Source organism: Megasphaera massiliensis (genome assembly GCF_000455225.1).
GTDB classification, from domain to species: domain Bacteria; phylum Bacillota; class Negativicutes; order Veillonellales; family Megasphaeraceae; genus Megasphaera; species Megasphaera massiliensis.
The window spans coordinates 1,187,350-1,230,062 of record NZ_HF954537.1 but is presented as its reverse complement, the minus strand read 5'-3'; the positions used below and the strand labels follow the sequence as shown (position 1 = coordinate 1,230,062).

Here is a 42,713-nt window from a genome sequence, read left to right as displayed (position 1 = left end):
TAAAAAATTACGAAAAAATTATTTGTCTTACTCGTAACAGGAAAGGAGGGGCCTGCCTATGTCACAGACAGCACAAACGACACTGGCTCATGACGTTTCATTTAACGGGATCGGCCTGCATGCTGCCAACGAAGTTCATATGGTACTGCGCCCGGCTCCGGCTGATACAGGGATTGTTTTTATTCGGACCGATTTGCCGGAAAAACCGTCTGTACAAGCCCATCTGACGAATGTAACCAATACGATGCGGGCGACGACCCTGGAAAAAGGGAGCGCCAAGGTCTTTACGGTAGAACATCTGCTGTCGGCCCTTTATGGGATGGAAATCGACAACTGCTTTGTCGAAATGGATTCCGTCGAACCGCCCGTTGCCGACGGCAGCAGTCTGACCTTTGTCAAGCTCATTGAAGAAGCGGGAGTCCGTGAGCTCGATGTGCCGCGCCGACCGCTGGTCATACAGAAACAGCATCTCATTCAGGACGGAGATAAGTTTATCGCTCTTGTGCCTTACGATGGATTCCGCATTACCTTTACATCCATCAATCCGCACCCTATGCTGGGCGTCCAGTTTTTTGACGAGACCGTCACCAAGGCTTCGTACATTGAGCAGATTTCCTTTGCCCGGACGATCGCCTTTACGGAAGAATTGGAAATGCTGAAGAAATTGGGCCTTGGCAAGGGCGGTACGATTGAAAATGTCGTCGTCTATGATAAGACGTCGTGCCTGTCCGTTCCGCGCTCCGATGACGAATTGGTCCGCCATAAGGTGCTCGACATCGTCGGTGATTTGTCTTTACTCGGAAGACCGATACGAGGCCATGTCATTGCCGTCAAATCGAGCCATAACTTAAACAACCAGCTGACACATCAGATTTTTGAAGAACTACAGTGAGCTAAGGAGGAATTCTCATGACTTTGGAAGTAACTGATATTATGGAAATTTTGCCGCATCGCTATCCCATGCTGCTTATTGACCGGATCATTGAATTGGAACCGATGAAATATGCCATCGGCATCAAGAATGCGACCTTTAATGAGCAATTTTTCCAAGGCCACTTTCCGGGCAAGCCGGTCATGCCGGGCGTCCTCATTGCCGAAGCTATGGCCCAGGTCGGCGGTATTGCCCTCTTGTATCCTGAAGAAAACCGCGGCCTCATTCCCTTCTTTACGGGAATCGATAAAATCCGCTTCCGCCATCCCGTCATCCCCGGTGACCAGTTGGTCATGCGGGCTGACATCGAAAAGGTAAAGGGCCGTATGGGCAAGGTCAAGGCTCAGTGTCACGTCGGTGATATCCTCTGCGCCGAAGGAGAATATCTCTTTGCCCTCATGCCGGGACAGAATCCGAAAAAGTAATCAATAAAATTGACTTTATGTTAAATAATGAGCTAAACGGGCGTATTTAGTAGCATAAAGGGGAATATTGCGGGAAATGGCTTGATTTTGCCGGGCGAAATAAATCGTCCTTCCTGCGACTATATACGTAGATATTTATGAATTTAAGCGACTGTCCCTTTTAGGGACAGGGAAGCGAGGAGTGACTTTAATGACCGAGGAAACGAATAACATGCGTCAGAGCATGATACATCCGACGGCTGTTATAGACCCGCAGGCGAAAATTGGGGCTGGTGTTAAAATCGGACCGTATGCCGTTATCGGGCCTCATGTCACCATTGGTGACGGAACAGAAATCATGGCCCACGTTACGATTGACGGTTGGACGACGATTGGTAAAGACTGCCGGTTTTTCCCGAGCTGTTCTATCGGTTCGGAACCGCAGGACTTAAAATATCACGGTGAAAAGAGCTTTCTTATCATCGGCGACCGCTCGGTTTTCCGGGAATTCGTGACGGTCAGCACGGCGACAGGTGAAGGGGAAGAAACGCGAATCGGCAATGACTGCCTGTTCCAGGCCTGTACCCATGTTGCCCACAACTGCGTCGTCGGCAACCACGTCATCATGAGTAACTGCGCCGGCCTTGCCGGTCACGTTACCGTTGAAGATCGGGTCGTCATCGGCGGCATTGCCGGCGTTCATCAGTTTGTCAAAATCGGCCGCAACAGCATGATCGGCGGCCTGGCGAAAGTCGTACAGGACATTCCGCCCTTCGTTATCGCCGACGGTCAGCCTGCACGCTGCATCGGCCTTAACAGTGTCGGCCTTTCACGGGCCGGAGTTCCCGAAGATGTCCGCCGGGAATTGAAAAAAGCATTCCGCATCTTGTACCGTTCCGGACTCAATTTGCGCCAGGCTATTTTTGAAATGGAACAGGAACTGGACAGTTCCGAAGAAGTAGAACATTTTCTCCGCTTCCTTCGCAATGCCGACCGCGGTATTTGCCGAGGAACAAAGGATTAGGCAGCAGCCAGTGAGTAAAAGGGGTGTCGCACCTGCGATAGCCCTTTTTTTACTGACAAGGGACCTGTTTTTTTGTATAATATAGAGATAAATATTTCTCTTTATGAATAAGGATGATTGCTATGGAAAAAGTTGGGCTCTTGGCCGGTATCGGTAAGCTTCCTGTCGAGTTTATGCGTGCTGCAAAACACCTGGGATATGAAGTTGTCGTCATCGCCGTCGTCAGCGATGTCGAACCGGAACTGGCAGCGGAAGCCGATGCATACTACGATATCAACGTTGCCAAGTTGGATAAAATCATTAAGACCTTCAAAAAAAATGACGTCTCGAACGTTACCATGATCGGGAAGGTCACCAAGGAAATTCTCTTTAAAGGGCTTAAATTTCCCGATTTGCGGGCCATTAAACTGTTGGCGAAATTGCGTAATCGCAAGGACGATACGATCATGCTGGCCATCGTCGATGAACTGGCCAAAGACGGCCTTGAAGTCGTCGACCAGACCTTGTATTTGAAGGATCTCATGCCGGCCATCGGTGTCTTGTCGCGCCGCAAGCCGACGGAAGGGGAAGAAGACGATATCCGCTTCGGTTTCGTGACGGCTAAGGCCATGGGCGGTATGGATATCGGCCAGACCGTCGTCGTTAAGCATAAGGCCGTCATGGCTGTCGAAGCCATTGAAGGGACCGATGCCTGTATTCGCCGCGGCGGGGCTCTCGGCCGTGAAAAATCGGTTGTCGTCAAAGTGGCAAAACCCAACCAGGACCCTCGTTTCGATGTGCCGGCCGTCGGCAGGCAGACGATTTTGTCCATGATTGAAAGCAACTGCAATGTCCTTGCCATGGAAGCCGGACGGACCCTTTTTGTCGAACAAGATGAAGTCCTGCGCCTGGCGGACAGCCACGGCATCGTTATCTGTGCTGTTGATAAGAACTTTTGACGGGAGATCCTATGAAGATTATGTTTTCTGCCGGTGAAGCGTCCGGTGACCTCCACGGCGCCAATTTGGCACGAGCTTTGAAACAACTTGCGCCGGACATCGAACTGCTCGGTATGGGCGGCGAAAAGATGAGAGACGCCGGTGTCGATATCGTGTATGACATCGATAATTTGGGAGTCATCGGCATCGGTGAGATTATCCGCAAGATTCCTTTTTTCTTTCGCCTCCGTGATTTTCTAGTCGATACGATGAAGAAGGAAAAGCCCGACGTCCTTGTTTGCATCGACTATCCGGGCTTTAATATGCGCCTTATAAAGGCCGCCAAAGCTGCCGGAATTCCTGTCATTTATTACATTCTGCCGACCATTTGGGCCTGGCATAAGAGCCGGGGGAAGACGATTGCAAAATATACGGATTTGGCCATTTCCCTTTTCCCTTTTGAAGCCAAGCTCTATGAAGATATAGGGACGAATGTCCTCTATACGGGGCATCCCCTTTTAGACAGCGTCCATCCGAGCCTGAGCCGTCACGACGCTTTTTTGAAGTTTGGCCTTTCGGAAGAGAAGCGAACGATCCTTCTCATGCCCGGGAGCCGTGTCCAGGAAGTGACAAGCCTGCTGCCGTGTATGTTGGAAGCGGCGAAACAGATAGAGCGTGACTACGGAGACCTGCAATTTCTCATCCCGCGGGCTACGACCATCGATAGAGCCATGCTTGATGATATCATTGCCTCTTCCGGCATGACTGTCACTGTCGGAGAAGGCAATGTCTATGACATGATGAATATCAGTACCGCTGCGATTGCAGCTTCGGGGACGGCAACCCTTGAAACGGCCCTGATGGGGCTTCCGACACTTCTCGTATATCGCGTCAATCGCCTGACCTATTGGCTTTCCAAGATCCTGGTACATATTGAAAGTATCGGCCTGCCCAACATCATCATGGGCCGCAGGGTGATTCCCGAGCTGTGGCAGGATGACGTGACGCCGGATAATATTGCTGACGCCGTCCTTCCCATGCTGGACGACGGACCGCGCCGGGCGAAGCTCTGTGAGGACCTTTCTGCCGTGCGCCGCACGATGGGGGAATCAGGAGCTGTGATGCGTACAGCCCAGGCTGTCTTAACTTTTGCAAGAGAAAGAGGTATTCATGAAGCAGTACAATAGTTGGCAAGGTTATAAACGATTATTAACTTTCATCAAACCCTATAAGACACGGCTCGTTTTCGCCGTCATCTGTATGGCTCTGTCCGGGGCGAGCAACGTCGTCGTTCCCTGGCTGATCAAGGACGTCATCGACAAGGTATTGGCCAATAAAGACATTTATACCTTAAACCTTATCGTCATCGGCATCTTGGTCCTGTTTTTACTGCGCGGCGTCTTTTACTTTGGCGAACGCTATCTCATGAGTTTCGTCGGTCAGAAAATCGTCAATGATATCCGCGAAAAACTGTACCGCCATTTGCAGACCCTGTCCCTGTCTTATTTTGATAAGCATAAGACGGGCAATATCATGAGCAACCTGACCAATGACGTCACGGCCCTTCAGACGGCCATTGCCGGCAACCTCATTTCTTTCGTTCAGGAAGCCGTCATCCTCGTCGGTTCTTTGGCATCGATGATTTTCCTCTATTGGAAGCTGACCCTCCTGACCCTGGTCATCGTGCCTCTCGTCGTTTTTACGATCAACTTCTTCGGATCCCGCCTGCGCCGTGCCGGCCACGACGTACAGGGCAAGATGGCAGATATTACGTCTCTGCTTGAAGAAGCCATTTCCGGCATTCGCATCATTCGCTCCTTTAACCGCGAAGATTTTGAAATCCGGCGTTTCATGCTGCAAAACGACCGCAACTTCTGGGCCCTTATGAATACGACCCGGCTGACGTCTTTATTGACGCCGTTTATCCAGTTCTTTGCGGCCATTGCCGTGACCGGCATCATCTGGTATGGCGGCATGAGTGTCATCAACGGAGAAATGACGGCCGGTGCCTTGATTGCCTTCCTCATCTATGCCATTAACTTGGCGAATCCCGTTCGCCGCATCAGTGAAATCTACGGTGACATCCAAAAATCCCTGGCCGCTGCCGACCGCGTCTTTGAAACAATCGACACCGTGCCCGACGTCAAGGAAAAAGAAGGCGCTGTAACCCTGCCGCAAGTAAAAGGGGAAGTGACCTTCGACAACGTTTCCTTTGCCTATGATAAAGAACACCCGGCTTTGACTGACTTTAATCTCGAAGTCCGTCCGGGCGAAGTCGTTGCCCTCGTCGGTCCCAGCGGTGCCGGAAAATCGACGGTGGCCAACTTACTGCCTCGCTTTTATGACGTTACGGCAGGCCGCCTCTTGATTGACGGCATCGACGTCCGGGACGTCACCTTTGCCTCCCTGCGCCAGCAAATCGGCCTCGTGCCGCAGGAAACGATGCTTTTTAATGCCAGCGTTCGGGAAAACATCCTGTACGGCCGGCTCGATGCGACGGAAGACGAAATCGTCGCGGCCGCCAAAGCTGCCAATGCCCACGAATTCATTATGAGACTGCCCGGCGGCTATGACGCCCTCGTCGGTGACCGGGGCAACTCCTTGTCCGGCGGTCAGCGCCAGCGCATTGCTATTGCCCGGGCTATTCTCAAAAATCCCCGCATTCTCATCCTCGATGAAGCGACGTCCGCCCTCGATACGGAAAGTGAAAAAATTGTCCAGGCTGCCCTGGATCGACTTATGGAAGGCCGGACTGCCGTCGTCATTGCTCATCGTCTGAGCACGGTCCGCAACGCCGACAACATCGTCGTCATCGACCATGGTCACATCGTGGAAACGGGGACTCACGCCGAATTATTGGCCAAAGACGGCCTTTATGCACACCTCTACGCCGTTCAATTTAACGATAAGAAAGAAGCTTCAGAAGGTTGATAGCGATGAAGAATTTAAAATCCCATCCGATGTACTGGCTGTATAATATTCTCCTCCTCATTTATTGGGCGACCCTCATTCCCATGTTGATTTACCGCTTAATCCATGAAGAAGGTTTTTATCAGCGCATCAAACAGAGCATCGGCTTTTTGCCGGATGAATTAAAAGAAAAAATATCCAATCGCCATGCCATTTGGGTCCATGCCGCCTCGGTCGGTGAAATCGTAGCGGCCAGCCCCATTGTGCGTGAAATGCGAAAAAAACACCCCGATGAAGTCATCATCGTATCGGTCGTAACGGCGACGGGGTTCCGCATGGCCCATCAAATCATAAAAGGGGCCGACGGGATCCTCTACTTCCCTTTGGATTTGCCTTATTTGACCAACCGTATCCTGACCATCGTCAATCCGCAGGCTATCGTCTTAGTCGAAACGGAAATCTGGCCTAACTTTTTGCGCATTGCTGCTGACAAAAAGATTCCGGTCATGATGATGAACGGCCGTATCAGTCAGCGCAGTGCCGTTCGCTACCGCCTGATTACCTTTTTTACGCGCCGCGTCTTGTCGACGATTCGCATGTTCTGCATGCAGAGCTATATCGATGCCCAGTACATCATCGATATCGGCGCCGATCCCAATAAGGTCATCGTCACGGGCAACACCAAGTACGACCAGACTTATGGCATCGTAACGGAAGAAGAGAAGAAGCGCTTCCTTCATGAACTCGGCTTTTCTGAAGGCAGTCCCATCATGATTGCCGGCAGTACCCACCGCGGCGAAAACAGTCCGGTATATAAGGCCTTTGTGAAAATTCGCGACCATTTTCCCGATGCCAAATTGATTATTGCACCGCGCTATATTTACCAGGCCGACCTCATCGTCGATGAAGGCATTAAGCACGGCGTGACCATGGTCAAACGCAGTGACATGATGGCCGGAAAGGCCGTTCGCTCGGCCTATGACGGCGTCGTCCTCGATACCATCGGGGAACTGGGGCGGGTCTACAGCCTTGGCGATTTAATCTTCGTCGGCGGCAGTTTGGCCCATATTGGAGGCCATAATATCCTCGAACCGGCGGCGCACGGGAAACCGATTGTCGTCGGACCGAATATGTTTAACTTCGTTGAAATCTTCGAGCTCCTCAGTCGTCACGGTGCCTGTGTCATGGTGAATAACGAAGAGGAATTCGTCGACACTTGCCTCGACATCCTCGTCAATCCCGATCGGGCCGAAGCGATGAAGCGAAATTGTATTGCCGTCGTCCGGGAAAATCAAGGGGCGACTCGTAAGAATTTAGATAAACTGCAAGAAATGTTGGAATCGATTCAGACCGGGAGGTGAGCCTATGTCCTTGAGAACGGCAGGAACTGCTTACTTTCATTATTTGACAGGAAGCAAAGAACATCACTGGTGGGACTGGCCGGCTCTGCTCCTCCTTAGCGGCGCCTCTTGGATTTATCGAAAGGCCGTCATCATGAAGTACCGCTCCTTTGCCGACCACGAGGAGCGGCAGGAACGGCTCCCGGCTGTCGTCATCAGCTTGGGTAATATTACCGTCGGCGGGACGGGGAAGACGCCTATGGCCTGTATGCTGGCTAAAGAACTTTCTGCCCGGGGCTGGCGCGTAGCACTCCTCAACCGAGGCTATCACTCGAAACGGGAGAAGAGCGGCGCTTCGGTCATGTCCGATGGCCGCATGGTACTCCTTACGGCTGAAGAGGGGGGCGATGAAGCGAGTCTCATGGCCAGAAGCCTCATGGGCATTCCCGTCCTCGTCGGTCGGGACCGGGCTGTAAGCGGCCGCATGGCCGTTGAAAAATTCGATGCTCAGATACTCATCCTCGACGACGGCTTCCAGCACTGGCAGCTTTATCGCGACGTCGACATCGTCCTCATCGATGGAACCAATCCCTTTGGAAATGGCCATGTCCTGCCGCGAGGCATCCTGCGCGAACCGCTGGCGCATCTTTCTCGGGCCGACGTCTTTATCATTACCAAGGTTGACCAGGTATCACCGGAGACTGTGGCTCAGATTCAAGAGGACCTTCGGCGATACAATTCGTCGGCTCCCGTGGCCTTATCGGTCCACAAGCCCTCGGCCGTCCTTCCCTTTTTAAATTGGAATCAGGGCCTTCACCCGGAAGAGGCCATGCCGGCTGACCTTATGGCACAACCGGTGCTGGCCGTATCGGCCCTCGGCAATCCGGCCTCTTTTGAAGAGACCCTTCGAGGGGCCGGCTTCACCGTATCCGGCGTCCTTCGCTTTGAAGATCACCATCATTACGGACCTTCGGATATCCGGCGCATGGCCGACATGGCTGCCGAAAAGCAGTGTATTCTGGTGACGACAGAAAAAGATGCCGTGAAGCTGCCCGCCGATCTTGTAAAAGAATACGACCTTCCCTTGTACGTCTTGGCCATTACCCTTGATATCGTAGAAGGGCAAGAAAAAATAGATGCCGTCTTGCAATCTGTATTGGAGGATAAACTATGAATTTTGTATGCATCATTCCCTCGCGCTACGCTTCGACGCGCCTGCCGGGGAAGCCTTTATGTGATATTGCCGGCAAACCGATGGTACAGCGCGTGTATGAACAGGCGTCCAAGGCCTCGAAACTGACGGCTGTCGTCGTCGCTGTCGACAATCCTAAAGTTTATGACACTGTCGTTTCCTTTGGCGGTCATGCCGTCATGACCCGGGAAGACCATACCAATGGGACCGATCGCCTGGCCGAAGCCGTGGCTCACTTTCCCGATGCCGATGTCATCATTAACGTCCAAGGCGATGAACCGCTCATTGCGCCGGACGTCATCGATGATCTGTGCCGGGTTTTTGAAGAGGAGCCCGATCTTTCTATGGCTACCGTTGCAGCGCCTCTGACTGAAGAAGAATATCATGAACCGAGTGCCGTAAAGGTCGTCCTCAATCAGCGCGACGAAGCTATGTATTTTTCACGGTCCCTCATTCCGTATCCGCGGCATGCTTTTGAAGAGGGCGGCGTGGTACCATACAAACACATCGGGATTTATGCCTACCGCCGGGACTTTCTCTTGGCCTATGCCGCTATGGAACCGACCCCGGCAGAAAAAGTTGAGTCCCTCGAACAGTTGCGAGTTCTCGAAAATGGTTATAAGATAAAAGTGATAAAAACGCATCATCAATTCATTGGCATCGATACGCCGGATGATCTTGCACGCATCCGCCGTTATTTTGCTGAATCTGCTCATAAAGGGGAATAGACTATGGAAACAGTGAAACAAATTCATGTTGGCAATACGATCGTCGGCGGCAACGGCAGCCTCTTTGTCATGGCCGGTCCGTGTGTCATCGAAGATCCGGAACGGACGCTCAACATCGGCCGCAAGATGAAAGAAATTTGCGAACGACTGGGCCTGCCCTATATTTTTAAAGCCTCTTTTGACAAGGCCAATCGTTCGTCATATACGTCGTATCGCGGACCGGGCCTTACAGAAGGCCTGCGTATTTTAGGGGACATCAAAAAGGAACTTCAAGTTCCCGTCGTCAGTGACGTCCACGAAGTCCACCAGGTGGAAGCGGCCGCTGAAGTCCTGGATGTCATCCAGATTCCGGCCTTTCTCTGCCGGCAGACGGATCTGGTCGAAGCCGCTGCTGCAACGGGTAAATGCGTCAACGTAAAAAAAGGCCAGTTTTTGGCACCGGAAGACATGAAGAATGTCGTCGATAAGATTGTCCATTCGGGTAATGAAAATATCATGCTCACCGAACGAGGCGTCAGCCTGGGCTATCATAACCTGGTCGTCGACATGCGTTCCTTCCCGATTATGCGCAGCTTCGGCTATCCTGTCGTCTTTGATGCGACCCACAGCGTTCAGCTGCCGGGCGGTGCCGGTACCAAATCGTCCGGTCAGCGCCAGTTCATTGGTAATCTGTCCCGTGCTGCTGCCGGTTCCGGCATCGACGGCGTTTTCATGGAAGTTCATGACAACCCGGCCGAAGCGCTCAGCGACGGCCCGAATATGCTGTATTTGTCGCAGGTCGAAAAGGTCCTTCGCGATATGGTCGCCATTCGCGACATTGCCAAAAACAGCGTAAGTACGGAAATGTGAGGGGAGCCGATATGATGGATATTTTAGAAGAAGCAAGAGACGTGCTCCATCAGGAAGCACAGGGGATTGAAAAATTAATTCCGACATTGGATCAGAACTTCGTCAATGCCGTGAATCTTATCATGGAATCCCACGGTCGGGTCATTGTCACCGGCATGGGAAAATCAGGGCATATTGCCCGCAAAGTAGCGGCTACCTTGTCGAGTACGGGAACGCCGTCCATTTTTCTCCATCCGGCTGAAGGGATCCACGGTGACTTGGGCATGGTTACGGCCGACGATGTCGTCCTCGCTTTTTCAAACAGCGGGGAAACCATTGAAATCCTCAATACCCTGCCGTCGCTCAAACGCATTGGGGCGAAACTCATCGCCGTCGTCGGCAACCATAATTCGACCTTGGCTAAACATGCTGACATCATCCTCGATGCATCCGTTGAAAAAGAAGCCTGCCCCTTAGGACTGGCTCCGACGACGAGTACGACCGTCTCGTTGGCTCTTGGCGATGCCCTGGCAGTGGTTCTCCTTACACAGCACCACTTTACGAAAGAACAATTCGGTATCTTCCATCCCGGCGGTGCCCTTGGCAAAAAACTGCTGCTCACCGTCGATGATGTCATGCATAAAGGCGAGGACAACCCGGTCGTCAATGAAGACAGCAGCGTTCAGGACGCCCTGTTTCTCATGACCGAAAAAGGCCTCGGCGCCGTTTCCGTCATCGATGAAGGCGGCAAACTGATCGGTCTCGTCACCGACGGCGACGTCCGCCGCGGTCTGGAAACGGGCTCTAATTTCCTGCAGTGGCCCGTCGACGCCATGATGACCAAAAACCCGCGGGTGATCGTCAACCATAAACTGGCGACAGAAGCCCTGCACATCATGGAAAAGAATCAGCCGCGGCCGATTACGGTCCTGCCCGTCGTCGATGAAGATCAGAAGGTCGTCGGCATGGTCCACATTACAGATTTACTGCGGCAGGGAGTGGTCTGATGGGCTTTTTGACACACGTTAAAATGCTGGCCCTCGATGTCGACGGCGTCTTAACGGACGGCATTATTTATTACAGTCCGTCCGGCGATGCCATGAAAGGCTTTTCGGCTCGTGACGGCATGGGGATTTCCCTGGTCCGGGCAGCCGGCTTGAAGACGGCTTTGGTTACGGGTCGCCGTTCACCCATGGTTGAACAGCGTGCCAAGGATTTGCATATCGATTATGTCCTGCAGGATTGTTCTCATAAACTGCGGTCTATGCAGCAATTATGCAGTGAAATCGGTCTTTCTCTCGATGAAGTGGCTTACATGGGAGATGACCTGAATGACGTTGAACTCATTGCCAATGCCGGATTTGGTGCCGCCCCCCTCGATGCCTGTGAAGAAGCACGGAACTCGGCTGCTTTTGTGTCTGCCTATCCCGGCGGCCATGGGGCCCTCAGGGAGTTTGCCGAATATATTTTAAAAAGCCAACACGTTTGGGATGACGTCCTGCGCCGTTATCTGGGGGATTCGGCATTTACGTTGCGCCAATAAGAAAGGAGAGTCTGTACTGTGGGGAAGGAATGGCAGTACCACGTTGCTCGCGGATTTGGGAAATTTCTCTGTTGTCTTCCGTATCCGCTCATCATTTCTTTGGGCCGTACACTCGGTCCTTTCGTAGGAAAACTTATGAAAAAGCAGCGCGAACGCGGTATCTTCCAAATCCAGCGCGGTTTGGAATGCAGTCGGCCCGAAGCGGAAGCCATCATGACCGAAGTCTTTCGCAATCTGGGACAGTCGCTGATGGAAATTCTCTATACGCCGCGGTTGAATCCCGACAATATTCGCCAATACGTCACGCTCGACCATCCGGAACGACTCGATGAAGCGATGAAAGAAGATAAAGGGGTCATCGTTCTTACCGCGCATATGGGGAACTGGGAATGGCTCGGTGCCTTAGCCATGTATGGCTATCCGGCATCGACGATTGTCAAAAACCAGGCTAATAGTGCCGTTACCCGACTGCTCAATGAAAATCGGGAAGGCATGGGACTTGAAGTCTTTGCCCGAGGCGGTAATGAAATGATCATCGCCGCCCGTGCCCTGAAACGAAAGAAACTCCTCGGCTTTTTGGCCGACCAAGACGGCGGATTTTACGGCGTGCCCCAGCCCTTCTTGGGGAAGATGAGCTCGACGCCTAAGGGACCGGCCATGTTTGCCCAAAAATTTCACTCGCCCATCATTCCGGTCTTTACCATCCATGATGAGAACCACCGTACGCACCTGGCTATCGGGGAAATCATGCATTATGAAGACACGGGGGATAAGGAAGCCGATATTGCCCGCATGACCCGTAAGATGGCGGTTATTACGGAAAATTTCATCAAAGAACATCCGACCGAATGGCTGTGGTTCCAGCATCGCTGGAGTACGGAGCCGGAAGAGATCATTGCATTACAACAGAAACCGGAGGCGCATATCGATGATAGCCGAAAAGCTGAAAAAGAATAAGATTTCCCTGATTGCCGTCATCGCAGTCATCGGCTTTGCTGTCATGCTCTACGTCTTCATGAATCCCAACACGTCGGAGGATACGATGGTAAGTCCTGATAAGCTCGTCGAGTTCGATGGATCGGAACTCGAAGAAAAACAGGATGGCAAACTGGTCTGGAGACTGACGGCGGATAAGATTCAAATCGATCCGGATACGCAGATCATGTACTTTACGAATCCGAAAGCACTGGTCGTCGCCGAAGACGGAACGCAGATGACCATTACCTCTGATAAAGGCATTGTCGACCGGGAAAAGCGTACCATTGAAATCAAGCAGCCGGTCAAGGCTGAAACCGATAAGGGCGATACGTTGCAGACTGAAGGCAGTGTGTATTATAATATGGATACGCGTATGATTAAAGGCGGCAAAGTCGTCATGGAGCGCCATGATAATACGACGCTGAAAGCAGATTCTTTTGAAACCGACAGCAGTCTGACCAAGGTCTTGCTGACCGGCCATGCGCAAGTGACAAGGGGAGAATAATTATGATAGAATTCTTGGGAAGAAAATTGGCAGCCGCTGCCCTTATCGGGTCCTTGATCCTTCCGTCTGCCGGGGTCATGGCCGCCGATAACAACGGCAATCCTGCCGTATCGGTTACGGCAGACAAGCTCGAATACAACGGTAAGACGCAGGTGGCAACGGCTACGGGCAACGTCGTCATCGTCCGCGACCAGGCGACCATGACCGGCAATAAAGGCGTCTACAACTTGAAGACGTCCGAAGCCGACATGGAAGGCAATGTTGCCGTACAGCAGCCGAATATGCAGCTCAATTCAGATAAAATGCATTCGACGAACCGCAACTATATCGTAGCCACGGGGAATGTCCACGGTGTCTATGAAGATAAAAAAGTTCGCGGTGATAAGGTAGAATACTACCTCGACAAGGATCACAGCATCGTCACCGGCAACGGCTATCTCGAAGCTCAGGGGTCGCAGATGTGGGCCGACCACATCGATGCCTGGTTTAAACAGATAAAGGCCGTCGGTACGGGCAATGTCCATATCGAATCGCCGGGGGACAACCTGGTGGCCTATGCCAATCAGGCCATCTACACCCAGACTCCGGGCCAAAATGACGGCGTCGTCCATCTCCGGGGCAACGTCAATGCGACCCAGAACGGCAATTCCTTAAATGGGGATAATGTCGATATTCAACTTGCCGATAATTCTGTTCAGACTCGCAGCCGCTCGACCATCGTCATCGTGCCGGGCAGTGAGTAAGGGGTATCCATGTTCATTCAGACCAAAGATCTCGTAAAATCGTATAAAGAAAGAAATGCCGTCGACGGTGTCAGCATTCGTGTCGACCAAGGAGAAATCGTAGGTCTCCTCGGCCCTAACGGGGCGGGGAAGACGACGACCTTCTACATGATTGTCGGCATCGAGCGGCCGACATCCGGCGAAATCACGATTGACGGAAACGATATTACTCAGCTTCCCATCCACCAACGGGCGGCCCACGGCATCGGCTATCTGCCTCAGGAAGCATCTATCTTCCGTAAGCTGACCGTAGAGGACAACCTCCTGGCCCTGCTGGAAACGACGAAGCTCAGCAAAAAACAGCAGCATGAAAAGGCTGAAGCCTTGATGGAAGAGTTTTCCATTACCCAGCTGCGGGACCGACTGGGCATCCAGCTCTCCGGAGGCGAACGGCGCCGCGTCGAAATCGCCCGCTGCCTGGTGACCGATCCGGCTTTCATTCTCCTCGACGAACCTTTTGCCGGCATCGACCCCTTAGCGGTCAACGATATCCAAGGCATTATCAGCCATTTGAAACGGCGCGGTATGGGCGTCCTCATTACCGACCATAATGTCCGGGAAACGCTCAGCATCGTCGATAAAGCCTATATTTTGAGTGACGGAAAAATCCTCCTCGAAGGCAGTCCGGACTTCATCGCCAATGACCCGGTCGCCAAGAAATTCTACTTAGGCGAAGAATTCAGGATGTAACAGGGAGTATGGAATGCGTATATTAGACAAGTATATATTAAAAGAATTTATCGGCCCCTTTCTGTTTGGCGTCTGCGCCTTTACGGCCGTTTTCATCGGCACAGGGACGCTGTACCGGATTGCCAACCTTATCAATCAGTACGGCGCTTCTCCTTGGGCGGCTTTTCGCGTCTTCGTGCTGGCCATACCCTCTATCATCGTCATCACCTTTCCCATGTCCGTCCTCTTAGGTTCGCTCATGGCCTTTGGCCGCCTTTCAAGTTCCAGTGAAATGATCGTCATGCGGGCCGGCGGTCAAAACTTCATCCGCCTGGCCATGCCGGTATTCGTCGCCGCCTTGTTTATTTCACTCAGTGCTACGGCCTTTAATGAATACGTCGTGCCCAAGGCCAATAACGCCTATAACCGGATTATTAACGACGAAATAAAGCACAACGTCGCACCGAAGACACAGGATCATATTATCATCAAAAATACAGACGGCTCCGATATATCCAGCCTGATGTATGCCCGGCAGTACGATGCGGAATCAAGGCAATTGAAGGATATTACCGTCCAGGAATTTGAAAACGACCAGCTCAAGCGCGTCGAACAGGCCGACCGTGCCGACTGGAACGGACAGAAATGGATCATGCACGAAGGCACGATTTTTGACGTCTCGACGGATGAGCGGACGACGCGGTCCATGAAGTTCCAAAACCAGGCCCTTCCGGTGACGCAGAAGCCGGATAAAATTTCTGCCTCTCAGAAAAAACCGGATGAGTTGACCATTCGTGAACTGCGCGAACAGATAAAACTCCTCGACCAAAACTCTGTCGATACCAATAAGATGAAAGTCGAAATGTACAACCGCTTTGCCTTGCCACTGGCCAGCCTCGTCTGTGCTGTCGTCGGTGCCCCATTGGGAATGCAGAAGCAGCGCGGAAGCTCTTCCATCGGCTTTGGCATCAGTGTCGTCGTCATCTTTATCTATTACTCGATCATGACCCTCGGCAATGCCCTGGGGAACGGCGGTAAGATACCGGCGTATATCGCCGCCTTTTTGCCCGATATCATCTGCGGTATCGCCGGTGTCATCTTAGTCTATAAGAAATCGAAGTAAGCAAAGGAACTGTCCGATAGGCAGTTCCTTTTTTTGAGATTCAATTATGAAATAGAGCCCGAAAATCAGAGTCTCGATTGTGACTGAAATACGATAGGACTTCGACCGTTTTGGGATAATGGGAGCCTTTCTGTTCCTTCACGCTTGCAGGAAGTCTCCTTTATAGTCTATAATATAATGAACTTAAATGATGAGAAAAGGTGGTGGCTTATGGAATACGGATGGGTTATGCTGGTCGTTTTAGCCGTTATGGGCGGCATTATTGCCTATCTTGGCGATAAAATCGGCTCTCGTGTAGGCAAACAAAAAATTAAATTATTCGGACTCAGGCCGAAGTACACGTCTATCTTAGTCACCATCCTGACCGGCATCAGTATCGCCGCCATTACCTTAGGCGTCATGTCCATCCTTTCCGAAAACGTCCGCATCGCTTTGTTCGGCATGCATCAGCTTCAGATGCAGAAAGCCCAGCTCGAAGCCCAGCGCAGCCAGCTTATGCAGCAGGCCGTAGAGCTTGGCAAGGAACTTGATGATAAGAACCAACTGATTGCGTCTAATGAAGAACTGTTAAAACAACAACAGGAACAGCTCGATGGGAAAAACGAAGAAATCCGTGCCACCCAAATGGACCTTCAGCAGGCTCAACTGGCTCGCGACGACAAGGCTCGTCAGCTGACGGTCATTCAGGTGGCTATGGATGAGGCGAAAAAGCAGCGTGACTCGGCCCTGGCCGACAGTGAAAAAGCGCGCCAGGACGTGGCTATGCTGGAAGAAACAAAGAATAAAATGATGGATACCATCGACGGCCTTGACAAGCGCATTAAGCTGCTCAACGCGACGATGACCAATATCCGTGAAGGTACGGTCGTATTCCGCGTCGGCGAAGTCCTTTCGAGCAACGTCCTTCGCGGCGGTCTTTCCATTGAACAGACGCGGGAAGAACTGAGTCGGGCTATGAGTCAGACCAACACGATGATTGGCCGCCATCTCGGCGTTTCTGATGAAAATACGATTTTGCTGTATATTTCTCCGGAAGAATTCAATGCCACCGTCGATGCGCTGCAAAAAGCCGGTAAATCGCAAAAATTGGTGCGGATCATCGCTGCCGGCAACATCATCCTCGGCGAGCCGGCCTTGGTTCATGTCGAAATGTATGATAACCAATTGATTTATCATCGCGGCGACGTCGTCTTTGAAGAAACGTTGACCGGTGATGATCTGTCGGGTAATACAGAACTGCAGGTCATGCGCTTCCTGCACAATGTAAACCAACAGGCCCAGACTAAGGGTCTCTTGCCGGATCCTTTGACGGGCAACGTCGGCGCTTTGACGGCCTCGGAAATGTTCGACACTATCAATCGCATTCGGAGCCATGCCGGGACCGCTGTCGTCCTCAAAGCTGTGGCGGAAACCGACACCTATACGGCAGGACCGCTGCAGATTGACATCCGCGTCGAAGCCGGTAAGTAAGGGAGGAAGACCATGATTTTTGCTATTGACCCGGGCTCAGAAAAGACGGGGACTGCCGTTGTGAATGATGACGGCAGCCTGGTCACCAAGGCCATCGTGCCGACGCCGGACCTTCTTTCTTATATCGAAGAGATCTATGGGACCTATCCCTTTTCCCATATCGTCATGGGGGACGGGACGAACCATAAGCATCTGCAGCCGTTGGTTGAGCAGTGGATTGCCGGCAGCAGCTATGCCGTCACGTTTTCACTTATCGATGAAAAATTTACGACCGTTGAAGGGCGTAATCTCTATTTTAAGTACACACCGCGCAAGGGGTGGCGGCGTTTTGTCCCCTTGTCGCTTCAATATCCGCCGGAACCGGTCGACGATTTTGTCGCCTGGATCATCGGTCGCCGCTATGTAGCTAAAAAAACAGGGAGGTAATCTATGAAATATTTCTTACGCGCCTTGGGGCTTGCCTTTGGGGCCTTCATCTATACGCTCGGTCTCGATGTATTCCTCGTACCGAACCACGTCATTGACGGCGGTGTCGTCGGCATTGCTCTCATGGCAGCTGAGCTTACGGGCGTCAGCTTCAGTATTTTCATCATCGTTTTGAACATTCCCTTTTTCATATTCGGGTATAAAAAAATCGGTGCCTTTTTTACCGTGTCATCGCTCTTTTCGATTCTTTGTTTGTCCGTATGGAGCGATTTCCTCCACTATCCGCCGGTCACGTCAGATCCCTTTCTATCGACCATTTACGGCGGCATCATCATCGGTCTCGGTGTCGGCCTCATCATTCGCTGGGGCGGGTCCCTTGACGGCACGGAAGTCCTGGCCATCATCGCCGATCGTCAGATGCCTTTTTCTGTCGGCGAAATCATTATGTTCTTCAACCTCTTCATTTTAGGCAGCTCAGGCTTTGTCTTTTCTTGGGACAGTGCCATGTATTCCCTTGTCGCCTACTTCATTGCCTATAAGATGATCGACGTCGTTACGACCGGTCTCGACGAAATGAAGGGGATGCTCATCGTAACGGGAAAACACGACGCCGTCGCCCAGTGCCTTACCCAGGACATGGGCCGCGCTGTAACCCTCATCAACGGTGAAGGGGCTTATAAACGGGAAAAGACGATGATCTTGTACTGCGTCGTATCGCGTCTGGAAATTACTAAGATTCGCGACGCCATTACGACCATCGATCCGGCCGCCTTCGTCTCGGTCTTCGATATCAGTGAGGCTCACGGAGGGCTTTTCAAACGGAGAAAGAGCCACGGTTAAGGGTGAAAAAAAGCTTGACATTATTGGCGAATCTGCTGTATTGACATAATTTGCATATTTGCTATTATATAAAATAATTGGGTTATCGACATAACCTGACATGATGCAAACAATGAACGCTATCGGGAGGTATACAATGGCACAGTTAAATTTTAACATCGAAGATATCTGCGGCACCTTGTCTGAAAATAAGGACGGATGGCGCAAAGAATTGACCTATATCAGCTGGAACAATCGGGCTCCTAAGTTTGACCTGCGCTCGTGGGATCCGGATTACCAGGCCATGACCAAAGGGATTACTATGACCAAAGAAGAGTTAGAAAAACTGCGTGACGTATTGAACGAAATAGATTTCGATAAATACTAAGGAGTGAGGAGTATGCTTTCGGCAATTCAACGAGAATGAATGGGGTGAAAGCATACTTTTTTTATTTTCCTTGCCAAAATCGTCAAAACATTATATAATCTCTAGTTGTATGTGCTAATAGTACTTGGTAATAATTTCAAGGGTGAATGACATGGTCCGTATAGCAAGAGATAAGCGACATGCTTTGTTACAGAAGCGAATTGAAGATAATCCTTTTATAAATGACGAAGAATTAGCTGAAGAACTTTCCGTCAGTGTAGCTACAATCCGCTTGGACCGCATGGCCTTGGGGATCCCTGAAATGCGTATCCGCATCCGTCAAAAGGCGGAGGCTGCGCAGCCCAAACTGCGAAATGCGACCGTCGTCGGCGAACTCGTAGACTGCATCATCGGAAAGAATGCCATTTCGATTATGACGGCTACGGATGATATGGTCGACGAAGCCCATATCGTGCGCTCCCAATGCCTGTATGCCCAGGCCAGCTCCCTGGCACGGACCGTATTAAACCTTCCGGTCTGTATCACGGCAGTGGCCAATGTAAAATATAAACAACCCGTTACCGTAGGCGATAAACTGATTGCCAAAGCTGACGTCATCCGCCAGCGCGACCAGAAATACTACGTATGGGTTACGATTCGGAAGATGAGAAAAGAAGTGTTCCGGGCGAAATTTATTATAGAATCTTTGGAATAATGGAGCGGTAGTATCATGAAAATAGCAGTAGATGCGATGGGCGGCGATTATGCACCGGAAGAAATTGTCCTCGGTGCCATCGAAGCCGTCAAAGCATATGATTACGATGTCGTCCTGGTCGGTGATGAAACGAAGATACGCCAGGTATTGACGACGCATGGGGCAAAAGAAAATGAACGCCTGTCGATCGTCCATGCCAGTGAAGTCATCGAAATGGGCGAGCATCCGGCTCAGGCCATTCGCCGCAAGAAAGACGCATCCATCGTCGTTGCTGCCCGCTTGGTAAAGGACGGCGCATGTGATGCTGTCGTTGCCGCCGGCAGTACCGGGGCTGCGGTAACGGCTGCCCTTTTCGAACTGGGCCGCATAAAGGGAATTGAAAGACCTTGCATCGCTACGCCGATTCCTTCGAAAAAGGGGATTACTGTCCTCCTCGATTCCGGGGCCAATGCCAGCAGCAAGCCGAAGCATTTGGTCGAAGGCGCCATTATGGGCTGCCACTACGCCAAATACATCCTCGGCATCGAAAAGCCGGCTGTAGGCCTCTTGAACATCGGTGAAGAAGCATCGAAGGGCAATGAGCTGTGTCAAAAGACACATCCCATGTTGGAAAATTTGAAAACCATTACTTTCTATGGTAACGTAGAAGGCAGAGATATACCGAAAGGAACGGTCGACGTCGTCGTCTGCGACGGATTCGTCGGCAATGTCATCCTGAAATTTGGGGAAGGCATGGCCATGTTCATCATCCGTCTCGTCCGCGACACGATCAAACAGAGCGGCTTCATCGCTAAATTAGGGGCCCTGGCCATCTATCCGGCCTTGAAATCGCTCAAGAAGAGACTGGACTTTACCGAATACGGCGGAGCACCCTTATTGGGGGTCAACGGCAGCTTCATTATCTGCCACGGCAGCTCTAAAGCGAAGGCCATCAAAAATGCCGTCCGCGTGGCCGGCGAAATTGCAGAGCAAGACGTCATCGGCCATATTCGAAAAAGTATAGAGGAAGAAGAGGTAGAACAGTATGATAGTGAAAGCTAACGCAGCCGGCGTGCTGGGGACGGGCCATTATGTACCCGATAGAGTCGTTACCAATACCGAATTGGAAAAGTATGTCGATACATCGGATGAATGGATTCAGAGCCGTACGGGTATCAAAACGCGGCACTTTGCCGAAGACGGAATGAATACGTCGGACATGTGCACCATCGCGGCCAAACAGGCCCTGGAAATGGCCAATCTGTCTGCTGAAGACCTGGATATGATTATCGTCTGCACCTTGACGCCGGACATGACGATTCCGTCGACAGCCTGCATTGTACAGGATAATATCGGTGCCAAGAATGCAGCGGTCTTTGACTTGTACGCTGCCTGCTCGGGCTTTGCCTATGGCGCCATTACGGCGTCACAGTACATCGAAACGGGCATGTACCGCCACGTCTTGGTCATCGGGGCTGAAATCCTCAGCCGTTTCCTCGATATGACCGACCGTAACACGTGCGTCCTTTTCGGCGATGGAGCCGGGGCCGCTGTATTCGGTCCCGTCCCGCAGGGCTACGGCATCCTCGGTGCCGACATGGGTGCTGACGGAAGCGGCGGTAAATACCTGAGCATCCCGTCCAGCGGCGTCGCTATTTTGCCGACGGACGAAGCGCGGGCAAAACACTTGACCTACGTTAAGATGGACGGTAAGGAAGTCTATAAATTTGCCGTTAAAGTTATGGGACGGACGGCGGAAAAAGCCTTGGAACGAGCCGGTCTCAGTTATGAAGACATCGACCTCATGGTTCCTCATCAGGCCAATACCCGCATCATCCAATCGGCAGCCAAACGGCTCCACCTTCCCATGGAAAAAGTCTTTGTAAACATTGATAAATACGCCAACACGTCGGGAGCATCCATTCCCATTGCCCTCGATGAAGCCTTACGTCAAGGCCGTATGAAGCGCGATGATATCGTCGTTTTGGCCGGATTTGGTGCCGGATTGACGTGGGCCGGCTTAGTTATGAAGTGGTATTGATTTTTTGCGAGAGGTGTGATTGATGATGAAGAAAGCCTTTGTTTTTCCCGGCCAGGGCGCCCAAAAAGTGGGGATGGTCAAGGATTTATACGATGCCTACCCGATTGTAAAACAGCTCTTTGAAGAAGCTGATGACGCATTGGGGTTCTCTCTGACGAAACTTTGCTTTGAAGGTCCTGACGAAGAACTGATGAAGACCTATAATACACAGCCGGCCATCCTTACGGCCAGCACGGCCTGCTGCCGTGTATTGGCTCAGGAAGGCCTTCTGCCCGACATCGCAGCCGGTCACAGCCTCGGTGAATATTCGGCCCTCGTTGCTGCTGGTTCCCTGACCTTTGCCGATGCCGTTCGGACCGTTCGCCTTCGCGGTCAGTTCATGCAGGAAGCCGTACCCCTTGGCGAAGGCGGCATGGCAGCTATCCTCGGTTTAGCGGAAGATAAAATCAAGGAAATCTGCGCCGACATTTCTAAAGATGGCGGCGTCGTTCAGGCAGTCAACTTCAACTGCCCCGGCCAGATCGTCATTGCCGGCAGCACCAAAGCTGTTGAAGAAGCGGCCAATTGCATGAAGGATGCCGGTGCTAAACGGGCCGTTCTCCTTCACGTCAGCGCTCCCTTCCACAGCACGCTCATGGAACCGGCAGCGAAACGCCTGGCCGAAGTCCTCGACGATATTACGATTTCCGATGCCAAGATCCCCGTCGTTGCCAATGTCAACGGCCAAATTGAAACGGCTGCAGCCGATATTAAAGCGTCGCTTATCAAGCAGGCGGCAAGTCCCGTCCTTTGGATCGACTGCACTAAGACCATGCTCGATTTCGGTGCTGAAAACTTCGTAGAAGTCGGCCCGGGTAAAACACTCTGCGGTTTTAACCGGAAAATTGACCGTAAAATCCACAGCGAAAATGTAGAAGATATTCCTTCCTTACAGAAAACGCTTGAATTTTTCCAGGAGGTTCGATAAAATGCAGTTAACAGGAAAAACAGCCATCGTTACCGGCGGCTCCCGCGGCATCGGTCGTGCGGCAGCTTTGACACTTGCTGAAGCCGGTGCCGACGTCGCTGTCATCTATGCCGGCAATACCGCGGCTGCTGAAGAAACGGTCCGCCTTATCGAAGAAAAAGGGCGTAAGGGCCTTGCCATCCAGTGCGATGTGGCTGATGAAGCCGCCGTTACGGCCATGGTCAAAGACGTCAAGAAGGAATTGGGACGTATCGACATATTAGTGAATAATGCAGGCATCACTCGCGACGGCCTGCTCATGATTATGAAAGAAGCAGACTGGCAGGCTGTGCTTGACACCAATCTTACCGGCGCTTTTCACTGCACCAAAGCCGTTACCCGGCTGATGATGAAGCAGCGCAGCGGTTCGATTATCAACATCACGTCTGTCGTCGGTGAAACGGGCAATGCCGGCCAGGCTAACTATGCTGCGGCGAAAGCAGGCCTCATCGGTTTCACCAAATCGGTTGCCAAAGAACTGGCTTCGCGAAACATCCGCTGCAATGCCATTGCTCCGGGATGCATCGAAACGGATATGACGGCTGTCCTCGGCGAGGACACTGTCGATGCCATGATTAAAACGATTCCCATGGGCCGCGTGGCTCAGCCGGAAGAAGTGGCAAAAGCCGTGTTGTTCCTTGCATCGGATGATGCCAGTTATATTACCGGCCAGACCCTCAATGTAGACGGCGGCATGGTAATGTAAACAATCATACTCCACTGAAAGGGGGTGAATGGACATGAGCGAAGAAAATACTTTTGAAAAAGTAAAGAGCATTGTTGTTGAACAGTTAGGCGTTGACGAAAAAGAAGTCAAAATGGACGCTGCTTACATCGATGATTTAGGCGCTGATTCCTTGGACATCGTAGAACTGATCATGGCTTTCGAAGAAGAATTCAATATCGAAATCCCTGACGATGTTGCTGAAAAAATCAAAACTGTCAAAGATACAGTTGATTACATTGAAAAGGAAAAGAAAGCATAAGTTTGCAATAAGAGCCTGAAGGGGGAGGCATATGTGTCTTCCCCTCCTGGTATCTTGAATGGAGGAAAACAGAGTGAAGCTGCCAGAATTAAGAATAGGTAAGCTTGTAGCAAAGGTGCCAATTATTCAAGGTGGTATGGCAATCCGTTTGTCCACAGCCCGTTTGGCGGCAGCAGTAGCCAATGAAGGCGGTATCGGCCTTATTGCGGCATCTGGCATGCCTTTTGACGAATTGCGACATGAAATTAAGTTAGCCAGAAAGTTATCTCCTCGTGGAATTATAGGTATAAATGTCATGGTGGCAGCCCGCGAATTTAAGGGCTTGGTTACTACGGCAATTGAAGAAGGAATCGATCTGGTTGTGGCAGGCGCAGGTTTTTCCCGAGATATGTTTGCTTGGGGAAAGGATTCGGGCACGCCTATTGTCCCTATTGTGTCTTCTGCCAAACTAGCTAAAATATCCCAATCCCTGGGTGCTTCGGCCGTCGTTGTCGAAGGTGCAGAAGCAGGCGGGCATTTGGGAACGAATCGCTCGAGCCGCGTCATCGTACCGGAAGTACGGGCCGCTGTTGACATTCCTGTCATCGGCGCCGGCGGCGTCCTGCATGGAAGCGATATTGCAGAAATGCTCCGTCTCGGAGCCAACGGCGTCCAAATGGGCAGCCGATTTGCAGCCAGTGTCGAATCAAACGGCGCTGACGCTTTAAAAGAAGTCTACCTCCGGGCCAATAAACCGGAAGATTTTATCCTCGTACACAGCCCTGTCGGCCTTCCCGGTCAAGCTATCCGTACGCCGTTCTCGGAACGAATTCTTTTGGGTACGGCACCGAAGCCGGAAACGTGTGATTTCTGTCTGAAAAAGTGCAGTCATAAATACTGTATTATCCGGGCATTGACGCGGGCCCAGCAAGGGGACGTTGAAACAGGCCTGGTATTTTCCGGCAAACGAATGATGGAAATTCATGACATCCTGCCGGTCAAGGATATATTTGCAAATATCAAGCGGGAAATGGAAGAGATTCCCGAGTGATAAGTGCGTTACATTTTATAATGAGGTGAAAACTTTGGAAAAACGCGTAGTAATTACAGGGTTAGGGGTTATTTCTCCCGTCGGCATCGGTAAAGATGCTTTTTGGAAGGCCCTGCTCAACGGCGAAAGCGGCATCGGCCCCATTACCCACTTTGACGCAGCGGAATATACGACTCGCATTGCCGGCGAAGTCAAGGATTTTGATCCTGCCGATTTCGGTATCGACCGGAAAGAAGCCCGTCATATGGACCCGTCCACGCAGTATTCAGTAGCCGCTGCAAAATTGGCCTTAGATGATTCGAAAATCAACTTAGACGAAGAAGACCGCGACCGTATCGGTACGATTATCGGCACCGGTATCGGCGGCATGGAAACGCTGCATAACTTATATAAAGGCCTCTTTTCGAAAGGCCCGTCCCGGGTCAATCCCTTTGTCGTACCGAAGATGATTGCCAATATGGCCTCCGGCCAGGTATCCATTTTCTTCGGCCTTCAAGGCCACTGCGCCAGTGTCGTTACGGCCTGCGCAACGGGAACCAACTCCATTGGCGATGCCTACCGCATGATTCAGCGGGGCGAACTCGATGCAGCCTTGGCAGGCGGTACGGAAGCTGCCGTTTCTCCGGGAGCAGTTGCCGGCTTTGCGGCGATGAAGGCCCTCAGCACGCGCAATGACGATCCGACTCATGCTTCGCGTCCTTTCGATAAAGACCGTGACGGCTTCGTCATGGGCGAGGGCGCCGGCATCGTCGTTCTCGAAGAACTGGAACATGCTAAAAAACGCGGTGCTCACATCTACTGTGAAATCGGCGGCTACGGCAGCAATGCCGATGCTTACCACATCACGGCACCGGCACCGGAAGGCCTTCAGCAGTCCAAGTGCATGGCCCTGGCTGTCAAAGACGCCGGCCTCAAACCGGAAGACGTCGACTACGTCAATGCCCACGGCACATCCACTCACCTCAATGACTTTAATGAATCCGTCGCCGTTGCCCGTGTCTTTGGCGACCATACCAAAGATATGCTCATGAGCTCGACGAAGTCCATGACCGGCCATCTCCTCGGTGCCGCCGGCGCCGTCGAAGCGATTGCCTGCGCCATGACGATTGAAACCGGCAAGGTCCATCCGACGATCAACCTTGTTGAACCGGAAGAGGAACTGAAAGCTTTTGGCATCAACTATGTTCCGAATAAAGCCGTTGACGCCGACGTCACCGTTGCCATCTCCAACTCCTTTGGTTTTGGCGGTCACAACGCGACGCTGCTGTTCAAAAAATATGCTGAATAAAGAAGAAGACTGACCTGATGGATACGACTCGTAAAGAACAGTTAGAACAGTTCATACAGGTCTTGGGCCTTGGAGAGTTCCATAATTTCCTTATTTTGGACCAGGCCCTGACCCATTCTTCCTATGCCAATGAAAATAAAGCCAATCACGGCTACTACAATGAACGCCTTGAGTTTTTAGGCGATGCCATTTTAGACTTGGTCGTAGGGGAATACTTGTTTCTCCACTATCCGCATATGCCCGAAGGGCAGCTATCAAAGGCCAGAGCCAGTGTCGTCAGTGAAAGCCCCCTGGCTTCGGTGTGCATGAAGTTCCATATGGGTGACTATCTCCTCCTGGGGAAGGGGGAACTTGCAACCGGCGGCCGCACGCGTCCCAGTATGCTGGCCGATGCCTTTGAAGCCGTTGTCGGTGCCATCTATATCGACAGCTCTTACGAAGAGGCGCGGAAATTCATCCTTCACCAATTAAAGGACTATTTGGACCTCGTCGACAGTGGTCATTATGAAAAAGACTACAAGACGATTTTCCAAGAGTACGTACAGCAAGACGGTCCGCAGCATATCGAGTATCGCCTTTGCCGGACAGAAGGACCGGACCATGATAAAACTTTTTACATGGAAATTCTGGTCAATGGCAAGGTGCTCGGTGAAGGATCGGGAAAATCAAAAAAATATGCCGAACAACACGCGTCGCACGAAGCGCTCATGCGGTTAAAAGGCAAGTAGACGGGGAGCTGCCTGAGCAGCTCCTCTTTCGCAATTTATACACTTTATGACCATGAAAACTTCTATCATCCCTATTTTTATCCCCCATATCGGCTGTCCCCATCGCTGTGTCTTCTGTAATCAGTGGCAGATTACGGGCCATCATGGCCTGCCTTCGGCAGGGGCCATACGAGAGCTTATTCAAGGCTATACGGCCTCAGCCGGTGAAGGGCGTCACTGGGAAGTGGCCTTTTACGGCGGCAGCTTTACGGCCATTCCCCTGGAGATGCAAAAAAAATTGCTCCGACCGGCTTATGAGGCTCTCGAAAAAGGCCTTATTCAGGGCCTTCGCTGTTCGACGCGGCCGGACTGCATCAGTGAAGATATTTTAACGAATTTAAAAAACTACGGACTGACCTGTGTAGAACTCGGCGTCCAATCGATGGACGACCGGGTGCTGCAGGAGGCCCAGCGAGGTCATACGGCAGCAGACGTCGTCGCGGCTACGGCCTTGCTGCGGCAATATGGCTTTACCGTCGGTCATCAGCTCATGCCGGGCCTTCCCGGGGAAGATTGGGACAGCCTGTGCCGAACGACGAAGGCGATTTGCCGTCTCCAGCCCGATATAGCCCGCATTTATCCCGTCGCCGTCCTAAAGGGGACGGAACTGGCCGCGATGTATGAAGAAGGGCGGTATACGCCCCTTACCATCGATGAAGGGGTACGGCGGGCGGCTTATATGAAGCAGCACTTTCTGGAACGAGGAATCTCGTGTATACGAACGGGACTTCAGGCCACCGAAGACCTGGATGACGCATCGCAGGTCATGGCCGGAGCTTACACGCCGGCTATGGGGGAACTCGTCGATACCTATCGCTATCGAAAGCAGCTCCTGTCCTTTTTAAGAACCCTGCCAACGGATGAGGCCGTTACTATTTCTTATCATCGCCGCGAAACGTCGCGCGTTCGAGGTTACCGCAGCCTTACCGTCAGGACCGCTCGTTGGAGTCTTCCATTGGCCCTGTCGTGGCGGGAAGGGGACGTCCCCCTCGGTCACGTCTACGTCTTTCAAGGACAGACGGCCTATGACCTAGATATGAATAGCCATGCCGGTCCTACTATGATATAATAAAATAGTACGTATGATTTTAAAATAAACACATTGCAATAGATATACTATGGAGGAAAGAGAATGGCAAGAGTAAAAATAACGGAAACGGTTCTGCGCGACGGCCATCAGTCCATTGCAGCGACTCGCATGCGCCTTCGCCAGATGCTTCCTGTACTGGAAGCGATAGATGAATTAGGCTACAATGCTCTCGAATGTTGGGGCGGAGCTACTTTTGATACGTGTATGCGCTTCCTCGATGAAGACCCGTGGGAACGCCTGCGGACGATTAAGCAGCACGTCAAAAAGACGCCTCTCCAGATGCTGCTTCGCGGTCAAAATATCTTGGGCTATCGGCACTATGCCGACGACGTCGTCTATGAATTTGTCAACCGTGCCGTCGACAACGGCATCGACATCATCCGCGTCTTTGATGCCTTAAACGATCCGCGCAACATGGAAGCGGCCATCAAAGCGGCGAAAGACACGAAATCAGTCCATGTCCAGGGGGCTCTGGTCTACACCATCAGCCCGATTCACACCATGGAATCCTTCACCAAAGTCGGTCAGGAACTGCAGGATATGGGCGTCGATTCCGTCTGTATCAAGGATATGTCGGGTCTCCTGTCGCCTTATGACGCCTATAACCTCATCCGCATGCTGAAGCGGCATCTGACCGTTCCCATTGAACTGCACACGCACTGCACCTGCGGTCTTGGTGAAATGACTTACATGAAGGCCATTGAAGCCGGCGTCGACATCATCGATACCGCTTTGTCACCCTTTGGTGAAATCACCAGCCAGCCGGCGACAGAATCGATGGTCATGGCCTTAAATGGCAGTATTTACGACACGGGCATCGACGTCGACCGCCTGTGGCCTATTGTCGATCACTTTAAGAATGTCCGCAAGGAACTGGCCGATGAATTTAAACTGACCATGCCCAGTCAGATCAACCCGGCTGTCCGCAAATATCAAATTCCCGGCGGCATGCTGACCAACCTCTATAACCAGCTTAAAGCCCAAGGAGCCGAAGACCGCTTCGACGAAGTCCTGGCTGAAATGCCGAATGTCCGCCGTGACCTCGGTTATCCGCCTCTGGTTACGCCGACCAGTCAGATCACCGGTTCAGCAGCTGCCTTAAACGTCCTCTACGGCCGTTATAAAATCGTAACCAATGAAGTGCGCGATATCGTTCGCGGCAAATATGGCCGTGTACCCGGCAAGATCGATGAAGCATTCCGGAAGATGTGCATTGGCGACGAACCGGTCATTACCCATCGTCCGGCCGATGACTTGGCTCCGGAATTGGAAGCAGCTAAGAAGTCCCTGGCTAACGAAGGCTTCCCCAATGCCAGCATGGAAGACGTCCTGAGTTATACCTTGTTCCCGGAAGTGGCCTTGCCCTTTTTCCTGAAACGGGACGGACGACAGTAAAATAATATACCCATAGAAACTTCCTTATATAGTGGCGATGTCTTTTACAGCAGCTGCCTCGGATGGACGTGAGTACAGTTGCTCACGTCCTTTTTTGTCCTTTGAAAGACCTGAGTTATTACAAAAAGTTTTTATGTTTGCCTTGATTTTTCAGGCAATTCATGATATCTTTTATTTATAATGATAGTGATTTTCATTTAAAAGGAGGTTCATACTTATGTCATTAATCAACAAGGAAGTCAGTGATTTTACGGCCAAGGCCTACCATGATAACGGATTCATCACCGTTACCAAGGAAGACCTCTTGGGAAAATGGAGCGTATTCTTTTTTTATCCCGCTGATTTCACCTTTGTGTGCCCGACAGAATTAGCCGACCTCGAAAGCTTTTATGAAGAGTTCAAAAAAATAGGCTGCGAAATCTATTCTGTTTCCTGCGATACGGAATTTGTACACAAAGCCTGGCATGATCACTCGCCGCTCATCAAGGATATTACGTATCCCATGTTGGCCGATCCGACCCATGCCCTGGCTCGTGATTTTGAAGTCCTCATCGAAGACGCCGGCGTCGCTGAACGGGGAACCTTCATCATCAATCCGGAAGGCCAGATTGTCTCTTATGAAGTCAATGCCGGCAATGTAGGCAGAAATGCTGAAGAACTGCTGCGCAAGGTACAGGCTTGCCAGTTCGTCCGTGAACACGGAGACGAAGTGTGCCCGGCTCGGTGGACACCCGGCGCTAAGACCTTGAAACCGGGCATCGATTTGGTAGGGACCTTATAAGCGGCTTTTCAAACATCATACTGTCGTGTATCATTATCCTTATGAAGATCAATCGTCTTCATAAGGATAATTTTTTTACCAAAAATAGAGAAGGGAGACCCTCTGATGCCGGTCAATTCTTTTGAAACCTATCCCATGTCCTGGAGGCCATCCCGTCGAGAGATAGAATGCAGGGCCCAGCCTTTTTATAAGGCATTGGCGGCGCAACTTATGGCTGATATCGAGAATGGTAAGATTTTGCCGGGAACGAAATTGCCGCCTCAACGGGAACTGGCTGATTTTCTCGATGTCAATGTCAGTACTGTGTCTAAGGCTTTCCGATACTGTTCCAATGGCGGTTTTCTTACCAGCGTCGTCGGCAGGGGTACCTTCGTTGCCTATGATGCCGGGATGAACGTATCCGTCGCGCCGGACCGGACGTCCCTCATCGAGATGGGGTCCATGATGCCCGAGCGTTTGGCTGGCGATGCGGTGGCGGCTTTAGTAGCCGAAATGATGGGAGATCCGAGCCGCGAAGTTTTTTTCCAGTATGCCTATAGGAATGACGGATTTTATCAGGAAGCGGCTCGTCGCCTGTTGGAAGATGTCGGTGTCGTACCGGAAGGACCGGTCTTATTTGCCAGCGGCGGTCAGAATGCCTTGGCAGCCGTCCTTTCAACCTTCTTTCGCCCCGGTGACCGCATCGGTGTCGATCCTCTGGTCTACCCGGGACTCAAGAGTGCAGCGAAACTTTTCGGTATTCGCCTCGTTCCCGTCGGGCAGCAGGAGGGGGAAATGAGTGAAGACGGCCTTTCCTATGCCTTAAAGAATCATCATATCAAAGGGATTTACGTGACGCCGGACTTTCAGAATCCGACGACCCGTACCCTGTCTGAAGCGGGACGAAAAAGGCTGGCTGCCTTTGCCCAAAGGCACGGCCTCTTCATCATCGAAGACGCCATTGCCGCCTTGTTTACGGAAAAGCCGATGCCTTCGATCAAGACCCTGGCGCCGGAACAGACGGTCTATATTTTTAGCCTGTCCAAGGCGATTCTGCCGGCTTTGCGGTTGGCCTATGTCGTGCCGCCCGGAAGGATCGAAGAGCAGCTTTCTTCGGCCTTATACACGTTGAATCTTTCTCAGTCGGCCCTCCTCATGGAATTGGCTGCCCGCCTCGTCGTATCGGGAAAGTGCGGCGCCTTGCTGGCTCTTCGACGCCAAAGCCTGCGGGAACGCAATGAGCTCGCTGATCGGATCTTACGCGGCTGGCCCTTAGCCGGTGGGACCGAAGCCCTCTGCCGCTGGCTGACCCTGCCTGAGGGACTGACCGGTCAAGTCTTTGAAGCACTTTGCCGTGACCAAGGCGTACGCCTTTTAGGGGCGGAACACTTTGCTGTCGGTACCGATGTTCCCGTCAACGGCGCCAGATTTGCCATTGGGGCGCCGTATGATAAGGCGTCTTTAGAAAAAGGGCTCCATATCATAAAGAAGGTCTTAGATTCCTATCGAACATAATCGTGGGGCATACAATTATGTTATGGTGTGCCTTTTTTTCCTATGCTATCATGAAGGCAGGAAAAGAGATTTTTGGAGGAGGGATTCTTATGAAATGTTACGTCGTCGATGCTTTTACCAAAGAAATTTTTAAAGGCAATCCGGCTGCTGTCTGCGTTTTGGATGCTTGGCTGCCCGATGAATTGATGCAGGCCATTGCCATGGAAAACAACCTGTCAGAAACGGCTTTCACCGTAAAAGAAGGGGACGCCTATCGCCTTCGCTGGTTCACGCCGGGTGGTGAAATAGACCTCTGCGGCCATGCGACCTTGGGAACGAGCTTTGTCCTGGCTAACTTCGTCGAGCCAAAGGTCAATCGCTTCGTCTTCCATACCCTGAGCGGGGATTTGGTCGTTACCCGTAACGGGGACCTGTTTTCCATGGATTTTCCGGCCTACGATATGGTACCGACGCCGGTCACCGATGCCATGACCGACGCTCTCGGCATAAGGCCTTTAGAAGCTTATATGGCGCGGGATTTGGTCTGTATCCTGCCGGACGAAGATGCCGTGAGAAATTATCAGCCGGACTTAGAGAAAATCAAAGGCCTCGACGGCATGCTTTGTCACATTACGGCACCGGGCCGAGAATACGACTGCGTCAGCCGCAGCTTTGCCCCCAAGCTCTCCGTGCCCGAAGATCCGGTCTGCGGCTCCGGCCACTGCCATATTATTCCTATTATGGCGAAAAAGCTTGGAAAACAAGATCTCCTGGCGTATCAGGCATCGAGACGGGGCGGAGAACTCCAATGCCGACTGGAAGGCGACACGGTGTCCTTGGCCGGTTATGCCACCCTCTATTCCATCGCCGATTTGAAGGTATAACCTGTCGGCGCGTCTTGACAGGCTTAGGTAAACTTGCTACAATATTTATCACAATAAAGGCGATGAGCGGAAGAAGCTTTACTTCTTTTTGTCAGCGAAATGCCGATTCGGTGAGAGGGCATTCAAAGAGAATAAGGCGCGTCACCCGTGAGCTGGCAGGAGGAAAGGCCTGTCCGTCAAACAGACGTTACCTGTGCCATGAAGCGGTCGCAAAAGCGGCAATTTAGGTGGTACCGCGGAAGATACAGCATTCTTTCGTCCTAAGGAATGAACCCTTAGGCGAGGGAATGCTCTTTTTTGTTTTGGAGGGAATAAGCATGAAATGGAATAAAGAACAACTGGGCACGTATGCACCGAATGAGATGGAAATGACGTGGTACGATTTTTGGGAAAAGAAGGGCTACTTCCATCAAGAACCGGATAAGAGCAAGAAACCCTTTAGCATCGTCATGCCGCCGCCGAACGTAACCGGCCAGCTCCACATGGGCCATGCCCTGGACAATACCCTGCAGGATATCCTGGTCCGCTTCAAGCGCATGGAAGGCTATAACGTCGCCTGGATTCCCGGCACGGACCATGCCGGCATTGCCACCCAGGTCAAGGTCGAACAGCAGTTGGCGGAAGAAGGCAAAAACCGCTATGAAATCGGCCGCGAAGAATTCCTGAAACGGGTCTGGGCTTGGAAGGAACAGTACGGCAGCCGCATCGAAAAACAGATTCGCCGCCTGGGTTCGTCCTGCGACTGGAGCCGCAAGCGCTTCACCATGGACGATACCTGCGCCCGTGCCGTTCGGGAAGTCTTCATTTCCCTGTACGAAAAAGGCCTCATCTATCAGGGCCAGCGCATTACCAACTGGTGCCCTCACTGCCATACGGCCTTGTCGGATATCGAAGTCGACCACTCTGACGTAGCCGGCCATCTGTGGTTCGTAAAATACCCCGTCGTCGGTGAAGACGACTACATCATGATTGCCACGACTCGGCCGGAAACAATCATGGGCGATACGGCCGTTGCCGTTAACCCCAATGATGACCGTATGAAGAAGTATATCGGCAAGAAAATCATCGTGCCCCTCGTCGACCGCGAAGTCGAAGTCATTGCCGACGACTACGTCGATATCGGTTTTGGTACCGGCGCCGTCAAGATTACGCCGGCTCACGACCCCAACGACTTTGAAATGGGTCAGCGCCATAACCTGGAATCGATCATGATCATGAACCTCGACGGTACGATGAATGAAAAAGCCGGTGCCAAATACAATGGCATGACCCGCGAAGACTGCCGCAAAGCCGTCGTCGCCGACCTCGAAGAACTGGGACTCCTCGATCATATTGAAGAATTGACCCATGCCGTCGGCCATTGCTCGCGCTGCAAGACGACGGTCGAACCCTTCGTCACTAAGCAGTGGTTCGTCAAGATGAAGCCCCTTACCGAAGCCGCCCTCAAAGCCGTAGAAGACGGAAAGACCCGCTTCATTCCCGAACGCTTCGTCAAGACCTACAACCATTGGCTGGAAGACGTCCATGACTGGTGCATCAGCCGCCAGCTCTGGTGGGGCCATCAGATCCCGGTCTGGTACTGCGACGACTGCGGCAAAGCCTCGGCCAGCCGTGAAGACATTACGGAATGCCCGCACTGCCACAGCACGCATATCCATCGTGATCCCGATGTTCTCGATACTTGGTTCAGCTCGGCCCTTTGGCCCTTTTCGACCATGGGTTGGCCTGATAAGACGGCTGATCTCGACCAGTTCTTCCCGACCAGCGTCCTGGTTACGGGCTACGACATCATCTTCTTCTGGGTTGCCCGCATGATGTTCATGACCTGCGAATTCATGAAGGATATTCCTTTTGAAAACGTCTTCATCCACGGCCTCGTCCGAGACAGCCAGGGACGCAAGATGAGTAAGTCTCTGGGCAACGGCATCGATCCCCTCGGCGTCTGCGAAGAATACGGCGCCGATGCCCTTCGCTTTACCTTGGTTACGGGCAATACGCCGGGCAACGACATGCGTTTTTACATGGAACGAGTCGAAGCTAACCGTAACTTTGCCAATAAGATTTGGAATGCCTCGAAGTTCGTCATCATGAACCTTACCGACTTTGACGAAGCCTTCGTTCCCGAAGAAAGCGATTTGACCTTGGCCGACCGCTGGATTTTGACGTCCTTTAATGAAACGGCAGCCAGAGTCACGGAAGACCTCGATAAATTTGAACTGGGCGACGCCGCCGATGCCGTCTATAACTTCATTTGGAGCTCCTACTGCGACTGGTACATCGAACTTGCCAAGAAGCGCCTCTACCAGGCCGCCAGCGACCGCGACAAGCACACCGTCCAGTACGTTTTGGTCTACGTTTTGACCCATACCTTGGAAATGCTCCATCCCTTCATGCCCTTTGTTACGGAACACCTTTGGCAGCATCTGCCTCACGAAGGGGAAAGCATCATCGTCGCCCCCTGGCCGAAGGCTCAGGATAAGTGGAATTTTGCCGATGACGCGGCTACCATGAACACCCTCATGGAAGCTATCAAGGGCATCCGTAACCTCCGAGCCGAATCGAACGTTCCCATGGGCAAGAAGGCTCCGGTCATCTTAGCACCGGCAACGGAAGACTTGGCCAAGACCTTGAACGATTATGAAGATTACTTCCATACCCTGGCTTTTGCCGACAAAGTTACCCTCCTTTCGGCTGGTGACGCCAAACCTGAAAACGCCGTCGTCGCCGTCGTGCCCGGCATCGAAGTTTATTTACAGCTCAAAGACCTGATCGACGTCGAAAAAGAAACGGCCCGCGTCCAGAAAGAACAGGAAAAGCTCCAGAAGGAAATCGACCGCCTCGACAAGAAGCTGGCTAACCAGGGCTTCCTGGCCAAAGCTCCGGCAGCCGTCGTCGAAAAGGAAAAGGGGAAACTGGCCGATTATCAGGAAAAAATGGCTGCCCTTACGAAACGCATGGAAGATTTGGCAAAACTCTAAGAGGCTCTCATGACATACGAAGAAGCAATACACTATTTAGAAGCTGCCAACGTCTTTGGCATCCAGTTGGGACTCGGGCGCATCCAAAATCTCTTGGAACGCCTGGGAAATCCCCAAAACAAATATAAGACCATCCACGTCACCGGTACCAACGGCAAGGGATCGGTGACGGCCATGATCGCATCGGCCCTTACAGAAGCGGGTTTTAAGACCGGCCGCTACACGTCGCCTCACTTGGAGTCCTATACGGAACGGATCCACATCGACCATCACGACATTTCTGAGGATGACTTTGCCGCTGCCGTCGCCGTCGTCAAAGACGCCGTGACGGCCATGGTAGCTGACGGCGGGGAAGGGCCGACAGAATTCGAACTGATTACGGCGGCCGCCTTCTGGTATTTTGCCAGCATCGGTGTCGACTATGCCGTCATCGAAGTCGGACTGGGGGGACTCCTCGATTCGACGAACGTCATCGTTCCGGCCGTATCGGTCATCACCAACGTGGCTATGGACCACATGAAATACTGCGGCAATACGATTGAAGCCATTGCCGAGCAGAAGGCGGGCATCATTAAAGAAGGGGTGCCCGTCGTCACGACGGCGGAAGAGCCGGCACTATCGGTTATCGCCCGCAAGGCCTATGCCATGCACAGCCGGCTTTATGCCCTTGATCACAGCTTCGACGTCGTCGGCAATGCCGGTCCCGAAGACCCGGCGACAGGCCAGATGGTGACCGTCCGGGAAAAATTCGGCTTTGCCATTACGACGGTCCTGCCTTTATTGGGGAAACACCAGCGGATCAACTGTGCCGCCGCCGTCATGACCTTGCTCCTCTTGGCCCGCCATGAGAAAAAGCTGACTCGGACGGCCCTTGAAAATGGTATCCGCCACGTCGAGTGGCCCGGACGATTTCAAGTCTTTAAGGCCGGCCATACAGACGTCGTCCTCGACGGCGCTCATAATCCGGCCGGCATTACGACTTTTTGCAAGACCTATGAAGACGTCTTTGGAGACCGCAAGCGGGTCTTCCTGTTTTCGGTCCTAGCCGATAAGGATTACAGCCAAATGGTACGGGAACTCTTTCACGAAGATGACTACGTCGTCTGTGCACCGGCACCGACGACGCGCACGTCCGATCCGAAGGCCATGGCAGAACTTGTGCCTTGTAAAGCCGATTGGGCCGAAAGTCTTGCTGAAGGACTCGATAAGGCCTTCGCCGCTGTAACACCGGATCAGGTCCTGTGCATCGTGGGATCGCTCTACATTCAAGGTGAAGTACGGGCATATCTTCGGAAAAACTATCAGCTTTTTTAAACCGTCTTGTCGGCTTGGAAAGACGCGTTACCTATCGTTTTACAGACCTGTCAGCAGGCTGTCGAAAAAGGAGTGTCTCCCTGTGGAGATACTCCTTTTTCGTTGCGCCGGAGTGGACCTTATGATAAAATAAAACATATATTTACGGAGGAGCGAACCTATATGAAGTGGATGATACGGACCGGCAGTACGCCTGCTGAGCGGGCACGGCTGCGCGTCGTCTATGCCCTGGCCGGGACTGTTTTTTTATGCCCCTGAATCTTTTTGTGATGGAGGGCTTTTTCGTCGTGGCCTTGCTTCTCGGTCTTTATTATATGATGCGGTACCCGCGCCTGCCTCTTCGAAAAGGGCCTCTTTCCATGCCTGCCGTCGGGTTTGCCGTCGCCGCTTTTTTGTCGCTCATCGGCTCGCCCCATTTTTTTATGGGAATGGCATTCTACGTTTTTACGATTCTGCAGTATATCCTACTTTATTACGGCATCTTGGTCTTTGTGCACCGTTCGTGGGAACGGAGGATGCTCTTTTCGGCCCTCTTGTTCAGTGCCTTTGCCGTCGCCTTGTACGGCCTGTATCAGTATGCTCACATGCTGGTTCTGAACAATGCCGAATGGGTCGATGAGGCGGCTTTTCCGCTTCTGCGGCGTCGCATGTATTCGACGCTGTACAACCCCAACTTGCTGTCGGCCTTCCTGTTGATCGTCATGAGCGCTTCAGCATCGATGATGATCTGCACCCGCCATTACTGGCACCGGGTCATGTACTTGGTGCTCCTGGCCATCCTGACCCTTTGCCTGGTTTTGACCTACTCCCGCGGGGCCTGGCTCAGTGTCGGCGCCTTGGTCTTTTTCTTTGGCCTTTTTTGGGACAAGAGGGTATGGCTCCTCTTTTTGGCAGCGCCTTTGATCGGAGCCTTTTATCATGGCGGTGTCGCCGACCGGCTCTTATCGATTTTTAGCCACAGTGAAGCCGATACGTCTGTTGCCATGCGCATGGATATGTGGGAAGCGGCCATTGCTATGTTTCTCGACCATCCCTTGTTCGGCATCGGTTGGGGGGCTTTTAAACACGTTTATCCCGTGTACAATGAACTGATACAGGAAGCGGGCATCGTCATCTTCCACGCCCACAATATGTATCTCAATTTCTTGGCGGAAACGGGGCTGGTCGGTACCTTTTTCGGCCTGTGGTTTTTCTTCGGAAATGCTTGGTACGCTATTCGTTACGTAAAAGACCATCACGTTCGGACTTTTGACCGGTCCCTTTCCATGACCTTGGCGGCGTCCGTCCTGTCGCTTTCCATCAGCGGTATCAGTGATTATGATTTGTTCAGCACGCAAATATCGCTCACTTTTTGGTTGATGAGTGCCCTCTTCGCCAATATGTTTGGGGAACTATGTGAAAAAAGTAATAAAAACAGTTTGCGAAATAATTCACAATGATATATAATAGGCATGTGACTATTATCACTAGACAAGATTGCTTATAGCTATAGGGAATAGCTGGGGACATAGTTGGAGGGTTACTATCCATGAGACAGAAAAAGGCAATATCGGATGCTGTCATCGAACGGTTGCCGCTGTACTACAGGGACTTGCTATTACTGCAAGATGCGGGAATCGATATCATCTCATCCGAAAAATTAGGGGAACGCTTAGGCATCACACCGGAACAGATTCGCAAGGACCTTACCTGCTTTGGTGCCTTTGGAAAAAAAGGCGTCGGTTATTATGTCAGTGAATTGTGTCAACAGATCGTGGAAATCATCGGTTTGCAGCAGCATTGGAAAGTCGGCATCGCCGGCATCGGCCATCTCGGCTGGGCCTTGGCGAACTATAAGACCTTCGGTCGTTTGGGTTTCCGGACGACGGGCCTCTTTGATGTCGACCATCGCATTATCGGCCAAAACGTCGGCGGTGTCGAAGTCACGCCGATTTCTGAAATGGGGGACGTCATCCGTCGCGAAGGCATCCAGATCGGCATCATTACGACGCCGGCAGCCGTTGCCCAGCAGGTGGCAGATCAAATGGTCGATGCCGGTATCCGCGGTATTTTGTCTTTCGCACCGCTCAGATTGACCGTACCGGACGGGATTTTCGTCTTTCGGGAAGATTTGTCCATCGGCCTGAGCCGTATTTCATACTATCTGACCAATAAGACAGAATGAAGATCGTTGCACAACGATTGTATAAACTTTCATAAAAGAATTTAAACAGTATCTAAAAAGGATGGTGCCCGTGTGCGGCACCGTCCTTTTTTATGGTATAATACTCGTACTAGTTAGTGAATGAGGTGATTTTATGGACAGCACATCCATTTATGGTGCATATGAACCGGCTCTCGAGGCCGTGATGCAGGACCTTATCGGCCGTATCCGGGCCTATAGCAGTGATACCAAGAAAAAGACCGGTGAAGCCGCTTACGAGCATTTGATCTACCGCCTGAAGGGCGAGGCCAGCATGCGGGAAAAGTGCGACCGCAAAGGCCTGCCCCAGACAGCACAGTCGGCGCTCCACCATATATACGATGCCATCGGCATCCGCATCGTCTGCTGTTTTCTCGACGATATTTATCGAGCTATTGATTTTTTGAAGAGTCAGCCCGACATTCACGTCGTCGAAGAAAAAGATTATATCCGCAACGTCAAGCCCAACGGTTATCGCAGTTACCATCTGATTTTAGAACTGCAGGCGCCCTATGAAGACGTAACCGGCGCCAATCCGGGCCGCTTTTATGCTGAAGTCCAGCTTAGGACCATTGCCATGGATTCTTGGGCCAGCCTGGAACACCAGATGAAGTACAAGCAGGATATCAAAAATCCTCAGCTCATCGTCCGGGAATTGAAGCGTTGTGCCGATGAACTGGCGTCGTGTGACGTGTCCATGCAGACCATCCGCAATTTGATCCATGCACAAGAATAAGGGGGAATGAAGATGCGCCTTCTCTTAGCGGAAGATGAAAAAGAAATGTCCGCGGCCCTGGTCGCGATTTTGACCCATTCGGGCTATGAGGTCGATGCCGTCTATGACGGTCAGGCCGCCGTCGATAAGGCCCTGGTCCAGTCTTATGACTGTATGATCCTCGACATCATGATGCCGAAAAAAGACGGCGTTCAGGCCCTGCAGGAAATCCGGGAAAAAGGGGATATGACGCCGGTCCTCATGCTGACGGCTAAGGCCGAAGTCGATGACCGCATCACCGGTCTCGACGCCGGCGCCGACGACTACCTGACCAAACCTTTTGCCATGGGAGAACTCCTGGCCCGCCTGCGCTCGTTGACGCGGCGATCCCAGTCCTTTACGCCGTCGAAGCTCCACGTCGGAGCCGTTAAGCTCGATGTGGATGAACAGGAAATGGTCTGCTGCAGCTCCATTCGCTTGGCTAACCGAGAAACGAAGTTAATGAAGTTTTTCATGGCCAACGTCGGGAAGCCCTTATCGACGGAGCAAATTTTCGACAACGTCTGGGGCGATGAAGGTGACGTCGACGACGGCATCGTCTTTATGTACGTCTCCTATTTACGGGAAAAACTGGAAGCCATCCAGGCCGATATCGAAATCGTCGGCGAAAGAGGCCAGACCTACTTGCTCTCGGTAAAAGAAAGGAAATAGGCTTATGAACATGATCAAGCGCTTGCGCCGCAAATTTCTCATCATGGCCGTCATCGGCGTCCTGGTCGTCGTCGGCGGGGCCTTAGGACTCATCAACGCCATTGCCTATATGCGCATGAACGCCCAGGTCATGTCCGTTTTGACCTATATCATCCATAATGACGGCGCTGTGCCTCAGAAAATCGGCGGTGACGACAGCAGTTTCTTCAGCGATCCGTCGTGGACCGAAGAGACGCCGGAATTTGCCTATCAAATCCGTTTCTTCAGCGTCCTCGTCAACGGCAACGGTTATGCCGAACACATCGACATCCAGCACATTGCAGCTTTTTCTCAGCCGGAAGCCATCGAATACGCTCGGACGACCGTCGAAGAGTCGCGCGAGACCGGGCAGAAACAGGGATTTTTCAAAAAGGGACGGGCGACTTACGCCTACGTGATAAAACCCAATGACGACGGCAGTTTCCTCATCGTCATCATGGACGCCACCCGCGATGCGGCGGCCGTTACGTCCTTTATGCGCTACTCGGCCTGGTTCGGCTTCGGCTGCGTCGTCGTCTACATCCTCATTTTGGCCGCCCTCTGCAACATAGCCATCCGGCCCTTTGTCCAGAATATGGAGAATCAGAAGCGGTTCATTACCAATGCCGGCCATGAGCTGAAGACGCCCATTGCCATCATTTCCGCCAATGCTGAAGCCATTGAGATGCTGAACGGCCAAAGTCAGTGGACGGACAGTATCTTAAAGCAGGTCCGCCGTCTGTCGAACCTCATTCAAGATTTGATCCTGTTGTCCAAAATGGGCGAACGGTCGCAAGTGGATCTAGTCATTACCGACGTCAACTTCTCGGATACGGTAAAAACCGTGTCGGACTCCTTCCAGCAGCTGGCTATCGACGCTGAAAAGACGCTGACTACGGCTATTACCGACAATGTCAGACTCAAAGGCGACAGTAAATGCCTGTATGAATTGGTCAATATCCTCGTCGACAACGCCGTCAAATACTGTGACGACGGCGGCAGTATCGAAGTGGCCCTGCGCCGGTCACGGCTGGGAAATGGCGTCGTCCTCGACGTGTCCAATACCTATGTCGACGGGGCCAATGTCGACTATTCTCGCTTCTTCGAGCGGTTCTACCGCGGCGACGTGTCCCACAACAGCCAAAAGGCCGGCTACGGTATCGGCTTGTCCATGGCTGAGGAATTGACCAAATTGATGGGTGGAAAGATATTTGCGACCTATAAGGGAGATCGGATTACCTTTACGGTCCGTCTGGGATAATCTTTTGTCCGACAACGGCAGTATCTGTGCTATAATGAGGACGTGACGAATTTTACTCAGGGGGGAAGACTATGGAAATGCAAATGGAATATATTCGGAAACTGCCGGAACCGCAGGAATTGATGGAACAATTCCCTATGGATGACGGCTCAAAGGCTGTTAAAAGACGGCGTGATGAGGTCATCCAAAATATCCTTGCCGGGAAGGATGATCGATTCCTGCTCATCATCGGTCCTTGTTCTGCCGATAATGAAAAGGCTGTTCTCGATTACATCCATCGCCTGGTCAAGGTACAGGACCGGGTGAAAGACAAAATATTCATCATTCCCCGCGTTTACACCAGCAAGCCGCGGACCATCGGCGTCGGCTACAAGGGGATGCTCCACCAGCCTGATCCGGAAGGGAAGGAAGACATGCTGGGCGGCATCATGGCTATCCGCGAACTCAACGTACGGGTCGTCCGGGAAACGGGCTTTACCTGTGCCGAAGAAATCCTCTATCCGGAAATTTTCCGTTACTTATCGGACCTTTTGTCCTATGCTGCCGTTGGCGCCCGCTCTGTGGAAGACCAGGTTCACCGCATGATTGCCAGCGGCGTCGGCATTCCTGTCGGCATGAAAAATCCCACGTCCGGCGACATTTCAGTCATGCTCAACTCGATTGAAGCTGCTCAGCATTCCCAAAATTTTCTTTTCCGCGGCTGGGAAGTCCGGACGACCGGAAATCCCATGGCTCACGCCATTCTTCGGGGCTACGTCGACAGCTTTGGCAATAGTCTTCCAAACTATCATTACGAAAACCTTCAGCGCCTGTATGAAGCCTACGGAAAACGGGACCTCTCCCATCCGGCCGTCATCGTCGATGCCAACCATGCCAATTCGGGAAAACGGTATCTCGAACAGATACGCATTGCCAAAGACGTCCTTCAGAGTCGTCGCCATGCTGCCGATATCAAAGACCTCGTAAAAGGCCTTATGATCGAAAGCTATCTCGAAGACGGCTGCCAGAAAATCAGTGATGGTGTATACGGCAAGTCGATTACAGACCCTTGTCTCGGTTGGGAAAAGACGGAACGCCTCATTTACGACATGGCCGACGTATTATAGAATCTGTATTCCCAACAAAAAAAGTCATCCTCATGGA

General features: G+C 52.0%; 43 protein-coding genes. All 43 read left to right on the top strand.

From position 1 onward, the window contains the following. The first annotated feature begins 58 nt into the window (after window positions 1-58). A complete protein-coding gene (lpxC, locus tag TX77_RS09155) occupies window positions 59-892 on the top strand; it encodes a UDP-3-O-acyl-N-acetylglucosamine deacetylase (protein ID WP_044504527.1) in 834 nt (277 codons plus the stop codon). 17 nt (window positions 893-909) lie between these two features. Beyond that, window positions 910-1,356 (top strand): 3-hydroxyacyl-ACP dehydratase FabZ, encoded by a 447-nt coding sequence (fabZ, locus tag TX77_RS09150; protein ID WP_044504526.1) that lies wholly within the window; start codon window positions 910-912, stop codon window positions 1,354-1,356. A 190-nt stretch (window positions 1,357-1,546) separates the two neighbouring features. Further along, window positions 1,547-2,359, top strand: coding sequence for an acyl-ACP--UDP-N-acetylglucosamine O-acyltransferase (lpxA, locus tag TX77_RS09145; RefSeq protein WP_044504525.1), 813 nt, complete (start codon window positions 1,547-1,549; stop codon window positions 2,357-2,359). Window positions 2,360-2,481: 122 nt separating this feature from the next. Beyond that, on the top strand, window positions 2,482-3,297 hold the full coding sequence (locus tag TX77_RS09140) for an LpxI family protein (RefSeq protein WP_044504524.1): 816 nt from the start codon (window positions 2,482-2,484) through the stop codon (window positions 3,295-3,297). Between the two features lie 11 nt (window positions 3,298-3,308). Beyond that, window positions 3,309-4,463, top strand: coding sequence for a lipid-A-disaccharide synthase (gene lpxB, locus TX77_RS09135; RefSeq protein WP_044504523.1), 1,155 nt, complete (start codon window positions 3,309-3,311; stop codon window positions 4,461-4,463). After that, window positions 4,447-6,207: a lipid A export permease/ATP-binding protein MsbA gene (msbA, locus tag TX77_RS09130; protein WP_044504522.1), complete on the top strand. Its 1,761-nt coding sequence runs from the start codon at window positions 4,447-4,449 to the stop codon at window positions 6,205-6,207. Before lpxB ends, msbA begins: the two co-directional genes overlap by 17 nt. 5 nt (window positions 6,208-6,212) lie before the next feature. Further along, entirely contained in the window at window positions 6,213-7,547 is a 1,335-nt protein-coding gene (locus tag TX77_RS09125; RefSeq protein ID WP_044504521.1) for a 3-deoxy-D-manno-octulosonic acid transferase, read from the top strand. A gap of 4 nt (window positions 7,548-7,551) precedes the next feature. Continuing rightward, on the top strand, window positions 7,552-8,700 hold the full coding sequence (gene lpxK / locus TX77_RS09120) for a tetraacyldisaccharide 4'-kinase (protein ID WP_044504520.1): 1,149 nt from the start codon (window positions 7,552-7,554) through the stop codon (window positions 8,698-8,700). Next, the gene (gene kdsB / locus TX77_RS09115; RefSeq protein ID WP_044504519.1) at window positions 8,697-9,446 is read left to right on the top strand and encodes a 3-deoxy-manno-octulosonate cytidylyltransferase; all 750 of its coding nucleotides are present in this window, start codon (window positions 8,697-8,699) and stop codon (window positions 9,444-9,446) included. The genes lpxK and kdsB overlap by 4 nt, the downstream gene beginning before the upstream one ends. Before the next feature lie 3 nt (window positions 9,447-9,449). Then, on the top strand, window positions 9,450-10,295 hold the full coding sequence (gene kdsA / locus TX77_RS09110; RefSeq protein ID WP_044504518.1) for a 3-deoxy-8-phosphooctulonate synthase: 846 nt from the start codon (window positions 9,450-9,452) through the stop codon (window positions 10,293-10,295). Between the two features lie 14 nt (window positions 10,296-10,309). Beyond that, window positions 10,310-11,281: a KpsF/GutQ family sugar-phosphate isomerase gene (locus tag TX77_RS09105; protein ID WP_044504903.1), complete on the top strand. Its 972-nt coding sequence runs from the start codon at window positions 10,310-10,312 to the stop codon at window positions 11,279-11,281. Further along, a complete protein-coding gene (locus TX77_RS09100) occupies window positions 11,281-11,817 on the top strand; it encodes a KdsC family phosphatase (RefSeq protein WP_044504517.1) in 537 nt (178 codons plus the stop codon). The genes TX77_RS09105 and TX77_RS09100 overlap by 1 nt, the downstream gene beginning before the upstream one ends. An 18-nt stretch (window positions 11,818-11,835) precedes the next feature. Further along, a complete protein-coding gene (locus TX77_RS09095) occupies window positions 11,836-12,774 on the top strand; it encodes a lysophospholipid acyltransferase family protein (protein WP_044504516.1) in 939 nt (312 codons plus the stop codon). After that, window positions 12,746-13,300 carry an LPS export ABC transporter periplasmic protein LptC gene (gene lptC, locus TX77_RS09090; protein ID WP_044504515.1) on the top strand — a complete coding sequence of 185 codons (555 nt, stop codon included), beginning with the start codon at window positions 12,746-12,748 and terminating at the stop codon, window positions 13,298-13,300. Before TX77_RS09095 ends, lptC begins: the two co-directional genes overlap by 29 nt. Window positions 13,301-13,302: 2 nt before the next feature. Continuing rightward, entirely contained in the window at window positions 13,303-14,043 is a 741-nt protein-coding gene (locus TX77_RS09085) for an LptA/OstA family protein (protein ID WP_049917335.1), read from the top strand. Between the two features lie 9 nt (window positions 14,044-14,052). Further along, a complete protein-coding gene (lptB, locus tag TX77_RS09080; RefSeq protein WP_044504514.1) occupies window positions 14,053-14,772 on the top strand; it encodes an LPS export ABC transporter ATP-binding protein in 720 nt (239 codons plus the stop codon). Between the two features lie 13 nt (window positions 14,773-14,785). Beyond that, window positions 14,786-15,874 carry an LPS export ABC transporter permease LptG gene (gene lptG, locus TX77_RS09075; protein ID WP_044504513.1) on the top strand — a complete coding sequence of 363 codons (1,089 nt, stop codon included), beginning with the start codon at window positions 14,786-14,788 and terminating at the stop codon, window positions 15,872-15,874. 210 nt (window positions 15,875-16,084) lie between these two features. Next, window positions 16,085-17,344: a DUF3084 domain-containing protein gene (locus TX77_RS09070; RefSeq protein WP_044504512.1), complete on the top strand. Its 1,260-nt coding sequence runs from the start codon at window positions 16,085-16,087 to the stop codon at window positions 17,342-17,344. Between the two features lie 12 nt (window positions 17,345-17,356). Then, window positions 17,357-17,770 carry a RuvC family protein gene (locus TX77_RS09065; RefSeq protein ID WP_044504511.1) on the top strand — a complete coding sequence of 138 codons (414 nt, stop codon included), beginning with the start codon at window positions 17,357-17,359 and terminating at the stop codon, window positions 17,768-17,770. A gap of 3 nt (window positions 17,771-17,773) precedes the next feature. Next, window positions 17,774-18,610 (top strand): YitT family protein, encoded by an 837-nt coding sequence (locus TX77_RS09060; RefSeq protein WP_044504510.1) that lies wholly within the window; start codon window positions 17,774-17,776, stop codon window positions 18,608-18,610. 136 nt (window positions 18,611-18,746) lie between these two features. After that, window positions 18,747-18,977 (top strand): YdbC family protein, encoded by a 231-nt coding sequence (locus TX77_RS09055; protein WP_044504509.1) that lies wholly within the window; start codon window positions 18,747-18,749, stop codon window positions 18,975-18,977. A 151-nt stretch (window positions 18,978-19,128) separates the two neighbouring features. After that, window positions 19,129-19,671 (top strand): transcription factor FapR, encoded by a 543-nt coding sequence (gene fapR / locus TX77_RS09050; protein WP_044504508.1) that lies wholly within the window; start codon window positions 19,129-19,131, stop codon window positions 19,669-19,671. A gap of 15 nt (window positions 19,672-19,686) precedes the next feature. Then, complete coding sequence (gene plsX / locus TX77_RS09045) at window positions 19,687-20,712, top strand: phosphate acyltransferase PlsX (protein WP_044504506.1); 1,026 nt, start codon at window positions 19,687-19,689, stop codon at window positions 20,710-20,712. Further along, window positions 20,696-21,691, top strand: coding sequence for a beta-ketoacyl-ACP synthase III (locus tag TX77_RS09040; RefSeq protein ID WP_044504504.1), 996 nt, complete (start codon window positions 20,696-20,698; stop codon window positions 21,689-21,691). The genes plsX and TX77_RS09040 overlap by 17 nt, the downstream gene beginning before the upstream one ends. Window positions 21,692-21,716: 25 nt before the next feature. Beyond that, window positions 21,717-22,658 carry an ACP S-malonyltransferase gene (fabD, locus tag TX77_RS09035; RefSeq protein ID WP_195891185.1) on the top strand — a complete coding sequence of 314 codons (942 nt, stop codon included), beginning with the start codon at window positions 21,717-21,719 and terminating at the stop codon, window positions 22,656-22,658. Window position 22,659: 1 nt separating this feature from the next. After that, window positions 22,660-23,403, top strand: coding sequence for a 3-oxoacyl-[acyl-carrier-protein] reductase (gene fabG, locus TX77_RS09030; protein WP_044504500.1), 744 nt, complete (start codon window positions 22,660-22,662; stop codon window positions 23,401-23,403). A gap of 34 nt (window positions 23,404-23,437) precedes the next feature. Continuing rightward, window positions 23,438-23,683 carry an acyl carrier protein gene (locus TX77_RS09025; RefSeq protein ID WP_044504498.1) on the top strand — a complete coding sequence of 82 codons (246 nt, stop codon included), beginning with the start codon at window positions 23,438-23,440 and terminating at the stop codon, window positions 23,681-23,683. 73 nt (window positions 23,684-23,756) lie between these two features. Continuing rightward, entirely contained in the window at window positions 23,757-24,713 is a 957-nt protein-coding gene (locus TX77_RS09020; RefSeq protein ID WP_176698822.1) for an NAD(P)H-dependent flavin oxidoreductase, read from the top strand. A gap of 34 nt (window positions 24,714-24,747) precedes the next feature. Further along, a complete protein-coding gene (gene fabF / locus TX77_RS09015; protein WP_044504494.1) occupies window positions 24,748-26,001 on the top strand; it encodes a beta-ketoacyl-ACP synthase II in 1,254 nt (417 codons plus the stop codon). A 17-nt stretch (window positions 26,002-26,018) separates the two neighbouring features. Beyond that, complete coding sequence (rnc, locus tag TX77_RS09010) at window positions 26,019-26,729, top strand: ribonuclease III (protein ID WP_044504493.1); 711 nt, start codon at window positions 26,019-26,021, stop codon at window positions 26,727-26,729. Between the two features lie 46 nt (window positions 26,730-26,775). Further along, a complete protein-coding gene (locus tag TX77_RS09005) occupies window positions 26,776-27,837 on the top strand; it encodes an elongator complex protein 3 (protein ID WP_230198100.1) in 1,062 nt (353 codons plus the stop codon). A gap of 63 nt (window positions 27,838-27,900) precedes the next feature. Beyond that, window positions 27,901-29,253 carry a pyruvate carboxylase subunit B gene (locus TX77_RS09000; protein ID WP_044504490.1) on the top strand — a complete coding sequence of 451 codons (1,353 nt, stop codon included), beginning with the start codon at window positions 27,901-27,903 and terminating at the stop codon, window positions 29,251-29,253. A gap of 217 nt (window positions 29,254-29,470) precedes the next feature. Then, window positions 29,471-30,034: an alkyl hydroperoxide reductase subunit C gene (gene ahpC / locus TX77_RS08995; protein ID WP_044504489.1), complete on the top strand. Its 564-nt coding sequence runs from the start codon at window positions 29,471-29,473 to the stop codon at window positions 30,032-30,034. A 105-nt stretch (window positions 30,035-30,139) separates the two neighbouring features. Beyond that, window positions 30,140-31,528 (top strand): aminotransferase-like domain-containing protein, encoded by a 1,389-nt coding sequence (locus tag TX77_RS08990; protein ID WP_044504487.1) that lies wholly within the window; start codon window positions 30,140-30,142, stop codon window positions 31,526-31,528. Between the two features lie 89 nt (window positions 31,529-31,617). Next, a complete protein-coding gene (locus TX77_RS08985) occupies window positions 31,618-32,391 on the top strand; it encodes a PhzF family phenazine biosynthesis protein (RefSeq protein WP_044504485.1) in 774 nt (257 codons plus the stop codon). 317 nt (window positions 32,392-32,708) lie between these two features. Next, complete coding sequence (locus tag TX77_RS08980; protein ID WP_044504483.1) at window positions 32,709-35,369, top strand: valine--tRNA ligase; 2,661 nt, start codon at window positions 32,709-32,711, stop codon at window positions 35,367-35,369. 9 nt (window positions 35,370-35,378) lie between these two features. After that, a complete protein-coding gene (locus TX77_RS08975) occupies window positions 35,379-36,683 on the top strand; it encodes a bifunctional folylpolyglutamate synthase/dihydrofolate synthase (RefSeq protein WP_044504481.1) in 1,305 nt (434 codons plus the stop codon). 248 nt (window positions 36,684-36,931) lie between these two features. Further along, window positions 36,932-38,122 carry an O-antigen ligase family protein gene (locus tag TX77_RS08970; RefSeq protein ID WP_230198098.1) on the top strand — a complete coding sequence of 397 codons (1,191 nt, stop codon included), beginning with the start codon at window positions 36,932-36,934 and terminating at the stop codon, window positions 38,120-38,122. Between the two features lie 89 nt (window positions 38,123-38,211). Next, the gene (locus TX77_RS08965) at window positions 38,212-38,847 is read left to right on the top strand and encodes a redox-sensing transcriptional repressor Rex (protein WP_044504479.1); all 636 of its coding nucleotides are present in this window, start codon (window positions 38,212-38,214) and stop codon (window positions 38,845-38,847) included. 133 nt (window positions 38,848-38,980) lie between these two features. Then, window positions 38,981-39,601, top strand: a complete 621-nt coding sequence (locus tag TX77_RS08960) for a GTP pyrophosphokinase (RefSeq protein WP_044504477.1) — start codon at window positions 38,981-38,983, stop codon at window positions 39,599-39,601. Between the two features lie 12 nt (window positions 39,602-39,613). After that, entirely contained in the window at window positions 39,614-40,291 is a 678-nt protein-coding gene (locus tag TX77_RS08955) for a response regulator transcription factor (protein ID WP_044504475.1), read from the top strand. Between the two features lie 4 nt (window positions 40,292-40,295). Further along, the gene (locus TX77_RS08950; protein ID WP_044504472.1) at window positions 40,296-41,570 is read left to right on the top strand and encodes a sensor histidine kinase; all 1,275 of its coding nucleotides are present in this window, start codon (window positions 40,296-40,298) and stop codon (window positions 41,568-41,570) included. 71 nt (window positions 41,571-41,641) lie between these two features. Continuing rightward, a complete protein-coding gene (locus TX77_RS08945) occupies window positions 41,642-42,676 on the top strand; it encodes a 3-deoxy-7-phosphoheptulonate synthase (protein WP_044504469.1) in 1,035 nt (344 codons plus the stop codon). Window positions 42,677-42,713 lie beyond the last annotated feature (37 nt).

Excerpts from the sequence above, each read along its gene's own strand:
- lptC (WP_044504515.1), top strand. The coding sequence starts at position 12,746 with ATGATAGCCGAAAAGCTGAAAAAGAATAAGATTTCCCTGATTGCCGTC.
- TX77_RS09065 (WP_044504511.1), top strand. The coding sequence starts at position 17,357 with ATGATTTTTGCTATTGACCCGGGCTCAGAAAAGACGGGGACTGCCGTT.
- TX77_RS09085 (WP_049917335.1), top strand. The coding sequence starts at position 13,303 with ATGATAGAATTCTTGGGAAGAAAATTGGCAGCCGCTGCCCTTATCGGG.
- fapR (WP_044504508.1), top strand. The coding sequence starts at position 19,129 with ATGGTCCGTATAGCAAGAGATAAGCGACATGCTTTGTTACAGAAGCGA.
- TX77_RS09060 (WP_044504510.1), top strand. The coding sequence starts at position 17,774 with ATGAAATATTTCTTACGCGCCTTGGGGCTTGCCTTTGGGGCCTTCATC.
- TX77_RS08965 (WP_044504479.1), top strand. The coding sequence starts at position 38,212 with ATGAGACAGAAAAAGGCAATATCGGATGCTGTCATCGAACGGTTGCCG.
- TX77_RS09000 (WP_044504490.1), top strand. The coding sequence starts at position 27,901 with ATGGCAAGAGTAAAAATAACGGAAACGGTTCTGCGCGACGGCCATCAG.
- plsX (WP_044504506.1), top strand. The coding sequence starts at position 19,687 with ATGAAAATAGCAGTAGATGCGATGGGCGGCGATTATGCACCGGAAGAA.
- kdsB (WP_044504519.1), top strand. The coding sequence starts at position 8,697 with ATGAATTTTGTATGCATCATTCCCTCGCGCTACGCTTCGACGCGCCTG.
- TX77_RS08955 (WP_044504475.1), top strand. The coding sequence starts at position 39,614 with ATGCGCCTTCTCTTAGCGGAAGATGAAAAAGAAATGTCCGCGGCCCTG.
- TX77_RS09040 (WP_044504504.1), top strand. The coding sequence starts at position 20,696 with ATGATAGTGAAAGCTAACGCAGCCGGCGTGCTGGGGACGGGCCATTAT.
- lpxB (WP_044504523.1), top strand. The coding sequence starts at position 3,309 with ATGAAGATTATGTTTTCTGCCGGTGAAGCGTCCGGTGACCTCCACGGC.
- TX77_RS08945 (WP_044504469.1), top strand. The coding sequence starts at position 41,642 with ATGGAAATGCAAATGGAATATATTCGGAAACTGCCGGAACCGCAGGAA.
- lpxK (WP_044504520.1), top strand. The coding sequence starts at position 7,552 with ATGTCCTTGAGAACGGCAGGAACTGCTTACTTTCATTATTTGACAGGA.
- TX77_RS08975 (WP_044504481.1), top strand. The coding sequence starts at position 35,379 with ATGACATACGAAGAAGCAATACACTATTTAGAAGCTGCCAACGTCTTT.
- TX77_RS08985 (WP_044504485.1), top strand. The coding sequence starts at position 31,618 with ATGAAATGTTACGTCGTCGATGCTTTTACCAAAGAAATTTTTAAAGGC.
- TX77_RS09055 (WP_044504509.1), top strand. The coding sequence starts at position 18,747 with ATGGCACAGTTAAATTTTAACATCGAAGATATCTGCGGCACCTTGTCT.
- TX77_RS09005 (WP_230198100.1), top strand. The coding sequence starts at position 26,776 with ATGACCATGAAAACTTCTATCATCCCTATTTTTATCCCCCATATCGGC.
- lptB (WP_044504514.1), top strand. The coding sequence starts at position 14,053 with ATGTTCATTCAGACCAAAGATCTCGTAAAATCGTATAAAGAAAGAAAT.
- TX77_RS09125 (WP_044504521.1), top strand. The coding sequence starts at position 6,213 with ATGAAGAATTTAAAATCCCATCCGATGTACTGGCTGTATAATATTCTC.
- TX77_RS09070 (WP_044504512.1), top strand. The coding sequence starts at position 16,085 with ATGGAATACGGATGGGTTATGCTGGTCGTTTTAGCCGTTATGGGCGGC.
- TX77_RS09025 (WP_044504498.1), top strand. The coding sequence starts at position 23,438 with ATGAGCGAAGAAAATACTTTTGAAAAAGTAAAGAGCATTGTTGTTGAA.
- rnc (WP_044504493.1), top strand. The coding sequence starts at position 26,019 with ATGGATACGACTCGTAAAGAACAGTTAGAACAGTTCATACAGGTCTTG.
- lpxC (WP_044504527.1), top strand. The coding sequence starts at position 59 with ATGTCACAGACAGCACAAACGACACTGGCTCATGACGTTTCATTTAAC.
- kdsA (WP_044504518.1), top strand. The coding sequence starts at position 9,450 with ATGGAAACAGTGAAACAAATTCATGTTGGCAATACGATCGTCGGCGGC.
- TX77_RS08980 (WP_044504483.1), top strand. The coding sequence starts at position 32,709 with ATGAAATGGAATAAAGAACAACTGGGCACGTATGCACCGAATGAGATG.
- TX77_RS09105 (WP_044504903.1), top strand. The coding sequence starts at position 10,310 with ATGGATATTTTAGAAGAAGCAAGAGACGTGCTCCATCAGGAAGCACAG.
- TX77_RS09140 (WP_044504524.1), top strand. The coding sequence starts at position 2,482 with ATGGAAAAAGTTGGGCTCTTGGCCGGTATCGGTAAGCTTCCTGTCGAG.
- msbA (WP_044504522.1), top strand. The coding sequence starts at position 4,447 with ATGAAGCAGTACAATAGTTGGCAAGGTTATAAACGATTATTAACTTTC.
- fabZ (WP_044504526.1), top strand. The coding sequence starts at position 910 with ATGACTTTGGAAGTAACTGATATTATGGAAATTTTGCCGCATCGCTAT.
- lptG (WP_044504513.1), top strand. The coding sequence starts at position 14,786 with ATGCGTATATTAGACAAGTATATATTAAAAGAATTTATCGGCCCCTTT.
- TX77_RS08950 (WP_044504472.1), top strand. The coding sequence starts at position 40,296 with ATGAACATGATCAAGCGCTTGCGCCGCAAATTTCTCATCATGGCCGTC.
- fabG (WP_044504500.1), top strand. The coding sequence starts at position 22,660 with ATGCAGTTAACAGGAAAAACAGCCATCGTTACCGGCGGCTCCCGCGGC.
- fabD (WP_195891185.1), top strand. The coding sequence starts at position 21,717 with ATGAAGAAAGCCTTTGTTTTTCCCGGCCAGGGCGCCCAAAAAGTGGGG.
- TX77_RS09100 (WP_044504517.1), top strand. The coding sequence starts at position 11,281 with ATGGGCTTTTTGACACACGTTAAAATGCTGGCCCTCGATGTCGACGGC.
- TX77_RS08990 (WP_044504487.1), top strand. The coding sequence starts at position 30,140 with ATGCCGGTCAATTCTTTTGAAACCTATCCCATGTCCTGGAGGCCATCC.
- ahpC (WP_044504489.1), top strand. The coding sequence starts at position 29,471 with ATGTCATTAATCAACAAGGAAGTCAGTGATTTTACGGCCAAGGCCTAC.
- TX77_RS08970 (WP_230198098.1), top strand. The coding sequence starts at position 36,932 with ATGCCCCTGAATCTTTTTGTGATGGAGGGCTTTTTCGTCGTGGCCTTG.
- TX77_RS08960 (WP_044504477.1), top strand. The coding sequence starts at position 38,981 with ATGGACAGCACATCCATTTATGGTGCATATGAACCGGCTCTCGAGGCC.
- lpxA (WP_044504525.1), top strand. The coding sequence starts at position 1,547 with ATGACCGAGGAAACGAATAACATGCGTCAGAGCATGATACATCCGACG.